Here is a 57,671-nt window from a genome sequence, read left to right on the forward strand (position 1 = left end):
AGGCTCCCAGACCCGATCCCATCCCGAACTCGGAAGTCAAACGCCTCCGCGCCAATGGTACTTCGTCTTAAGACGCGGGAGAGTAGGTCGCCGCCAGGCCTGTTAAAAGCAAATCATAAAAAACCCCGGTGTTCACCAGACACCGGGGTTTTTTGATTCTTAATATATAATACATAAATCATAGTAGCTGTACGCTTTTAAGCACCGCATAAAGGCTCATGCCTTCTTGCAAGTTCAAGCGGTCCCAAGACTTGGTGGTGATCTGCGACAGAAAAATTTGGCGGTTGAGACGAAGCTGAACATCGACATGCATTTGGTCGGATTGTTTATGGTCCTGAATTGTCACTGGCAGAATGTTGTTTGCGCTGATGTCGGTTGGGCTGTTTTTTGACAACATGACATCACGGGATTTGATCCGGATTCTCACCATGGAACCGAGGGGCTTGTCCAATTGCGGCACATAGATCTTGTTGCCTTCCAGATTGATAAGCGACATGCCCTGGGCAGGTAAATGGGCCTTGACGATACCGTTCAGGGTGCTTGCCGCGTCGAACTGCCCCGTTAATGCCAATAGGTCTATGCGCGATGTAATGTCGTAGACAGATCCTTGGGCTGCCAATTTGCCGTCCTTCAACAATATCACATCATCGGCCAATCTGGAGACCTCGTCCATTGAATGCGTGACCAGCAGTATCGGAATTTTGCTGTCAGCCTTGATAGTCTCGAGATGGCAGAGAATGTCGTGTTGCCGACGATGATCCAAAGCGGACAGAGGCTCGTCAAGCAGCAAAAGATCTGGCTGTCTGAGCAAAGCGCGTCCAATCGCGACCCGTTGTTTTTCGCCGCCAGACAGCTTTGAAGGAAAACGGTCGAGTAAGTGCTCGATGTCGAGCATGGCGATTACGTCTTCAATCTCGGTGTGGCTGGGTCTGGGGAACGTGCGCTTGGCGCCAAACAACAAATTTTGCTTGATGGTCTTGTGAGGAAAGAGACGGGCGTCCTGAAAGACATAGCCAATGCGGCGTTTGTAAGATGGAATATTGATACGGTCGCGCGTAGAGAAAAGGACCCGATTGTTGAGGCTGATATGTCCGCTCAGGGGTGTTTCGAGACCAGCAATCATGTTGATCGTCAGGGACTTTCCAGCACCCGAAGGGCCAAACAGGGCCGTTACACCCTTGTCCGATTGTGAAAAGCTCAGATCCAGTTCGAATGTTCCAAATGCGTGATGCAAGGCGATATCAAGGCTCATCGGTTCAAATGCCTCTTGATGCGGCGGTTGGCTATTTCCGATAAAACCAGACCTGAAAATGCGAGTGCGATGGAAAGGGTAACCAGTCTTGCCGCTATCGTTTCACCTCCGGGGGTCTGAATGGCGGTGTAGATGGCAAGTGGCAGCGTCCTTGTCTCACCCGGTATGTTGGAAACAAAGGTAATGATGGCTCCAAACTCACCCAGACTGGCGGCAAAGGCCGTGATGGCGCCAGCGATAATGCCCGGCATGGCGAGGGGTAGGGTAATCGATGTGAAATGATCGATCGGTCCCGCGCCAAGCGTTTTGGCAGCGGCTATCAGGCCGGGGTCAATTGCTTCCATCGCCAATCGGATCGCACGCACCTGAAAGGGAAAGGTTACGATGCCTGCAGCCAGTGCCGCTCCGGTCCAGCTGAACACAAACTTGATGCCAAAAGTGTCCTGGAGGAAAGCGCCCAGAGGTGCGCGGGTGCCAAGGGTAACCAACAACAGATAGCCCATAACAACGGGGGGCAGGATCAATGGCAAATGGGTGATTCCATCGACAATGATCTTGCCGGGAAATCCGGGGCGAGACAGCAAGGTAGCGGTCATGATCGCCAAGGGCAAGGCGCAGCAGACAGCGGTTGCTGAAATCTTGAAGCTCAGGATTAATGCTTCTGCTTCTGCGGTGGTGATCAGATCCATCATCGGCTGCCTTTGCCTGGTTGATGCCTTTGCCTCAACGCGTCGTCCTACTTTTCTGTTGCGGTCGAGAATCCATAGCGCCGGAATATTGCCATGCCCTCAGTGCCTGACAAAAAGGAAAGCAATTGCTCTGCGGCGGTGGAGTGGCTGTTTGTGGTCTTTGCAAAGACATAGCGGATTGGAGGCCCAGTTCTTTCAAAGACATAGAGGATCTGCAGATCCTCTATGTCGACCATATCACTTTTATAGACAATGGCGAGCGGAACTTCCCGGCGTGATACCAAAGCCACGGCTGCCCGAACATTGTCTGTGCGTGCTATGCGTCTGGATGTTGCTTGCCATAGGCCCAACGCCTCTAGCGCCTGCTTTCCATAGATCCCAGCGGGCACATGGTCGGGATCTCCCATGGCGATCAGACCGTCCTTTCCAAGTCGAGAAAACAAATGCCTTTCGCTGAGATGGGGGAGAGACTTCTGTCCGTTTCCAAATGGTCCGACGAGTACAAGGTCGTTGGACAAGGAGCGGCTCTGGTGTTGCGGATCGAGCAGGCCACGATCGAGCAGATAGTCAGCCCATGCTTCGTTGGCCGAGAGAAACAGATCGGCATCGGCTCCTGCCTCGATTTGCCGGGCAAGGGTCGATGAGCCCGCAAAGGACAGACGGATAGCAATGCCGGTTTGCTGTTCGAAGCGTTTGGCCGCTTCACCAACCGCGTTGGTGAGGCTGGCTGCTGCGAAAACTGTCAGCCTGTTCTCGTCGGCACGGGTGGGAATGGCCAGCATTGCAAGGCTGGTCGACAGGAGAACGAGGAGCCGAGGGAAATGGAAAAGGGCACGCAACACTGGATTGGTCCTTAACGATCTGGTTTGTCGGCAGGCCGACATTTCATCTGTGATGTCCCATTGTGCATATTCCAGACCAGCTTTGAAGCGTCTGAATGGGGTTGCTCGGTAGATGGGCGGGATAGAGGCTCGACTCGACTGTTTTTGGACAAAGTTGAGAAGTACAACCAGAAGGTTTTGTTAACCATAATGGGTCCGAAAACCCCATATTTTTCAATGTTATTCATCGTGGGGATTGCCAAAGAAACAAAACAGGGTGACACTTTACCCTCCACGGATAGGGGGAGCGGTGGCCTTCCTGAGGTGCGTTTCGCGCATCGATCCGGATCAGTGACGGGTATGGAGTTGCAGATCCTAGTCGGATCCTCTTCTCCGACCAATGGGGTTAATCCAGGATCAGGCGGCTTGCAGTTGGCGGGGCGCTTGAGGATCCAGAGGGTGAAGCAATGAAGACGATGCAATTTTTCGCAACAAGCGCTCAGATCTTGCGTTTGGTCGTGGTCGCCTCGATGATGACGCTTGTCAGCGTCGTTGGAGGCAAGGCAGCAGGTGACACGCCATTCTTTACAGGGGTTTGGGAATTGCGTGATGCGAATGGTGTACGGCCACTGGTCATGAGTGACTGGCTGATTTTCGACAAGAAACTACCGAATACTTGGCTTTATATGCGCTCGGATTCTGTGCCGGGTGTCCGTTATACCTTCCATGCGCGCCGCGTTTCAGTGAATGGATTGTCTGCGGCGTTGGTGGAAGTGGCCCGCGTTGACGATCAAAAGATGCTTTACCGCATGAGCGCCAATGGCACCGTCATTGAGCAGGGTGAAGCCCATCGCCTCAGCGTGCCCAATGCCGACAAATCCTGCCTCGCGGTGGATACGGAAATGAAGGATCTGCTTGGCAGCTGGGTGTTGGCCAGTGACAAGAAGAAACGCATGAAGCTCAGTGAAACCGAGCTGGAGTTGGCGGGCAAGAAGCAGACGATCTCGATGCAGTCTCTGCGCACCGGTCAAGTTGGCCTGTCCGTTGGCGGGACGCCTTTTGCTCTGTTCACCGATGCGGGGGGCGATTATGGGGTTCTGCAGATCCTGCCGCAAGGCACGCCTTCTTTTTCCGGCGGACCAATCGGGCAGCATGTCACCTTTGCGCAGGAAATTGTCGTAAGGCGCGCCAAAGGCCGGTGTGATGCGGCGATTGCCGGACGCCTGAAGCTGCTGGGTAAAAAACGCAAATAGCCATCATAAGACTTGCATGACAACGGGTAGCCTGCTTGATTGGGCTCTTCGCGATTGGCCCGTTGTCATCGAACAGACAGATCTTGCTCATAAGATTGGCGGCCAGAGACAATCAAGCAGGGAGATTTTGCCATGGAGCAAGTTTTTAGCACCAAATGCTTCGGCGGTGAGCAGCGCGTCTATAAACATAAATCCAAGGCAACTGGAACCGACATGGAATTTGCGGTCTTTCTGCCGCGTGCGGCTTTGGACGGCTTTGTTTGCCCGAGCTTGGTTTATCTCTCTGGACTCACCTGTACATGGGAAAATGTCACGACCAAGGGCTTGCCGCAGATGCATGCGGCCAAGCATGGCATGATTTTCATCGCACCCGATACCAGCCCACGGGGCGAGGCTGTGGCCAATGATGATGGCTATGATCTGGGACAGGCCGCCAGCTTTTATCTTGATGCAACACAAGAGCCATGGGCTCCGCATTTCCAGATGGAAAGCTATCTGACGGACGAGTTGCCTGATCTGTTGATTGATGCCTTGCCCGTTGATGAAGATGCAATTGGTATCACTGGCCACTCGATGGGAGGGCACGGAGCGCTGACACTGGCCTTGCGCCATCCCGATCTGTTCCATTCCGTCTCAGCCTTTGCCCCGATCACCAATCCTGTTGATTGTCCATGGGGGCAGAAAGCCTTCAATGCCTATCTCGGCCCGGATGAGAGCCAGTGGGCGCAGCATGATGCTTGTGCGCTGATCAAGGAACAAGGATGGGATGGTGACATTCTGATCGATCAGGGTCTGGCGGATGACTTTATGTCCAGCCAGCTCAAGCCCTGGGCCTTTGAAGCTGCCTGCCGGGAGGCGGGCATCGACCTCACGTTGCGCTTGCAGGGTGGCTATGACCATTCCTATTATTTCATTGCCAGCTTCTTGGCCGATCACTTTGCCTGGCACGCGGATCGTCTTGAATAGGGTCGCTTTCTGCTAGGAAAATTTTCCGCAATCACGCAAGTTAGCCGGACTTTTGTCCGGCTAAGTAATTCCACTTGGAACTTGATTGATCGAGTTTACTTGTGCGCATTTTGGTGTCGTGAGCTTTAAGATGCCCTCTTTTCCAGATCAAGTTATCCTCAGTTTGCTGATAAAAGACTAGGGCGTGCTTTTTCATCTCCCTTCCGATTATAGAATCAGGCAGACGTTAGTCCCGATCCACACTATCCTGACATCAACTTGATCAGCCGCGCCTGCGCTGGATCCCGCTCGGTTGGTCTTAGGAGATATAACATGTCCGAAGGCTCTACTTCGGCTGACAATTCTGCCCAAATGGGGGTCGGTCGCCAAATCATTCTCGGTGCACAAATGCTGTTCGTGGCATTTGGATCTCTGGTTCTCGTGCCCATTCTTACCGGCCTTAATGCGTCGGTCGCTTTGTTCACGGCCGGGGCCGGTACGCTGCTGTTCCAATTGGTGACCAAGCGTCAGGTGCCTGTTTTCCTCGCCTCTTCCTTCGCCTTCATTGCGCCGATCATATTCGGTGTGAATACCTGGGGCGTGGCTGGCACCATGTCTGGCTTGATCGCTGCCGGACTGGTTTACGTCGCCTTGTCTTTCCTTGTGCGCTATCAGGGCCAGAAAATCATCGACCGAATCCTGCCGCCGGTTGTTGTTGGCCCGGTGATTATGGTCATCGGCTTGTCGCTGGCCCCCGTCGCAGTCAATATGGCACAGGGCAAGTCGGGGGATGGTGCCATTCAGCTTGCACCCATGACCCAGTCGATTATCGTCGCTCTGGTGGCGATTGTTGTCACCATGCTGGTGACGTTGAAGGGTCGCGGCATGTTTCGTTTGTTGCCGATTCTGTGCGGTATTCTGGCGGGTTATGCCACGAGCTTCGCTTTCGGTCTGGTCAGTTTTGATGCCGTCTCACAGGCACCACTCTTTGCCGTGCCTTCCTTCACCTTCCCGGAATTCAATCTGGAAGCCATCCTGTTCATCCTGCCGGTGGCGATCGCGCCTGCGATCGAGCATATCGGTGATGTGGCAGCCATCTCCAACGTTGCCAAGAAGGATTTTCTGGTCCGTCCGGGTTTGAAAAACACCCTGCTGGGGGATGGGCTGGCAACAAGCTTTGCGGCCTTTTTGGGTGGGCCACCAAACACCACCTATTCTGAGGTGACCGGCGCGGTTGCGCTGACCAAGGCCTTCAATCCTGTGATCATGACCTATGCCGCCATCTGGGCGATTGTCTTCTCCTTCTCTGGGACGCTCGGAGCGGTGCTCAGCACCATTCCAGTGCCGGTGATGGGTGGCATTCTGGTCATTCTGTTCGGGGCCATTGCAGTGGTTGGTGTTTCCACCCTGCTCAAGGTGGGCGATGCCCTGACCGAACCGCGCAATTTGATCATTGCTTCGGTTGTGTTGGTGGTCGGCATTGGCGGAATGGAAGTGGGCTATGGTGATTTTCAGATCAAGGGAATTGGTCTGTCCGCTGTGGTTGCCATTTTGCTCAATGCCATTTTGCCTCGGGCGCATGCCGACTAAAGTGCCTTTTTCAAACCAGTCACGTTCAAGGCCCGCCCCAGTTGCGGGCCTTTTCTTTTTGCGTCGTCTACGCTTTTGCCCTTATATGCGACTGAGGCTTGATAACAGCAATTCGAACGACGACGGACTTTTGCTTTCATGGTGCAATCCATTCAACGGCCGGCAGTGCTGGTACGGCAACATCGCAAGGTGCTGGCGTGGCTTGCCTTTGGGTTGACCTTGCTGGTTGTTGTCGCAACGGTGCTTAGCTATCGCGGCGCGCTGCTGAACAGTCAGGCCAATGCAACGGCCCGGCTGACGTTGCAGTTGGAGGGGCTGGTCAATGCGCTCGACAAATATCGTCTGCTGACGCCACTGCTGGCGCGCCGGCCCGATCTGCTGACGATTTTTTCCAGCACGCATGATGACGATGATATGGAGACGGCCCTGCAAGGGATGGCGCGGATCGGCGGCATGAGCGATGCGGTTGATATTCGTCTGACCTTTTTGAACGGGTTGCAGCTTTCTACATTCTCCTCGCGGCAGGAAGGCGAAGTCTCCAGCGACCCTGAAATTCTTAAGCGGCCCGACATTGTGCAGGCGCTTGAGGGGCGGCTCGGTCGCTGGTTGAGGCATGGCTCGGAGGGGCGGATCTATGTCTTTTCCTTTGCTGCCCGGATCGATGGTCAGATTGCCGGGGTGGTGTCGGTGCATGTGGATCTGAGTGGTACGGAACAGATATGGGCCTTATCACCCCAGCCCATATTGGCAACCAAACAGGGGCGGGTCCTGCTCACCAACCAAACTGCGTGGCTGAATGCCCAGATGGATGGTCATACAGACCATGCCCACCCCTGGACACTGGAAAAACGGCCAAGTCTGTTCGGGCCGTTGCTGATCGATGTGCGCAGCCGCAATGGTGCCCATGATGTGGCGGGTGACTATGTGGCGGCCAGACGCACCGAACATGTGCTGGGCTGGACCTTCTATGCGCTTGAACCTTTGCGCCGACCGGTGATGACAGCGGCCACTGCTTTGGTCATTTCGAGTTTGATTTCCGGTTTGGTGCTGGGGGCCTTGTCGGTGGAGTTCAATCGCCAGCAAATGCAGTTGCGCCAGAGGCGTAAGGATCTGGCAACCAGTCAATGGCTCGAGCGCCGGGTGCGGGACCGGACACGGGAATTGCGCCAGACGCAGGAAGGGCTGATCCATTCAGCCAAGCTTGCAGCCATCGGTCAGATGTCGATGGTGTTAAGCCATGAATATAATCAGCCGCTATCGGCCATTCGCTCCTATGCGGACAATGCGCAGTTGCTGTTTTCGGCCGGGCGGTATGCACAAGGGCAGGACAATCTTTCGCGCATTGGCAAACTGGTCGATCGTTTGGCCAATCTGTCGAAAACCCTCAAGACCTTCGCCCGCAAGCCCGGCGTCGACCTGAAGTCGGTGTCGGTTGATCTGGTCCTCGACGAGAGTGTGATGCTGATGCAGCCACAAGCCCGCAAGGTCGGGGCGACCCTTGAGGTGGTGCGCGAGGCAAGCCAGTTGCTGGTGACTGCCGGACATACGCGGCTGGAACAGGTGTTGATCAATCTGATTGCCAATGCGCTTGATGCCATCGCTGAGCAGGATTCAGAGACGCGCGGTGCCGCTGGGCGGGTGAGAATCCGGGTCGCCCGTGATGGCGACAATGGGATCATCGAGATCAGTGACAATGGGCCGGGGATCGAACCCGCCTTGCGAGCCGAGATTTTCGAGCCATTCGTCACCAGCAAGGGCCATGGGGTCGGGTTGGGGCTGGGCCTGCCAATCGCCAGCAATCTGGTAAGCGGATTTGGAGGCTCCCTGTCGCTGGTCGATCCGGCCGACGATGAGATGAAAACCACCTTCCGCATCACGCTGCCGTTGGCGAACGATGGATAACAGAGACGAAACTGAGCTGAACACGCACCCGGATGCTGGGGTGTGGCTGGGGGAATGAGGACAAGATGACGAGCCAAACGAAGATTTTGCTGGCCGAGGATGAAGAAGAGGTCCGCTTTGCCCTCAAGCAGGGGCTGGAATTGGCTGGCTATGAGGTCATTGAGTTTGACAGTCGCGAGGGGATCCTTGAAACCATCTCGCGTCATCTGGAAGGCATCCTGATTTCGGATATCCGGCTGGGGTCCGACGATGGCCTTGACTTGATGCAGCATGTGCACGAGCTGGATGATGCCTTTCCGGTGATCCTGATCACGGGGCATGGGGATGTGCCGCTGGCGGTGGAAGCGATGCGGCGTGGTGCTTATGACTTTATTGAAAAGCCCTTTCCCATGGCGGTTCTGGTTGGGGTGGTTATGCGGGCGGCTGAAAAGCGCCGGTTGGTGCTGGAAAACCGGGCTCTGCGACAGGAACTGGCCGAAGAGAGCAAGTTAGAGGGGCGGCTGGTTGGCCAGTCCCTTGCCATGCAGCGTCTCAGATCGGATATTCTGGCATTGTCCGATACGGATGCGGACATCCTGATCAAGGGGGAAACCGGATCCGGCAAGGAAATGGTGGCACGCGCCCTGCATGAAGAGGGGCGGCGCTCGGGTGCGCCGTTTGTGGCGCTCAATTGCGGCGGTTTGCCTGCGGATATCATCGAATCCGAATTGTTCGGTCATGTGCAGGGGGCGTTTACCGGCGCCTCATCAAAGCGGGTGGGCAAGCTGCAATATGCCAATGGCGGGACGGTGTTTCTTGATGAAATCGAGACCATGCCAATGGAATTGCAGGTCAAGCTGCTGCGTGTCATCGAAGAACGCGCTGTAGAACCCTTGGGCACCAACGAGCTGATCGCGCTTGATATCCGTTTCATTGCTGCCACCAAGACCGATCTGGAAGAAGCCGGACGGCAGGGGAGCTTCAGACCTGATCTCTTCTATCGGTTGAATGTTGTCACCCTCCATATCCCGCCCTTGCGTGACAGAAAGGAAGACATTCCGGACCTGTTCAATTTTCTCGCCCGGGGTGCCCGCTCGCGCTATCGCAAGGATATCCCGGACCTGACCCGTAGCTTGCTCGACCGGCTGATGGCGTATGATTGGCCGGGCAATGTGCGCGAGTTGCGTAATGCAGCGGATCGGTTTGTGCTCGGTCTGTCGATGGGGCTGGCGGATGGTCAGGGCGGAGAACGTGACGACGCAGTCCAGAGTGTGACGGCAACCTTGGCGGAACGTGTCGGGGCTTATGAGCGGCAATTGATTGCCGAGGCGCTAAAAGAGCAGGGAGGATGCCGGACGAAAACGGCCGAAAGTCTCGGGCTTGGCCGCAAGACGCTGTATGACAAACTGAAGAAATATGACCTGGAATAGGATCGGATGAGGGAGCGATCCTGCATCCAAATGTGTGTGGGAATCGATACAGACTGGAGGGGATGTGTAACGAAATCCACACAGATTGCAGGGTGTGTTGCGCGAGCTGTGCAATTCAATTGGGTCTGATATGCACTATATTCAAGGCTTTGCTGGAAAATTCATCGACTTTGCATCTTTTGGCACGGGCGTTGCAAACAAGAGATCATTCGCAAAATGGGCAAAAGCCCTGAAATGACTCTCTGGGAGGAGACCCCGATGAAGAAACTTGTTCTGGCCGCAGCCTCGGCTGCGCTGATGCTCGGCACTGCAGCTGCGTCTGCCAATTGTGATGACGGTGAGATGGTCATCAAATTCAGCCATGTGACCGCTGCGACTGGCCATCCAAAGGGTGAAGCCGCCTCGCTTCTGGCCGAACGCGTCAATGCCGAAATGAACGGCAAGGCCTGCATGGAAGTGTTCCCGAACTCGCAGCTATTCAATGACAACAAGGTGCTCGAAGCCCTGCTGCTCGGCGATGTTCAGCTGGCAGCGCCTTCGCTTGCCAAGTTCGAGAAATATACCAAGAAATTCCGCCTGTTCGATCTGCCCTTCCTGTTCAAGGATATGGGGGCGGTTGATCGTTTCCAGACCTCTGACAATGGTCAGGCCATGCTCGACTCCATGCAGCGCAAGGGCTTGCAGGGATTGTCCTACTGGCACAATGGCATCAAGCATTTCTCGGCCAACAAGCCTTTGATCAAACCGGCTGATGCATCTGGCCTGAAATTCCGCGTGCAAACCTCCGAAGTGGCCGCCGCAATGATTGAGGCACTGGGTGCCAACCCGCAAAAGCTGGCATTTGCCGAGGTTTATGGCGCCTTGCAGACCGGTGTTGTCGATGGTCAGGAGAATACCTGGTCCAACATCTACACCAAGAAATTCTTCGAAGTGCAGGACGGTGTGACCGAAACCAACCATCAGGTGCTGGACTATCTGGTCGTCACCTCCACCGAATGGTGGGATGGTCTGGATCCGGAGATCCGCACTCAGCTGAAGACCATCATGGATGAAGTGGCCGCTGAGCGGAACGCTCTGTCGACCGAGATCAACGCGCAGAACCGCGCCAAGATTCTCGAAGCTGGCGGCGTGATCCGTGAGCTTGATGCGTCCCAGCGTCAAGCCTGGGTGGATGTGATGAAACCCGTTTGGGACCAGTTCAAGGACGATATCGGTCAGGATCTGATCGATGCGGCTCTGGCTGCCAACAACTAAGCAATCCGCTTGATTGCACTAGGGAGAGGGCGGTCTGCTGCCTTCTCCCGACCAGAAGCGTTCGATGCGTGTCTGTTCGAGCGGATGCCGAGGTGGTTGCTTGTGTGCAAGGGATAAGCCCGCACCGACCGACCGCATGGCTTCCCTTCCTTCAGCGTCGTTGAACAACAAGAAAACACCCTGCAAAGACAGGGCATGGGGGCGGGTATGGAACGACTGTCTCGCATCATCACGAAATTCGAGGAAACGGTCATTTCGCTGCTATTGGCAGGGATGGTGCTGCTGACCTTCTCGCAGGTGATTGCACGTTATATTTTTAATTCCGGCTGGGGGGCTGCGCTGGAAGCCACCACGCTGATGTATGCCTGGATGATCCTGTTTGGGGCATCCTATGGCATCAAGATTGGTGCCCATCTGGGAGTGGATGCCTTGATTGCGCTGCTGCCCAATCGCCTGTTTCGGGTTGCTGCGGTTCTTGGTGCCCTGACCGGCGTTGTCTATGCTCTGATGCTGCTGGACGGGTCGATGACCTATATCGGCAAGATGTACAAATTCAACATCGGCATGGAAGATCTGCATTTTCCGGACTGGTTTGCCAATGGTGTGGCCCCGGCCATCGGGTTGGAAATCTATGACAATGAAGTGCCGCGCTGGTTGGCCTATTCGATCCTGCCGATCGGTCTTGCCTTGTTTGCCCTGCGCTGTTTGCAGGCGGCATGGGCGATCGTGGTTGGCGATCGCAAGATGATTATTGCGAGCCATGAGGCAGAAGACCTCGTCGCAGAAAACAAGAACAAGGCTTAAGGGGCACGGGCATGGAAACTTTCTTTCTTTTCTGCATGGTGCTCGGCCTGTTGCTGTTTGGTGCGCCGATCTCCATTTCGCTGGGGCTGTCCAGCGTCGTTTATATCCACTTTTTCTCCGATGACAGTCTGTCATCAATGGCTCAAAAGCTGTTTGAAGCGACCGAGCATTATACCTTGTTGGCGATCCCATTCTTCATTCTGGCCTCCAGTTTCATGGCGACCGGTGGCGTCGCCAAACGCATCATCCGGTTTGCCATTGCGGTGGTCGGACCTTTTCCCGGTGGCCTTGCGATGGCGGGGGTGTTTGCCTGCATGCTGTTTGCTGCCCTTTCAGGGTCTTCGCCCGCAACTGTGGTGGCGATTGGGACGATCGTCATTGCCGGCATGAAGGATGTCGGCTATCCGAAAGAATTTGCCGCTGGCATCATCGCCAATGCGGGCACGCTCGGAATTCTTATTCCGCCTTCCATCGTGATGGTGGTCTATGCGGCGGCGACTGATGTGTCGGTGGGGCGGATGTTCCTTGCCGGGATCATTCCCGGTCTGTTGGCCGGCTCCATGCTGATGCTTGGCATCTATATCGTCGCCAAGCGGAAAAATTATCCGCGTCAGCCTTGGAAAGGCATCGGCGAGCTGGCGTCCGCTGCGGGCGATTCCGCTTTTGGCCTGTTCCTCATCGTCATCATTCTGGGCGGCATCTATGGCGGGGTCTTCACGCCGACCGAAGCAGCGGCGGTGGCGGCGGTCTATGCGGCTTTTATCGCTCTGTTTGTCTATCGTGATATGGGGCCATTGCGCGAGGTGTCCTGGCGGCGGCCAAGCGAGGGATTCGTCGAGGCGGCGATCCGCAACCTTTACCTCACAGTGACCCGCTTCCCGCTCGCTTTGGTGCATGAAGACACGCAGAAGGTGATGACCAACTCGGCCAAGACGACCATCATGCTGATGTTCATCATCGCCAACGCTCTTTTGTTTGCCCATGTGCTGACGACCGAGCGGATCCCGCAGCAGATTACCGATCTGATGATCGGGGCGGGCTTCAACTGGTTCACCTTCCTGTTGGCAGTCAATTTGTTGCTGCTGATCGGAGGCCAGTTCATGGAGCCGTCTGGTCTGTTGCTGATCGTTGCGCCGGTGGTGTTCCCGATTGCCATCGAGCTGGGTGTCGATCCGATCCATCTGGGCATCATTATGGTGGTGAATATGGAGATCGGCATGATCACGCCGCCCATCGGGCTCAATCTGTTCGTCACCTCGGGCATCACCGGCATGTCGTTGGTGCAGGTGGTTCGGGCCGCCTTGCCATGGGTCGGCATTTTGATGATTTTCCTGATCTTGGTGACCTATATTCCATGGATCTCGACGGCCATACCGACCGCCTTGATGGGACCGGAAACCATCACGCGCTAACCATCAACAAAGAAGAAGAAGCGTCCCCGCACCTGATAAAGCCGCATCCACTGGATGCGGCTTTTTTCTATCAGGCAGGGGTCGGGCCGACATAAAGGGATTGTGGTCGGATCAGCTTGTTGCTGGCAGTCTGTTCCATGACATGGGCGGTCCAGCCTGCTGTTCTGCCAACGGCGAAGAGGGGCGTGAACAAGCTGCGATCAATGCCGATGCTGTCGAGAAGGATCGCGGTGTAAAATTCAACATTGGTGTCGAGGGTGCGGTCTGGCTTGTGTTTCTTGAGGGCCTTGAGGGCGGCTTTCTCGATGGCCATGGCATGAATGATCTTGTCTGAATGGCTCGCCATTTTGGCCAGACCTTCTTTCAGGATGTCGGCTCTGGGGTCGCGTACCCGATAAACGCGATGGCCAAAGCCCATCAGGCGGCGGCCTGCTGCCAGCTCTTTGGCGATCCAAGCATCCGCTTTGTCCGGTTTGCCAATGGCTTCGATCATGTCAAGCACGGGGCCGGGTGCGCCCCCATGCAAGGGGCCTTTCAACGCGCCGATGGCACCTGAAATGGCCGAGCGCATGTCCGATTGCGTTGAGGCAATCACCCGCGCCGTGAAGGTCGAGGCATTCAGGCCATGATCGCAAATCGTCACCAGATAGCGATCAAGGCTTTCGACTTCATGGCTGCCGGGGGATGCGTCATGCAGCATGGCGAGGATGCTTTCCGCAAAGCTGTGCTGCGGATTGGGGGATACCAGCGTCATTCCCTGCTTGGCGCGGAAGCCGTTCGCCAGAAAGACCGGCATGGCCGCGAGGATCGCCACCGGTTCCGATGTGGAGTTGTTGATCGGAAGGGCATCGAGACAGGCCCGCATCCATTCAATTACTTCAAGATTTGGGGCCAGTGGAGCCAGCTGATGCACGACTTTCATCGCCTGAAGACTGGCTGCTGCCAATTGATCCCGGATGCTGGTGACGGGTTCTTTGGTAAAGCCCGACCAGAGGTCAACGACGACATCTTCAAACGGGATACGCCCCGCCACGTCCTCCATGCGTCGGCCACGCAGGATGAGCTCTCCGGCGGCACCATCCACATGGCTGAGGGTTGTTTCTGCGACCACGACATCATCGAGGCCGGGGGACATATGGTGTTTGGGCAGGGAGTTTGACAGGGCAGATGAGCGCATAACCTTGTTCATTGGAAATCCTTTCTCGTGTTTGTATCTGCCCCTAGACTTGACGATCCAATCATCATTGATCAATCTTGATTCAAACAATCAATATATCACGACTTTGGTAGGGAGCGTGGCCATGGCGGCCCTTTACATGACGGCGAAAGAAGCGGCGGCGGAATTGGGTGTACGGGTTGAAACGCTCTATTCCTATGTTTCTCGCGGGTTTATCCGGTCACAGGCGGGACCGGGGCGGTCCAGACTCTATGCATCGGATGATGTGCGGGCGATGCGGATGCGCAATGGAGACGCAGTGCCGACCATGGGACCCGAGGTGCGCGACAGCGGCGATATCATCCGGTCAAGCTTGACTTACATTGACGAGGCCGGGCCGCATTATTGTGGCCGATCAGCTATCGAGCTGGCGCAGCATGGCACATTGGAGGCGACGGCCACCCTTTTGTGGGACTGTGGTGCGGTCAATCCCTTCAATCGCGAAAAACCGCGTCGTCCGATTGCCTCTGCGCCCGCTGCCTTGCGTCCTGTCGAGCGGGCGATGGTGATGTTGTCCGCGTGGCCGTTGGTCGACCGGTCCGCCTATGCGCTGCATCCCTCCATTCTCTGGGCTCATGGGGTGGATCTTTGTCGTCTGGTTGCCTCGGAGTTGGTCAATGTCCCGCCCGATGCAATTCCGATTGCAGACCTGATTGCCAAAGGCTGGGGCGTTGACGGGGCGACGGACAGACGGTTGATCAGTATGGCTTTGGTGTTGTCTGCAGATCATGAACTGAATTCGAGCGCCTATGCCGTGCGGGTGGCTGCGTCCACCGGGGCGCCTTTGCATGCGGCCATCGTTGCGGGCATGGGGGCATTTTTGGGGCCCAAACACGGAGCTGCCAGCGAGCGGGTGGATCACTGGTTTGAAGGCATGGTGCGAGAGGCCGATCCGGCCTTGGCGCTTGAGAAGCAATTGATGCGGGCAGAGGACCTGCCCGGCTTTGGCCATCTTCTTTATACGAATACGGATCCGCGAGGCAAATGCCTGATGGACGCCATACGGGCGGCACACCCTGATCATTCGGACGTCCTTCTGGCAGATCAGGTGATTGATCAGGCCCGGACCCTGTTTGGCATTGCGCCGAATATCGATTTCTCACTTGCGCTGATGAAACGGGTTTTGAAGTTGCCAGAAGGGGCCGGGATGGTGCTGTTTTGTGCCGGACGCATGGTCGGCTGGATCGGGCATGCGCTGGAGCAATTTAAGAGTGGCGCGCAGATCCGTCCGCGCGCTCTCTATGTGGGTCCCAAGGGTATATAAGGCGGATTGACTCAGAGCGTGGCGAAGGCCCGGTCCAGCTTTTCGATCACCTCGTCGATATGTTCGGCCTTGATGCAGATCGGCGGCTTGATCTTGAGTACATTGTCAAACGGGCCGTCGGTGGAGAGCAGCACGGCTTCCTTTTTCATGAAGTTGATGATGCGGCCTGCTTTCTCGGTGGCGGGTTCCAAGCTTTCGCGATCCTCGACCAGCTCGGCCCCGATATAGAGGCCGCGGCCACGGACATCGCCGATCAACGGATATTTGTCTGCCAAGGCCTTTAGGCCCTGTTGGAAATAGGTCCCCATTTTGAGGGCATTGTCTTGCAGGCCTTCCTGTTCGATGACATCCAGCACCGCCATGCCGACGGCGCAGGAAACCGGGTTGCCACCAAAGGAATTGAAATATTCCATGCCATTGGCAAAGGCGCGGGCAATTTCTGGAGTGGTGACCACAGCGGCCATCGGGTGGCCGTTGCCGATTGGCTTGCCCATGGTGACGATGTCCGGGGTGACCTTTTGATATTCAAAGCCCCACATATGCTCACCATCACGGCCAAAGCCGATCTGCACTTCGTCGGCAATGCAAAGACCACCGGCAGCGCGGACCTGATCATAGGCATGGGCGAGATAGCCGTCTGGCAGCACCACCTGACCGCCGCAGCCAAGCATAGATTCGGCGATGAAGCCTGCCGGTCCCTGATGACCTTTGGTTTGAATCGCGGCAATGCATTCCCCGACATCTTGCGCATAGGCTTGGCCGCTGTCGCTGCCATAGCCTTTGAAGCGGCCGCGATAGGGGTCGGGCATTTCGGCGATTTGGGTGTTGGGCGGGCAGCCTGCGCCGCCATTGCGGTCAAATTTGTAGGGGCTGACGGCGACATTGGCCGCCGTGTTGCCATGATAGCCCCAGTTTACGCAGATCATGTCGCTGTTGCCAGATACAGTGCGGGCCATCCGCATGGCCAACTCATTGGCCTCGCTGCCTGAGCAGGTGAGATAAACCACCGAAAGCGGGTCGGGCAGGGTGGCTGCGAGCCGCTCGGCATAATCCAAAATCGTGTCGTGCAGATAGCGGGTGTTGGTGTTCAGCCTGCGGGCCTGCTTTTCCAGCGCTTCGACCACATGAGGGTGGCAATGGCCGACATGGCAGATATTGTTGACCAGATCGAGATACTCCCGACCTGTTTGGTCAATCAGAAACTGCCCCTTGCCGCCGACAATCTTCAAAGGCTGTTTGTAGGACAGGCTGAGGGATGGGCCGATGGCGTGATCGCGGCGGGCTTTGAGGTCGCTGACGCTGGTGGCGTCGGTCTCAAAGGCGGCGGGGTGGAAATCGACGATCAGGTTTGGATCCGGGCAGATGTCGCCCCAGACATCCATCCGGTTGGGCTCGCCGACACCATAAAAATCCCCGGTTTCGCCGAGCAGATCGAGGATAATCTGGAAATGCAAATGGGGTGCCCAGCCGACATTGACCGAGGCGTCGCCAATATAGCCAATTGGATCGCCTGCCTTCACCAGTTGGCCGGGGGAGAGCAAATCGAGCGTTGCCAGCGACAGGTGACCATAGAGGGTGAAGAAATGGCTGCCCGTGTCGCCTGCCTGATGTTTGAGGATCACGGTGGGGCCGTAATTCTGGTATTCGGCATTGTTGACCACTGAGACCACTTCGCCATCAAGCGGGGCAAAGATCGGGGTGTCGACGTCGATGAAGACATCAAAGCCCAGATGGGTGCTGCGCCAGCCTGACCCCTCGCGGCTCTTAAAGGCATCGGTGCGGTAGCAATCGCGGTCTTCGGCATAAAGCCCGATGGCATAGGTCGCTTCGGTTTCAGTCATTTTTTGCTGGATGAAGGCCCAATGGGCGTTGCCATCGGACAGCAGCTCCAAGCCTTCTGCGCCCTTGGCGTAAGACACCAAGATGCGGGCTTCGCGTTTGAGGGGCCGGGCAAAGATCGGGGCGAATGAGCCTTGATTGGCCTTCAGCCATGGCAGGACCTTGTCGCCATTGGCGGTGGCGCATTTGCCTGCTGCCTTGCGCCATGCGGCGGCAACAAAGCGCAGATTAAGCCGATCAAGGCGGGCGAGCAGATCAAAGGCGGGTTTCTGGCTAATGGTCAGATAGGCATTGTCCGGGTAGCTCGCCGCGCGGTGGGAGCTGATGCAGACCGACATGACCAGCCGCATCGCCATTTGCATCGGCAGGACGGCCATCTCAAGGTCTGTGAGGGGACATTCGGCGCAATAGGCGGCGACAATATCGCTGCCATCGCTGATCAGATCATCGCTCTCCATCAAGGCATAGGCCAAGGTGACGGCCAGCTCGTTGACCCGGCGGGAGTAAACCATGTCGCCGAAATCGATCAGGCCAATGGTGCCTCTTTTCTCATCGACAATCAGGTTGAGATCGTTGGCGTCGTGATGGATGATCGCGCCGGGCAGGCGAGCGAATAATGGCTTGGAGATGATGTCATAAAGCGCAAAGAAGCGGGCGACCATCACCCGGTTGGCTTCATCGGCAATGTCGGGAATGAAGGCGCGGCAGGCGTCGACATTGTCGAGATTCCACAGAAAGTCAGGCTGATGGGCGGCGGGATGGCCAAAGCCCTGAAGTGCGCGGGTGAGGCGGCCCATGGTCTGTCCCAGTGCGTGGCGTAGCTTTTTGGTCTTTTCACAATCGGCAAAGGTCACGCCATCGAGATAGGAAACGGTCCGCATCCAGTTGCCACCATCCGCTTCTGACAATTGAATGAGGCTGTCGCCGGTCTTGCTGCACAGGATCTGTGGCAGGGCGAGGGACGGATCAACTGCCTGCAAGTGTTTGAGGGCTGCGATTTGCAGATCGAGCAGGGCCTTGTCTTCGCCCTTGTTGGCGATCTTGACCGTGTAGCGCCGATCCTTGCCGGTTGCCTCGTCTTTCTCGTCAAGGCGCATATTCTGGTCCCGCTCGCTGACCAGTTGTTTGAGGCTGCCGGTTTTGCCGTAATGTTCTTCGAGTAGGGCAAGCAGGTGCTCTTGGCTGAGATTCGGTGGCGGGATGTCAAAGGCAGACGAGGCGGAAGGGGCAGAAGGCTGGCTCATGATGATGGTCTTTTTGGCTTGAAAGGCGATCGCTGGATGAATTGTATCCAATATTCAATGAAAGGCACGCGACCGCAAGACAGGGAATGTGATTTTGCCCATTCCTTGTTCTCATGCGGTCGGGAGCGATGGCGATGCTATTTCGGCGCGTTGGCCTCGAGAAAATCCCCCATGCGGTCAATGGCGTTGAGGATGTTGTTCAGGCTGTTGGCATAGGAAAGGCGGATATAGCCCTCCCCATGGACGCCAAAATCAGGCCCGCCAATGGTCGCAACCCCTGCTTCTTCCAGCAGCCGTGAGGACAGGTCCTTGGCCTTGAAACCCGTCGCCTTGATGTTGGGGAAGGCATAAAAGGCACCCTTTGGTGTGATGCAAGAGACATTGGGCAGGTCGTTGAGGGCCTCAACCACTGCTTTGCGCCGAATGTCAAACTCGTCCATCATGTAATCGACTGCTCCTTGCGGGCCTGTGAGGGCGGCAATGCCGGCAAACTGGGCGGCGCTGTTGACGCAGGAATAGGAATTGACTGCCAGCTTACGGGCATCATCCAAGATCTGTTCTGGCCAAACGGAAAAGCCCAGCCGCCAGCCGGTCATGGCGTAGGTCTTTGACCAGCCGGAAAGAAGGATCAATCGGTCGGCCAGCTGGGGATAGCTGGTCAGGCTCTGATGGGTGAGGTCATCAAAGGTCATGCGCGAATAGATCTCGTCGGACATGATGGCCACGTCGGGCCATTGCGCCAGTCCCTTGACCAGTTTGTCGATTTCGGCCTTCGGGGTGACGCCGCCGGTCGGGTTGGATGGACTGTTGACGATGATCAGACGGGTTTGCGGCGTGATCAGGGAGAGCAACTCGTCTGCCGAGAAGGCAAAGCCATTTTCCTCCCTAAGGGGCACAGGCACCGGGCGGGCACCGGTGAATTCGATCATCGAGCGATAAATCGGGAAGCCGGGATCGGGATAGAGAATGTCCGCCCCGGGCTGGCCGAACATGGTGATGGCCATATACATGGTCACCTTGCCACCGGGCATGATCATGATCCGGTCCGGGGCTATGTCGGCTCCGTGGCGCAGTTTGAGATCGTCAGCCACCGCTTCGCGCAGGGCCGGTATGCCATTGGCCGGGGTGTAGCCATGCTCGCCGGCTTCCAATGCCTTGACTGCCGCGCGGACGATGTGATTCGGGGTTTTGAAATCTGGCTGGCCGATGCCCAGATTGATGATGTCGCGTCCTTGCGCGGCCAGCTGGTTGGCGCGGGCGAGGACGGCAAAGGCATTTTCGTCGCCCAGATTGGCGAAATTGGCGATGGGGTGAAGCATGATTGGCCTCCCTTGGCGATCTTGTTGGTTGGCGATACGATAGGCGCAGAATGGGCTTGGGTAAAGTGACTAAGGGCTTGTGTGGAGGGAAGTATGGGATTGCTTTGCAAGGTGAATTGATGTCGGAAAAGACCGTCAGATCTTGAATCCTTCGAAATCCGCCTTACCATTAAGGGGACGCACCACTCTGGTGCGCCTCGCCCGAATGCACTCGCTCTCTGCCCTCTTTGTCTGTCGCACGCTGTTTCGTGCCTTGTAGGAAGGTCATGACATGATCAAATGTCCCATGATCAAACGTCTGTGGCGCGATATGAGCCGCGACGAGATTGCTGCTTTATCTGTGCGTGATCCGATTGCCGTGTTGCCGATTGCCGCGATTGAACAGCATGGGCCACATTTGCCCACGGGCACCGACGCGCTGCTGGCGGAAGGCTATGTCGAGCGCTGCATCGAACGGATGGATGAGGGTCTGCCGCTGGTCTTTCTTCCTGTCCAACAGGTGGGCTGGTCCGAGGAACATCTCGATGCGGTCGGCACCGTTACCTCGAGTTGGAAAACACTTCTGCCGCTCTGGACCGATATTGCCCTGTCGGTCAAGCGGGCCGGGATCCATCGTCTGTTGGTGATCAACAGCCATGGGGGCAATGTCCCCTTGATGGATATTCTCATCCAGGATCTGCGGGTGCATCATGGCATGCAGGCCTCGGCCACCAACTGGCTGCGCTTTGGCTATCCCGATGGGATGTTTACAGCGGATGAAATTGCCTATGGCATTCATGGAGGGGAAGTGGAAACGGCCTTGATGCTGGCCATGCGCCCCGATCTGGTGCAGATGGACAAGGCGGCGATGTTCTCTTCCGCACAACAGGCAAGGGCCGAACAGAATGACCATGCCCGTTTTTACGGTCGTAAACAGACCGGTTGGTTAGCCAGCGACCTCAATCCAAGAGGGGTGGTCGGTAATGCCGCCCTAGCGGCCCCTGAAGTGGGGCAGCAGCTGCTCGATCATCTGGTTGACGGCTTTCTGGCCTATGCGACGGAGCTTCAGCGTCTGCCGCTTCCTTCTCCTCTTTCAAACCCAGTCAGGTAATCTTCATGTCTGATCTTGCTGCAAAGTCCTCCGCTGACCTTTCCCAAGGTGCGGCAGGGGCGCAAACTTTCGTTTTTGACGTGACGGGCATGCATTGCGCGGCCTGTTCTTCACGGGTCGAAAGAGTGCTCAATGCCAAGGAAGGTATCTCCGCGACGGTCAATCTGGCGCTGGAGCGAGCAGATGTGGCCGTCAACGGCGACTTTGACGCGGACGCCATCAAGGGCTTTATTGAGAAGACCGGGTTTGGGGCCACCTTGCGCGAAGGCTCTCTTGCGGAGCGGCAGCAACAGGCAGAAAAGCTCGATGAGGCGCGGGCGGAAGAGGAAAAGCACTCTTTCTATCTGTTCCTTTTCTCTGCCGTGATGACGGTGCCTTTGGTCGCGCCGATGATCGGCATGGTGTTGGGGCAAGATTGGCATCTCAACCCCTATCTTCAGTTGGCTCTCGCCTTGCCGGTGCAGGTGATTGTTGGCGCGCGTTTTTATCGCGGCGCAATTGCGGCGTTGGCAAACAAGGCGGCCAACATGGATGTGTTGGTGGCGCTTGGCACTTCGGCGGCCTTTCTGTTCTCACTCTATCAGGTGGCCATGCTTGGGGCGCAATCGGCAGGGCATCTCTATTTTGAGGCCTCGGCGGCAATCCTGACGCTGATTGTCTTTGGCAAATGGCTGGAAGGCCGGGCCAGACGCTCGGCAGCGGATTCTTTGCGGGCCTTGATGGGGTTGCGGCCCCGCGAAGCACGGTTGATTTCCGCTGATGGCTCTGGCGACCAGATGGTGGCGATCGAGCAGGTCTCGGTTGAGGATCTGATCCGGGTGCTGCCCGGTGAAGTGGTGCCGGTCGATGGGCTGATCGAGCAAGGCGAGAGTGAGTTTGACGAGGCTCTGTTGTCGGGTGAAAGTGTGCCGGTGTTGCGCAAGAAGGGCGAGCGGGTGATTGCCGGGGCGGTCAACGGGGTTGGCTCGGTGGTGCTGAAAGTTGCGGCTTTGGGCGATGATACGGTGCTGGCGCGGATCATCCGGCTGGTGGATCAGGCCCAGACGGGCCGTGCCCGGATGCAAAATCTGGCGGACCGGATTTCCGCAATCTTTGTGCCGATTGTGGTGGGTCTGGCTCTGGCGACCTTCTTGGGCTGGTTGTTTGTGTCCGGCTCGTTTGAAAGCGCGCTGGTGGCGGCCGTGTCGGTGCTGGTGATTGCCTGCCCTTGTGCACTGGGGCTGGCAACACCAACGGCTCTGGTGGCTGGCACGGGGGCCGCGGCCAAGAATGGCATTCTGATCCGCGACATCGATGCGCTGGAACAGGCGGGCAAGGTCTCCCATGTGGTGTTTGACAAGACCGGCACCCTGACAGAAGGCAAGCCGAGCCTTGCACAGCAACGTTATTTCGTCGATGGACAAGACGCCGAGATCCTTGCGTCGGTGGCCGCCGTGCAGGCGGGCAGCGAGCATCCGCTGGCCAAGGCCTGTGTAACCGCTGCCGCCGACCAATCCCTGTCTCTGCCCCAATGCGAGGCCACCACGGCCCATGTGGGCGAAGGAGTGGAAGGGCTGGTGGATGGCGTGCGTTATCTGATTGGCACATTTGACTTTCTCAAGCGCCACGGGGTGACGCTGGATGGTGTCGAAACCGCAATGGCCGATATGGCTGCTGATGGCCTGTCCGTATCGGCGGTGGCCAAGGGGGACCAATTGGTCGCTTTGTTAGGGTTCCGCGATGAAGTGCGGCCCGAAGCCATCGAAGCGATCCGGCTGCTCAAGGACAAAGGCTTCAAGACCATGTTGCTGAGCGGAGACGCAGTGCAGACGGTTGCCCGTGTCGGCGATGCGCTTGGCCTTGATGACGTGCGTGGTGGCGTATCTCCGCAGCAGAAACTTGCAGTCCTGTCCGAGCTTCAGGATGCGGGTCATGCCGTGGCGATGATTGGCGACGGGCTCAATGATGCGCCTGCCTTGGCCAAGGCAGATCTAGGGATTGCCATGGGATCGGGTACGGATGTCGCCATCGGCGCTGCTGCCTTGACCTTGATGCGGGAAGATACGCGCCTTGTGGCTTCTGCCTTCGAGATTGCCCAGAAAACCTATCGCAAGATCTGGCAAAATCTCTTTTGGGCCTTTGTCTATAATGTGATCGGCATTCCATTGGCGGCTTTTGGCTTGCTCAATCCGGCCTTTGCCGGGGCGGCAATGGCCTTCAGTTCGGTGTCGGTGGTCAGCAATGCCCTGTTGCTGAGGCGCTGGCGCGCCGCCCATTGATGCATTGACTGCCGGATGGAGACCATCCGGCAGGATTGGTTTGGCTGTCAGCCCCTAAAACGCTGTTCAGCCATCCGGTCGGCGATCAGGGCGTTGGGCTCTCCGGTGCGTGTCGCTTCGGCAAAGATGGCAGAGAGGGTGTCTCCAATGGCCTCTGTGCGGCGCGTAACACTGGCGTGCGCGCTGGCGCTGACTGGTTCTGCCACGGCGATGACGCCGCCCGCATTGATGACATAATCCGGCGCATAGAGAATGCCGCGACTGGCGAGCAAGGCCCCGTCGGTGGTCTGTTCGAGCTGATTGTTGGCGGCTCCCGCCACGATCGCCGCCTGAATGTCCGGAATGGTGTGGCGATTGAGGCCTGCCCCCAGCGCACAAGGGGCAAAGATATCACACGGCACCCGATGGGCTTCTTCTGGCGATATGGTTGTGGCCCCAAAGGCATCGACGGCGCGGGTGAGGCTAGGCTCCCAGACGTCAGACACAATCAGCTTGGCCCCATCCCTGTGCAAATGCTCTGCCACGCGGAAGCCGACATTGCCCAGACCTTGCAGGGATACATGCTTGCCGGTCAGATCATCACGACCAAAGACATGACGAGCCGCAGCCTTGATGCCGCAATAGACCCCGAGCGCAGTGTAGGGACTGGGATCGCCAAGGCCTGCTTCGCTGGTGCCGCCGACATTGGGGGCAATGGTGGCCATCAGGTCTGCGTCGGCACTGGTGATGCCGACATCTTCTGCGGTCACATAGCGATCGGCCAGGCATTTAACGTGATGGGCAAAAGCCTTGAGCAGCGCGGGGCTCTTGTCCGTATGGGCATTGCCGATGATCACCGACTTGCCGCCACCATGGGGAAGACCCGCCAGCGCATTCTTGTAGGTCATGCCTTTGGACAGGCGCAGTGCATCGGTCAGGGCTTCGTCGGCATCGACATAGTCCCACATGCGGCAGCCGCCAATCGCCGGTCCGAGATGGGTGTTGTGCACGGCAATGATGGCTTTCAGACCGCTTTTGGCATCGCTGCAAAACAACACTTGCTCATGGTCGTGAAACTCGGGGTGATCAAATGTCGCAGACAGTTTGAAATTTTCTGGAATCAGGTTCATTTGTTCCTCTCAGATTGCATTTTTGGGTTTATTATTGACGATTTAAGAGAAATATGCGTCCTTTTATCCCTGTAAAAGCCCTTACTGACGATAATTTTGTTTGATATTCTCTTGGGTGAGGAATGCCTGTTTCTATCAAACTGGGGATATGACATTTTGTTGCCGAACTGTCCGGCTACGGGGCGGTGTCCAATCTGCTTCTCGAGGAGGTAGATCATCCCATTTTCAGGAGGCTATTCATGACGAGATCCGCGATTGCCTGGAGTCTCGCAGCCATGCTGTCTGTTATGTTGTCCGTCCCGACGGCCAAGGCTCATCCCCATGTCTGGACGGCGGTGAAAACCGAGCTGATCATGAAAGACAGTCTGGTGCGTGCTGTGCGCCATCACTGGACCTTTGATGAGGCCTTCAGCGCCTTTGCCTCGCAGGGGCTGGATGAGGATGGGGACGGCAAACTGTCGCGGGCCGAGTTGCAGCCGCTGGCGCAGGTCAATGTGGAATCGCTTGAGGAATATGAGTTCTTCTCCGACCTGTATGAAGAAGGAACCGCTGCGACCAAGGAACGGATCTTTGGAGATCCGGTGGATTATTTCCTGACGATCGATGACACGCAATTGACCTTGCATTTCACCTTGCCGGTGCTGGTGGAGGTCGATGCCAAGAAGAAGGTTCTGCTCGAGGTGTATGACCCGAGTTTCTTTGTTGATTTTGCCTTCTCCTCCAAGCAACCCGCCACGCTGGTCGATGCGCCGAAGGGTTGCAAGATGGATTTGAAAATGGCGCAGGATCTCGACAGCGACACGATGGATGCTTTGGCTCAGATCCCGGCGGATCAGCGCGAGTTGCCCGAAGAATTGATGAAATTGACGGTCACGATGGCCAATCAGGTGATTCTCACATGCAAGTAACAGCGCCTGCTTTCCATTCACGGTCTTTGCTGTGTGTGGTGGTGTTTATGGCAGTGGCCTGTTGGTTGTTGGCTGCGCCAGAGGCCTTCGCCGCGCCTTCGCCCTTCGGAGTGGCCATTCCGGACACCACAGGTCCGGTGACCACGACCGGTTTGTGGGGCGAGGTTCAGGGCTGGATCCTTGCCCGGCAATCCGAATTTTATCTGGCGCTGAAGGATGCGGTGAAACAGGTGGAGAATAACCCGACAGCGCTTATCCTGCTGTTGGGGCTATCTTTCGCCTATGGGGTGTTTCATGCGGCCGGTCCCGGCCATGGCAAGGTGGTGCTGACCACATATCTGTTTGCTTCTGGCGCGACGGCGCGGCGCGGGGCGCTTTTGGCGTTGATCGCGGCAATGGTGCAGGCCTCGGTGGCGGTCATTCTGATTGGGATTGCAGCCGTGGCGCTCAATCTCACCGCGATGGCCATCACCCAGACCGCGCAATTGCTCGAACTTGGTTCCTATGCCCTGTTCGTGCTGCTCGGAGGCTGGTTGCTGCTACGGGCCTGGCGGGGCACTGCCGAGCAGATCAGGGCCGGGGCAGCGTCACAGCCTCATGTCCATTCCAATCACGATCACGATCATCACCACGACCACGGTCACCATCATCATGATCACCACCATGAGGGTAGTTGCGGTTGTGGTCACAGCCATGCGCCGAGTGTTGAGACGGTCGAGCAGGTCAAGGGGCTGCGCGGCATGGTTCTGGCGGTGCTGTCGATGGGCCTGCGTCCCTGTTCCGGGGCCTTGATTGTGCTGGTCTTCGCCCTGTCACAAAAGGTGTTCTGGGCGGGTATTCTTGCGGCCTATGCGATGGGGCTGGGGACCGGTCTGACCATCGCCATTCTGGCATTGGTTGCCGTCTATGCCCGCAGCTTTTCGCAAGGGCTGGTATCGCGCGGTCTGTCGAGCCAGTGGGTTAACTGGTTCGGTATTGTGTTGCTGGCCGCAGGTGGCGTGACCGTCATGGGCTTTGGTTTGGTCCTGTTGCTGGCAAACCTGCTCTAGGGTGCCAGCTTGTCGGTGGCGCCCGAATTAATCAGGCCCATTTCCATGGCGATGTGAGTCAGTTGGGCCGCATTGCCGCCACCAATTTTCTCGCGCATCCGCTGGCGATGGCTTTCTACCGTTCTGACACCGATCCCCAATTCGCTGGCAATCGCCTTGTTGGCTTTGCCCTCGGCAATGCCTTTGAGGACATCAAGCTCGCGCTCGGTGAGATTGTAGGGATTGCTGGCGGCCTTGTCGCCGTCATCCTTGAGGGCATCCAGAGAGATGTTTTTCGAGACATAGAAGCCACCTGCAGCAACCGAAGCGATGGCCGAGGTCATGCCGGAAGTGCAGACATCCTTGAGCAGATACCCATTGGCGCCTGCATCCACGGCCGCTTTGACATATTCGGCATTGTCATGCATTGACAAGAACAGAATGCGGCATTTGCTGTTTTCCGAGCGGATCATGCGGGCCGCTTCCAGACCGTTGCAATTGGGCATGGAAATGTCGAGCATGACGATGTCCGGATTGTGCAGACGGGTCAGATTGACCGCCTCAAAGCCATCGGAGGCCTCCGCCACAATGTCCAGATTGTCGATCATCTCCAGACGGGCGCGGATGCCGTCACGCACGAGAGCATGATCGTCGGCGATGACAATGCGCAGGCTCTTGCGGGGGGGAACCTGTGCGGTGGGGACGTCTCTGTTGAAGGTCATTTCGAACTCTCTCGGAAACAGGCCAGTGAGATTGGTTTCCCTCTTGGCGCTGGTTTCCTCCTCTGGTCGTCTTATTCGTTATGGGGCTTCCATCCGTCCATTTTGCCTGTCTTTGCGGCTGATAGATGTCAGCAGGTGCGGCTTTGGGCCATTCTATTGTGGTTCTGCAATATACAGGCTTGGGTTAAAAATCAAAGAAAAGCGCAAGGGGCCACGCTGAGCGGGTGGTTTCACACAGACACATCTCGCCTCGGTGTGGATGATCTGCTGCGTGTTTCAGGCTGTTTGTTGACGGCTGGCAACGGCCGCCACATCGCCGGTCGCCGTTTGCCGGGATGTGACCATCCCATGTTCACCTGAGGGGTTCGAGATTTCCCCAAGGCCATAGTTGTCAAACAGTCCGTATCAGATTTGGGGCATGTGAGCGATCAGTTCGACACCACCATGGTTGCCATTGCGGATCGACATGGTACCGCCATGGCTCTCCATGCGCTCGGCCATGTTGCGCAGGCCCAATCCGTCGGGATGGGGGACCTGATCGGGGTTTTTCAGCCCGATACCATTGTCGGCAATCTGCAATGTGACCTTGTTGAGGGTGTCATCGATCGTGAGAGAAATGTCGACGTGGCTGGCTTTGGAATGGCGGGCAATGTTGGTCAGTGCCTCTTGCAGAACACGATAGATGGCGATTTTGGCCGTTTCCTCGATCCTGTCGCCGATAGGGTCTGTCTTGACCCGTGTGGTGATGCGCGTGCTTTCCTCGAAGTCTTTCGCCAGTTCGCGCACGGCGACCGCAAGGCCGATATTGTCAAGTGCAGAAGGATGCAGGGCCTTGGACATCCGGCGAACATCGGCAATGGAGGTATCCAGAATGGCCATGCTTTTGGTCAACAACTGTTTGGCCTTGACTGGATCGCCCAGTTGCTCGCGAGCCAACTCGACCCGATGTCGCACGCTGACCAGCAACTGGTTGATGCCGTCATGGAGGTCATGGGAGACGCGTTTGCGTTCTTCTTCCTGCACGTCAACAATGCGCCGGGTCAGCGCCTTCAGGCGGACGTCGGCCAGTTTGTGCTCATTATAGTTGACAGCGGCGATGGCGATGGCCGTGACGACCACAGCCAACAGGGCAACCAGAAACAGGACGGTTTCGGCCTTGCGGATTTCCTTGAGCATATCACTGCGGAAAGCGACGACCTGCTGTTCGATGTCATCGAGATAGAGCCCGGTGCCAAGCATCCAGCCCCATTTGGGCAGATAGGTGGCATAGCTCAGCTTCTGGGTTTCGGTCTTGGTGGAGGGCTTGTTCCAGCGGTAGGTGAAGAAACCGCCGCCATTGATCGCCTGTTTCATCAGGCCCTGAATGATGAACTTGCCGTCTTTGTCCTTGATATACCAGAGATTGGCGCCAATCAGCTCGGGCGTTGGGGCATTGACCAGACTGGTGCCGGATCGGTCATAGGCAAAGAAGTAGCCGTCATTGCCATAGTTCAGATTGTTGAGGATCCGAATGACCGCCTGTTTTGCATCCTGGCTTGGCACTTGCGCGTGGGAATATTCATGATCGATGGCAGTCAGCGCCAGTGACGCGTAATTTTCCAGCTCCTTCTGGCGGAAGGTCAGGATCCGCTGTTCGATCAGGGATGTCTCGATCTCGATCAGTCGGTTTGCACCAATATGAATGACCCAGCTCGTCAGGGTGGATGCAAGAATGATCGGCAGGATGGCGATCATCAGGATCTTCAGCTTGAAGGGCAGGTTGCCGCGCATGTCTGAGGCTTTGGTCGTTGGTGCTTTTTGCATGACTTACTCTGATGTCCGGGGATCAAGACGTCTCGTTCGGCGCTTGCTTGTGTCGGGCTGCGCCTGATTTTGGGTTGCATGGCTTGCCGACCGTGTCAAGTTATGGCCGGGTTGGAAAGGCGGTAGCGGGGCGGCGTTCGTGACCGATGTCGGGACCGCATGTGGAACAGAATAGGTGATCATTCGACCTCCTGTGCATAATGCGGGCAAATGCTTAAATTGCCTAAGGGGAAGTTTGTAAATTTTTGTTTCTCTATAGTCAGCAAGCAACATTCAACAAGCCTTTGATATAGTTTCTGGAATTTTTGTTTGAAAATTTCGCTCTGCATGTTCATATGTTTCCATTCTACATCTTTCGTCTATAGCTTTGGGGGCGGAAGGGTGCCATTCATTTCCCTTCTCTCCCGACCTGACGGTAACATTGACCACTGATCTGAAGGGATCTCCCGTCGGGCTTTGCAGACGGGAGAAGGAAGCAAAATGGATCGCCGATCTTTTCTGAAACAAGCCAGCCTCGTCTCCGGTGCCGCGGCTGCCTCCACGCTCGCAGCGCCTGCCATCGCCCAGAACAAACGCACCTTGCGGATGGTGACGACATGGCCGAAGAATTTTCCCGGTCTTGGTACGGCAGCTCAGAAGCTGGCTGACAATATCACGGCAATGACCGACGGGCGTTTGACGGTCAAGCTCTATTCCGCAGGCGAACTGGTGCCGGCCTTTGAATGCTTCGATGCCGTTTCTACCGGCTCAGCCGACCTCTATCACGGGGCAGAATATTACTGGCAGGGCAAACATAAGGCCTTCAACTTCTTTGCCACGGTGCCGATGGGGCTGACCGCCAGCGAAATGGATGCATGGATGTATCATGGCGGTGGTCAGGAACTCTGGGACGAGTTGGCTGGCAAGTTCAACATCAAGGCTTTCATGGCTGGCAATACCGGCGTCCAGATGGGTGGCTGGTTCACCAAGGAAATCAATGCTGTTGATGATCTCAAAGGCCTGAAAATCCGCATGCCGGGTCTTGGGGGTGAAGTGCTGCGTCGTCTTGGGGCTTCCGCTGTGTCTTTGCCCGGCGGGGAGGTTTTCCCCTCCTTGCAATCCGGGGCGATCGACGCAACCGAATGGGTCGGTCCTTGGAACGATCTGGCCTTCGGCTTCTACAAGATCACCAAATTCTACTATTATCCGGGCTTCCATGAGCCGGGGACGGCCATGTCCTGTGGCTTCAATCTCGATGTCTTCAACAGCCTGTCGGCTGCCGATCAGGCGATCGTTCAGCAGGCTTGCAAGGCTGCGACCGCTGACGCCTATGCCGAGTTCAATGCCAACAATGGCCGGGCACTCAATACGCTGCTGACCAAGCATGGCGTGCAGTTGAAGAAGTTCCCCGATGAAGTGTTCGACGCCATCGCAAAGGCTGCCGATGAGGTGGTTGCTGAAGTGGCCGCGGAAGATGAATTTACAGGCCGTGTGCTCGAAAGTTTCTCGGCAGCACGCAAGGAGCTTGCGGGCTGGGGCAGCATTGCTGACCAGACCTACGCTCTTTATCGCAACCGTGCCATGGGGTTGGCGCGCGACGTCTGACGCCGGTTTTGCTCCCTTGCAACAGGTGTTGCTGGGGAGCGATCGGCTCGTCGTGGATTGCCTTGTTAACCCCAGACACAGTGCGAATCTGGGCTTTTCTGCAGAAAAGAGGCTGAATTGGTCGTCCATACGACGAAAATACTATTCTGACAGATATTGGAAAACGATAGCAATTTTCCATTGGAATCAGTGGTCTTTTATGTTCGTATGTTGCTCGTAGAGGGGCTTTTGGGGAGGGAGTTGCGTATTTGTACGCACCGTCTGTCGCAGCTACTACTGTAGTGCCTCCAGAAGCGTTTATGTAAGCAAAAAAACCGACCGAACTGGTCTGCAATCACAAAGATTGCCTGTGGAGGAGAATTATTAGATGGATCGTCGTTCCTTTTTGAAGAAAGCCAGCCTTGCTTCTGGCGCAGCTGCAGCAACCACGCTTGCAGCTCCAGCAATTGCGCAGGATAAGCGCACGCTGAAAATGGTCACCACTTGGCCGAAAAACTTCCCCGGTCTTGGCACCGGTGCTCAGCGCGTTGCTGACCGCATCACTGCGATGACCGATGGTCGCCTGACCGTCAAGCTCTATGCTGCTGGCGAACTGGTGCCTGCATTCGAAAGCTTTGATGCCGTTTCTACCGGCACCGCCGACATGTATCACGGTGCTGAATATTACTGGCAGGGCAAGCATCCGGCTTTCAACTTCTTTACCGCCGTACCAATGGGCCTGACGGCAAACGAGCTGGATGCCTGGATCAACAATGCCGGTGGTCAGGAATTGTGGGATGAGCTGTCCGCCAAGTTCAACATCAAGCCTTTCATGGCTGGCAATACCGGTGTTCAGATGGGCGGTTGGTTCAACAAGGAAATCAACACCCTTGAAGATCTCAAAGGCCTGAAAATGCGTATGCCTGGCCTCGGCGGTGAAGTGCTGCGTCGCCTTGGTGCGTCTGCCGTGGCTCTGCCGGGTGGCGAAATCTTCCCATCCCTGCAGTCGGGCGCAATTGACGCGACCGAGTGGGTAGGGCCTTGGAATGATCTGGCCTTCGGCTTCTACAAGATCACCAAATTCTACTACTATCCTGGTTTCCACGAGCCAGGTTCAGGGCTTGCTTCGGGCGTCAATCTTGACGTGTTCAACAGCCTGTCGAAAGGGGATCAGGCGATTGTTCAGAATGCATGTCTGGCTGAAAACAACTTCATGTTCTCCGAGTTCAACGCCAAAAACGGTGCCGCTCTGGAAACCCTGCTGAACAAGCACAAGGTCAATCTGAAGCAGTTCCCTGATGATGTCTTTGATGCCATCGGCAAGGTCTCTGAGGAAGTGGTTGCGGAAGTGGCCAAAACCGACGACCTGTCCAAGCGCATCTATGACAGCTACATCAAGGCACGCAAGGATGTGGGTGACTGGAACCGCATTGCCGAGCAGACCTACACCGCCAACCGCGACCGCGTGTTGGGATAATCACTCTCTGATGAGAGCCTACCGCCCTTCCCGCCCCGGCGCGGGGAGGGCATCTCGCTCGTTTCGGCGGGCACTTCAACAATAAAAGCCGAAATGGCTGATGCTGCCCTTCTTTTGGGTCTGTGTCGAAGGACCTCCTGTTCGAGGTCGGGTGTGATCTGTCGCTTTGTGACGGATTTCCATCTGGGGAAGTCTGCGAACAGGATCAGCCAGGAGTTAGACATATGCGCGCTCTCGCGGACCTGATCGATCGGGTCAATGTTGTGACAGGCCAGACGTTGGCATGGTTCACACTCTTCATCGTTCTCATACAATTTACCGTCGTACTGATGCGCTATGTGTTTGGCGTTGGTTCCATCTGGATGCAGGAACTGATCGTCTATTTGCATGCTTTCCTGTTCATGCTTGCTTCCGCCTATACCTTCTCCAAGGAAGGCCATGTGCGCGTCGATATTTTCTATCGCGAAGCGCGCGCGCGGACGAAGGCTTATGTCAATCTGTTCGGCGCGGCCTTTCTGGTCATTCCCGTCTGCGTGCTGATCGTGTTTGCTTCCTGGCACTATGTTGCCAACAGCTGGGCGATCTTGGAAGGCAGTCAGGAAACCTCGGGCATTCAGGCGCGGTTCCTCTTGAAAAGTGCGATCATCGGGTTCGCTGTGCAAATGGGGCTGCAGGCCTTCGTGATGATGGTGCGCAGCTGGTACGCCCTGCAGGGCGATGAACAAGAGCTGCGCCGTCTGCAGCAAATGGGTGGGAGCCACTAATGGAAGCGTTCGCTCATATTCTTGATCTTTTGATGTTTGGGGCTGCCTGTGTCGTGTTGATGCTAGGCTTCCCGGTGGCCTTCACGCTGGCCGGTGTCGCGCTTGCTTTTGCCTTGATCGGTTGGTCGGCCGGTGCCTTCGACATGTCGTTCCTGTCGGCTCTGCCACAGCGTATTTTCGGCACCATGAGCAACGAGGTGCTGATTGCCGTGCCTTTGTTCGTCTTTATGGGTGTAACACTGGAGCGCTCCAAGGTGGCCGAAGAGCTGCTCGACACGATGGGACGCCTGATGGGATCGGTTCACGGCGGGCTTGGTATTGCCGTGTCCATCGTGGGGGCCTTGCTGGCGGCCTCGACCGGCATTGTCGGTGCGACCGTTGTGACCATGGGTCTGTTGTCGTTGCCAACCATGCTCAAGCGTGGCTATTCACCGGAATTGGCCTGTGGCTCGATTGCCGCCGCCGGTACGTTGGGGCAGATCATTCCACCGTCCATCGTGCTTGTCATTCTGGGTGACCAGCTGTCCAACGCCTATCAGAAGGCGCAGCTGGAAATGGGCATCTTCTCGCCAGAGACCGTGTCTGTTGGTGACCTGTTTGCCGGTGCCTTGTTGCCGGGTCTGATGCTCGTTGGCTTCTATATCATCTATCAGGTGGTGATTGCCATTCTCAAGCCAAGCTCCGCACCATCCATTCCGAAGGCTGAAAATCCGGGTGTGACGGGCAAGGAAATCCTTCATGCGCTGGTGCCGCCGATCCTTCTGATCCTTGCAGTGCTCGGTTCTATCCTTGGTGGCATCGCCACGCCAACCGAAGCGGCTGCCGTAGGGGCTGTCGGTGCGATCCTGCTGGCTGGTTATCGTCTGGACGAAGACCACAGCTGGCCGATCTTTCTGGCGGCGGTGGCGCTTGTCGCGGTGCTGGTGCTGACGGCCAACATGGACTTGCGTGTGGCGCGGGACGTCATTCCGGCATCTGATCAGATTGCGATCTATGCTGCGGCCTTTTTCGTGCTGGTTCTGATGTTTGGCATTGTGACTGCAATCATCCGGCTCATCAAAACCGGCGTTCTCAAGCCGGTGATGGAAGGAACGACGCAGGTTACCTCCATGGTGTTCGTCATTTTGATCGGTGCGTCGCTCTTCTCGCTGGTCTTCCGTGGCCTTGGCGGCGAGGAAATGATTCAGGAAGCCCTGTCGAATATTCCCGGTGGTGCCATTGGCGCCATGATCGCGGTGATGGTGCTGATGTTCTTCCTCGGCTTCTTCCTCGATTTCCTCGAAATTGTCTTCGTGGTCGTGCCAATGGTTGCGCCGGTTCTGTTGCAGATGGAAATGCCAAACGGGGAGCCGATGAGCCCGGTCTGGCTGGGAATTATGATGGCCGTGAACCTGCAGACGTCCTTCCTGACGCCACCCTTCGGGTTCGCTCTGTTCTATCTGCGCGGTGTGGCACCACCAACCGTGCGGACGTCGCAGATCTATCGGGGTATCATTCCGTTCGTTATGATCCAGATCTGTGCATTGGTCCTGCTGTGGTATCTGCCGGCTCTGGCTACCTGGTTGCCGACGGTGATCTATGGTTGATCCTGTCTGGATGGAAAAGACAGCATGACGTTGAAAAGCCGGGTCTCCTGACCCGGCTTTTTTGTTGCCAAGCGCTTGCTTCAGGGTCTGCTGACGGAATGCGACATCTGGTCTCATTGCACGATTTGAGCAGGGCAGGGCACAGAATCACCTGAGCCAAAGAACCCTGCATGGTAGAGAAGTTGCTGGCAAAATTGACTTATCCGGGTTGGTTTGGAAAAATGGTTGCGGGTGAAACCAACGAGCGGCTATTGCCCTTCGAGGTTATTCACAGAAGCGCGTGACTTTTGTCGCATAGCTTTGTTTGCGGCATCCGGGCTTGTCTTTTCTGGAAAGTCTTTTGACGTTTACGTAAATTGCAGCGTTGTGTGATCGGGTGCCAGAGGGAAGGTACTGATATTGCCACACAATTTGGAATGTTGACGTAAACGGAATGCAAAAGAATGATTATAAATCACGCACTTGCACAATTATGAAAGTTCAAAAAACACGCTTTTGCTTTCTAAATCCTTCGGCCAATAAGCACCACTGCCCCTTGATTTGTCCGTTCCTTTCAGCGTTAGATTGAAAAAAATATAAATAACCCAATCAATGGGACCCTTCTTAGGGAACAGAGGAAACGACTATGTCAGTTGCGGAGGAGACTGCATCGACGCGTTTGGAAACCTTTCCAGCCGTGTTGTTGCGGAACGCCAAACAATGGCGGGATCGACCTGCTTTGCGGGAGAAAGATCTGGGAATCTGGCAGACCTGGACCTGGGGTGACACTTTGGAGGAAGTGCGTGCCTTTTCGGTCGGTCTTGCAGAACTGGGGGTTGGGAAGGGCGATCATATCGCCATTCTCGGCACCAATCGTCCACGGCTCTATTTCACATTTGCCGCCGCGCAGGCGCTGGGGGCTGTTCCGGTGCCAGTTTACGCCGACAGCGCGGCAGAGGAGCTGCATTACATTCTTGATCATGCCAACGCCAAGCTGGTGGTTGCCGAGGATCAGGAACAGGTCGACAAGATTCTGGAGATTTCGGACAAGCTGACCGAGCTTAAGGATGTGGTCTATGACGACCCAAAGGGTCTGCGGGACTATGACCACAGCCATCTGCATGCTTTTGGTGATGTGCAGACCATTGGTCGCAAGATGCTGGTCAATGAGCCCGGGCGCGAGCAGGCGTGGCTGGACGGGATTGCCAAAGGCAAAGGGGCGGATATCGGGGTGATGCTCTATACCTCGGGCACCACCGGCAAACCAAAGGGCGTGATGCTGTCGAATGACAATGTGATGATTTCCGGCATCAATGCCTGTGAGGCCGAAAAGCTTACCGAGAAGGATGAAGTGCTCGCCTATCTGCCACTGGCATGGGTTGGCGATCATCTCTTTTCCTATTGCCAGTCCTATGTTGCGGGCTATTGCATTTCCTGTCCGGAAAGCACGGAGACCATGCAGACGGATCTGCAGGAAATCGGTCCATCCTTCTTCTTTGCGCCACCACGGATGTTTGAAGCTTTGCTGACCTCGGTGATGATCCGGATGGAAGATGCGAGTGCCATGAAGCAGGCCTTGTTCCATTATTTCATCAAGCATGCGGAACGGGTTGGCGAAGACATTCTCAATGGCAAGTCGGTCGCCTTCATGGATCGGCTGAAATACTGGCTTGGGGATCTGATCATTTACGGGCCGCTGAAAAACACCTTCGGCTTTTCCAATATCCGCGTGGGCTATACGGCGGGGGAAGCCATCGGGCCGGAAATCTTCCGTTTTTATCGCTCGCTGGGGATCAATCTCAAACAGCTTTATGGCCAGACCGAAGCCTCGATCTTCGTGACCGTTCAGCCGGATGGCGAGATCTATTCCGATACGGTGGGAAAACCGGCAAAGGATGTCGAAATCCGGATTGCCGACAATGGCGAGGTCTTGTTCCGCTCGCCCGGTGTGTTTGTTGCCTACTATAAAAATGAAGAAAGCACCAGGGACACCAAGGATGAAGAGGGTTGGGTGCAGTCTGGTGATGCCGGCTTTTTTGATGATCGCGGTCACCTCAAGATCATTGATCGCGCCAAGGATGTGGGCAAGCTGACCAATGGGGCGATGTTCGCGCCGAAATATATCGAGAACAAGCTCAAATTCTTCCCCAACATCAAGGAAGCCGTTGCCTTTGGTGATGGTCGCGACAGTGCCACCGTCTTTGTCAATATTGACCTCAATGCGGTGGGTAACTGGGCTGAGCGCAACAATATCGCCTACGCTTCCTATCAGGAACTGGCGGGTCACCCGGAAGTCTATGCGATGATCCGCTCGCATATCGAGCAGGTGAATGCGGATCTGGCAAAAGAGCCGATCATGGCGGCCTCCCAGATCAGTCGTTTTCTTGTGCTCCACAAGGAGCTGGATGCCGATGACGGCGAGCTGACCCGCACCCAAAAAGTCCGCCGCCGCTTTGTTGCCGAGCGCTATGACGATCTGATCGAAGCGCTCTATAGCGACAAGGCTGAGCAATATACCAAGACCGAAGTGGTGTTCGAGGATGGCCGCAAAGGCTCGATCGAGGCGACGGTCAGGCTGTCTGACGCCAAGGTCTTCCCGTATGAAACCAGTGTTGGGGAGGCGGCAGAATGACTTTTCAAGGCAATGTAAGCGAGCAGATGAGCAATGTCGCCGCGCAACAGGCCGAGCCTGAAGTGATGCTGGCGGTTGAGCATGTGTCGCTGTCCTTCGGCGGTGTGAAGGCAATCACGGACATTTCCTTTGACATTCACAAGGGTGAAATCCGCGCCATCATCGGTCCGAACGGCGCGGGCAAGACCTCGATGCTGAATGTCATCAACGGCTTTTATCATCCGCAGGAAGGCACGATCTTCTGGCAGGGCGAGGTGCGCCGTCGGATGAAGCCCCACGAGGCAGCAAAGAGTGGCATCGCCCGGACATTTCAGAATGTGGCGCTCTTCAAGGGCATGTCGACACTCGACAATGTCATGACCGGGCGGGGCCTGAAGATGAATGCCAATTTCTTCTGGCAGTGCCTGCATATGGGGCCTGCCTTGAAGGAAGAGAATGCCCATCGCGCAAAGGTCGAGGAAATCATCGACTTCCTGGAAATCCAGCATATCCGCAACAAACCGGTGGGCAAGTTGCCTTACGGTTTGCAGAAACGGGTGGAGCTGGCTCGGGCTTTGGCTATGGAGCCGGACCTGTTGCTGCTGGATGAGCCAATGGCGGGGATGAATCTCGAGGAGAAGGAGGACATGTCCCGCTTCATCATCGAGACCAATCAGCGCTATGGCACCACCATCGCTCTCATCGAGCATGACATGGGGGTTGTGATGGATTTGTCCGACCGTGTCGTTGTTCTGGATTATGGCAAGAAAATCGGGGATGGCCCACCAGCAGAGGTGCAGGCCAACAAGGAAGTGATTGATGCCTATCTCGGCGTCTCGCACTGATGATCACCCGTATTTTCTCATTTGTTTGACGGAGGCAAGTCCATGGGTATGGAATTCGCTTTCTTTTTGGAAACCGTCATTTCCGGTCTGATGGCCGGGGTGATGTATGCGCTGGTCGCGCTCGGTTTCGTACTGATCTTCAAGGCCTCGGGCATTTTCAACTTTGCGCAAGGGGTGATGTGTCTGTTTGCGGCGCTGACCTTTGTCGGTGTGCAGGAAAAGCTCGGCTTGCCCATCTGGCTGGCGCTTCCTGCTGCGGTCGGGGTGATGATCCTGCTGGCGTGGCTGATTGAGCGGTTGATCCTGCGCCATCTGGTCAATCAGGATCCGATCATTCTGTTCATGGCGACCATTGGTCTGGCCTATGTGCTCGAAGGGCTGGGCGATGTGCTGTGGGGCTCGGACGTCAAGCCGCTTGATATCGGTCTGCCGCAAGGGGCATCAGACTATCTGCTCGACAATTACAATCTCTATGTCGAGAAGCTGGAAGTCGTTGCCGCGATCATTGCGATGGTTCTGGTGGCGGCTCTGGCGGTCTTTTTCCAGAAGACCCGCATTGGTCGGGCGCTGCGGGCGGTGGCCGATGACCATCAGGCTGCCTTGTCGGTTGGCATTTCGCTTAACACCATCTGGGTGATTGTCTGGTCGGTGGCAGGCATTGTGGCTCTGGTTGCCGGCATCATGTGGGGCACCAAGTCGGGCGTGCAATTCTCGCTGTCGCTGATTGCGCTCAAAGCCCTGCCGGTGCTGATCCTTGGCGGCTTTACCTCCATTCCCGGCGCGATTGTCGGCGGTCTGATCATTGGCGTCGGCGAAAAGGTTGCCGAGGTTTATATGGGGCCGTTTGTTGGCGGAGCCGTTGAAAACTGGTTTGCCTATATGCTGGCGCTCGCCTTCCTGCTGGTTCGTCCGCAGGGCTTGTTCGGCGAAAAGATCATCGAAAGGGTGTAACGGATGTTCTATCGCGAAACAGGTCAATTCAAGACCAACTATACCGACGATCGGGCGATCTTCCCGATTGCTCAGGATCGCTATGGCATGATCGTCATTCTGGCCGTCGCCTATCTGGTGGTGCCCTTCTTCGTCAATGACTATTGGGGCAACGCGATCCTTCTGCCTTTGCTGATCTATACACTGATTGCGCTGGGGCTGAATGTGCTGGTGGGCTATTGCGGTCAGATTTCGCTCGGCACCGGGGCTTTTATGGCGGTTGGATCCTATGCATCCTTCAAGCTGATGACGTCCTTCCCCGGCCTTGATTTTGCCGTGGTGGTGGTGCTTTCTGGTTTTGTCACCGCTTTGGTCGGCTCGTTGTTCGGTCTGCCGTCGTTGCGGATCAAGGGCTTCTATCTGGCGGTGGCGACACTGGCGGCGCAGTTCTTCATCATCTGGCTGTTCAACAAGGTGTCGTGGTTCTACAACGATTCCGCCACCGGGCAGATCAACGCGCCAGAGCGGACGAGCCTGCTGTTCGAGGTGACCGGTCCGAATGCGCCGATCCTGTATAAATATTTCTTCTGTCTGATTTTTGTGACCCTTGCAGCCTGGATGACCAAGAATGTCGTGCGCGGTCGCATCGGGCGTCAGTGGATGGCGATCCGCGACATGGATATTGCCGCCGAACTGATTGGTGTGCGTCCCTTGACCACCAAACTGACTGCCTTTGCTGTGTCCAGTTTTCTGATCGGCATGGGCGGGGCGCTGTATTTCGGGGTCTGGCTCGGGGCGGCTGAGCCGACCGAAGCTTTTGGCATTGATCAGTCCTTTTTGATCCTGTTCATGGTCATCGTTGGTGGTTTGGGAACCATCATGGGCTCCTTTTTGGGGGCTGCCTTCCTGTGGCTGTTCCCGATCGCTTTCAAGAATTTCATGGTGGACACGCTTGGTTTGTCGACCGCCATGTCAGAGCATCTTCAGATCATTCTGATGGGTGCGCTCATCATCTTCTTCCTGATCGTCGAGCCGCATGGCCTTGCCCGTCTGTGGCAGATCTTTAAGGAGAAGCTGAGAATCTGGCCTTTCCCGCATTGATGCATGAGGGTTCGCCGGTGGTCCCATGGAGGAAAGGGGCAATTGGCTGATCATGCGGGCAGGGCCCATAGGCTTCGTTTGTGGAGCAACCTTTTTCGGAGGAGTGTCTGACCAAGCCAACAAGAAGGTGGCAGGCACGCATATTGGAGGAACGACAATGAAATTTGCCAAGACGAAACTGGCCGTGGCCTGTCTGGCGGCAAGCCTGATGGCACCGGCCGCGGCGATGGCCAGCGAGCTGGTTCTGCCATCGCTCGATTATCGGACCGGTCCTTACGCGCCGGGCGGTATTCCCTATGCCAACGGCTATGCGGACTATTTCGCGCTGCTCAATGAACGCGACGGCGGCATCAACGGGGTGAAAGCCAATGTGGTGCCCTGCGAGACCGGCTACAACACCAAGAAGGGTGTTGAATGCTACGAGAAAACCAAGAATATCGGCTCTGGCGCGCTGGCCTATCTGCCCTTGTCCACCGGCATCACCTATCAGTTGATCCCGAAAGTGACTGCGGACAAGATCCCGCTGGTGACCATCGGCTATGGCCGGACTTCGGCACGCAACGGGGAAGTGTTCGAATATGTCTTCAACCCGCCCGCTACCTATTGGGACGGCGCGACCGTTGCCATCAAGCATGTGATTGATAGTGAGGGTGGGGAAGCCAACCTCAAGGGCAAGAAAATCTCCCTCGTCTATCATAACTCTGCCTATGGCAAGGAACCGATCCGGACCCTTGAGAAGCTTGCTGAGCAATATGGCTTCGAATTGACCTTGCTGCCGGTTGATCATCCCGGTCAGGAGCAGAAGGCAACCTGGTTGCAGATCCGTCGCGGTCAGCCGGACTGGGTGTTGATGTGGGGCTGGGGCGTTATGAACCAGGTCGCCATCAAGGAAGCCTCATCCATTCGCTTCCCGATGGAAAAATTCATCGGAGTCTGGTGGTCCGGTGGCGAGAATGACGTGCTGCCAGCGGGTGACGCGGCCAATGGCTACAAGGCCTTGAATTTCGTCAATGTTGGCTCTGACTTCCCGCTGTTTGCCGATATCAAGACCCATGTCTATGGCAAAGGCAAAGCGGTCGATCCGGACTTCAAAGATCGCATTGGCGAGACCCATTATAACCGTGGCATCTATGCCGGTGTGATCGTGGCCGAAGCCATTCGCAAGGCGATGGAGATCCATGACACCAAGGAGCTAACCGGCGAGATGGTCAAGGAAGGCTTTGAAGCCCTTGAAATCTCCGATGCCCGCTGGGCAGAACTGGGTCTTCCCGGCTTCACCGGTGCGGTCAAGCTTGGCTGTTCGGACCATCGCGGACCATCCAAGATTGCCGTCCAGCAGTGGAATGCATCAGCCAAGAAATGGGCCCTCATCTCCGACTTTGTCGAGCCGATGGATGATGTGACCACGCCGTTGATCAAAGAAGACTCCATGGCTTACGCCAAGGAAAACAGCTTCGAGCCACGCAAGTGCATGTGATGACCATGGGATGATGGTGCCGGAGTGCACTTTGTGTGCTCCGGTGTTCGTCGCTCCCGTGGACAAAAGGGCAAGGGGCGAGTGATGCGGCCCGGTTTCGGCCCTTGCCAACCGGATCGAGTTTTCGATCCAACCTGTCGCGGCCTGCTCGCGACAGGCTTTTGAGACATATATGCCATTGCAAAATCCAGATTGGGACAGGCCGAGGTGACATTCGGGGAGGAGACTTAGGTGACTGACGTCAAGAGCGATACGATTCTGTCGGTAAACAATATCGAGGTGATCTATGATCACGTCATTCTGGTGCTCAAGGGTGTTTCGTTGACCGTTCCCCGTGGCGGCATTGTGGCTATTCTTGGTGCCAACGGGGCGGGCAAGACCACGACCCTGAAGGCGATCTCCAATCTGCTGGGGGCCGAGCGTGGCGATGTGACCAAGGGCTCGATTGTCTTTGAAGGCGAACAGGTGCAGGCGCTGAGCCCGAATGATCTGGTACGACGCGGCTGCATTCAGGTGATGGAAGGCCGTCATTGTTTTGGCCATTTGTCGATCGAGGAAAATCTGTTGACCGGGGCCTATACCCGCAAGGATGGCGCTGCTGCGATCAAGCGCGACCTTGAAATGGTCTATGATTATTTCCCCCGTCTGCGTGAGCGGCGGCAATCGCAGGCCGGTTACACATCGGGTGGGGAACAGCAAATGTGCGCCATTGGCCGGGCGATGATGGCCAGTCCGTCGATGATCCTGCTCGATGAACCCTCCATGGGTCTTGCGCCGCAGCTGGTGGAAGAGATTTTTGAGATCGTCAAGCAGCTGAATGAGAAGGAAGGGGTGTCCTTCCTGTTGGCCGAGCAGAATACCTCCGTTGCCCTGCGCTATGCCTCCTATGGCTATATTCTGGAAGGTGGGCGCGTGGTGATGGATGGCGCTGCCAAGGATCTCAGCGAGAATGAGGATGTGAAGGAATTCTATCTCGGCGTTGGTGGCGAAGGGCAAAAATCCTTCCGCAATGTGAAGCATTACAAGCGCCGCAAGCGCTGGCTGGCCTGATCGGGTGACCCATGTCTGACTATTTTGATGAACGGGATCTGCAAGAACCCGCCGCCCGCGAAAAAGCCCTTTTTGCCCGTCTGCCTGCGCTGATCGCGCGCGCCAAGGCTGGCGGCGCTGGCTGGGCGGTGCATCTGGCAGAAATCGACCCAGCAGCGATCACGGATCGGGCGGCTTTGGCCAGCCTGCCGGTGTTGCGCAAGAGCGTGTTGCAGGCAGCCCAGAAGGCCAATCCCCCCTTTGGTGGCTTTGCCATTGGCGAGCCGAAGGACTTTGGTCGGGTCTTCATGTCGCCCGGTCCGATCTGGGAACCGCAGGGGCTTGGAATTGATCCGTGGCGTGGGGCGCGGGCGCTGTTTGCGGCAGGCCTCAGACCCGGTGACATGGTGCATAATGCCTTTGCCTATCACATGACGCCGGGTGGCTTCATTCTGGATGAAAGCGCCCGGGCACTGGGCTGCGCGGTTTTCCCGGCTGGCATCGGCAACACCGAGATGCAGGTGGAGGCGATGGCGAGCCTGAAGCCGGTTGCCTATGTCGGAACGCCGGATTTCCTCAAGGTGATTTTGGAAAAAGCCGACGAGATGGGTGTCACGCTCGACAGCCTGAAAAAGGCGCTTGTGTCGGGCGGGGCTTTGTTTCCTTCGATGCGCGCGGCCTATCAAGAGCGCGGCATTGCCACGGCGCAATGTTATGCGACGGCAGATCTGGGCATCATCGCCTATGAGAGCCTTGGGTCTGAGGGCATGCTGATCAATGAGGACTTCATTGTCGAGATTGTTCGACCCGGCACCAATGATCCGGTGGCCGATGGCGAGGTTGGAGAGCTGGTGGTAACAGCCTTTAGCGATGTCTATCCGCTGATCCGCTTTGGCACCGGTGATTTGACGGCGATCCTGCCCGAGCCGAGCCCATGTGGCCGGACCGCATCGCGCATCAAGGGCTGGATGGGGCGTGCAGACCAGCGTACCAAGGTCAAAGGCATGTTCATCGACCCGACCCAGCTTGATGAACTGGTCAAACGGTTCGATGCGATCCTGAAAGTGCGGCTTGACGTGGAGCGCGCCGATGATCAGGATGCGATGATGCTTCGAGTGGAAGTCGGAGACAAGGCTGCCGTTGATGTGACTGCGGTGTCAGAGGCGCTGCGCGACATCACCAAGATTCGCGGATCGGTCGAGCTGGTGGCCGTGGGCAGCCTGCCCAATGATGGCATGGTGATTGCCGACAAGCGCGATTACTCCGCCTGATCGCTCCACCTGTCTGAAACGAACGAAGCCCGCTTCCTGAGAGGCGGGCTTGTTCTATTCTGGCCTATTTGATATCCGCCCCATTGACGCGATCGATCAATTGCTGGCCGGTTTCCACCCGCTCGGAATAGCGGTCGACCAGATAGTCGCTGCGGCTGCGGGTCATCCAGGTGAATTTCATCAGTTCTTCGCAGACATCGACAATGCGATTGTAATAAGGCGAGGGCTTGATGCGATCATCGTCGTCAAATTCCGTGAAGGCCTTGGCGATGGATGACTGATTGGGGATGGTGATCATCCGCATCCAGCGGCCCAAGATGCGCATTTGATTGACCGCATTAAAGCTCTGGGAGCCGCCTTCCACTTGCATCAGGGCCAGCGTTTTGCCTTGGGTCGGGCGCACCGCGCCAAGGGACAGGGGGATCCAGTCGATCTGGGCCTTCATGATGCCGGTCATGGCGCCGTGGCGTTCGGGCGAGACCCAAACCATGCCTTCTGACCACGCGGAAAGGGCGCGCAGTTCCTGCACCTTTTCATGCTTTGCATCGGCATCATCGGGCAAGGGCAGCCCGGACGGATTGAAGATCCGGCATTCCGCTCCCATGCGGGTCAGGAGGCGAGCGGATTCCTCTGCCACCAGACGGGAGAAGGAGCGTTTGCGCAGTGAACCATAAAGGAGCAGGATACGCGGCTTGTGGCCATCGTCATTTGGGCCAGCCAGTGCCTGAGCGTCGATCTCTCGGAGGTGGGTTTCATCTGCCAGATGATCCCTTTTTTCAAATGCCGTATCAAAAGCCTGAGGGTTAATCTGGTCCATCTCAAAGCCCCTTGCTGGTGACGACTTCGCCGTCTTCCTTGGTGAAGCTGCCAATGTCGACGGGCAACAGCTCCAAAACTTTCTCCGATGGGCGGCACAGATTTGTGCCCTTGTCGCTGACCACGATGGGGCGATTGATCAGGATCGGATGGGTCATCATGGCATCGAGCAACTGCTCATCGGTGAGGCTGTCATCGCCAAGGCCCAGTTCCTCATAGGGCGTTCCTTTCTGGCGCAGCAGGTCACGGGTCGCAATCGGCATAGCGGCAATTAGGGCGATCAGTTCTTCCCGGCTTGGTGGCGTTTCGAGATATTCAATGATGGTTGGTTCAATCCCGGCTTCGCGGATCATGGCCAGGACGTTGCGTGATGTTCCGCACTTGGGATTGTGATAGATCGTAATCGCCATCGGGGTATGGTTTCCTGTTGTTCAATCAGAGCAGCGTTGCGCTGCATGTGGTTGCGTAAGGATCTGGATCGTTGTGGCACACATTTCCTTTGAGCCGCCGCAACAATCCTGAAGCAAATAGTCAATCAGTCCGCCGATTCCCTCCATGTCAGCGAAATAGCGAACGGAGCGGCCTTGTCGCTCGTTTCGTATGAGGCCTGCGCGCAGCAGAATGTTGAGGTTGGTCGACATGGTGTTTTGACGCACGCCGAGCTTCTCCCCCATTTCCCCGGACAATAGGCCGCTGTTGCCTGCCTTGATCAAAAGGCGGAAGACATCAAGTCGGGTTTCCTGACTGAGAGCCGAGAAGGCTGTGATTGCAGTTATCTTATCCATATATCATGAATACTTGATATTTTAATCGATTGCAACAGCTAAGGGTTTATGCGGAAGGGGCCCGTGCGACTGGCTGGCGGACACAGCAATGCGGTTTACGGGCAACAGGCTGTGTTAGATCAGCATGACGCTGTTATCTTCGTTCCGGGCATCCGCCGCATTGTGGCGGGATTGCAGACTCTTTTCCAGTTCATGGATGCGATTGAGAATATTCTGGCGCGTTGCAGCTCGGGTGGACGAAAGCTGATTCTTGTAGTCCTGCGAGTAATTCAGCAAGTCGTGCATATGTTCGGAAAGATCGTCCATGGTGTCGTCGTCGCGGATCGGGCGCGAGATCAGGCTTTCGGCGCTCCGTTTGCTGGGCGGCTCCGGTTGGACTGGCGTTGCATAGCCCGGGTTGAGGATGGCGCGCAGGCGTTCATTGAGGCTTTTGGGAGAGAATGGGCGGGAGATCACCCAGTGGGCACCAAATCCAACGGCCTTGGTAACACGCTGGCGGGTCGGCTCCTGCATCAGAATGAACATGTGGGTGTTGGCGCCAAGCATCTTTGTTCGCATATTCTCGCGGCTTCTGAACAATTCAGATTCCTGAGCGGTCTCGTAATCGATGAAAACAAAGTCAGGGAAAATCCGGCTGGACTCGTCAAGACCGATCTCCACGTCTTCAAATTCGCTGACGCGAATGAAACCGGAGGATCGAAGCACGGTTCGGAGCAGTTTGCGCTGAAACGTGTTATGATCGACAAGCACGGCGCTGCCATGCCGTATTGGCTGCAACATCAGTGGTCCCCTTGGCTGACATTTCGGAACAGACCCCCATCTGTTCTGACAGACTGTTATGACAGAACGGGATTAAATATTGGGTAAAAGAAGTGAATCTTTTGCGGAATTTGCGAAAACTTCCCTTAGGGCAGGTTTGGGTGTGATGTTGCCCGGTTTGGCACGATGGGACTGGTGCGGGAAAGTTGGGCAGAAGAGGACTAAGTATTTGTTCTTGTTGTCGGCCTGACGCATAGTGATGCCACGCTGTTGATGTGTATCTGTGTCTGCAAAGACACTTTATGTTGATCAGACTTCAGGCGGTTGCGGTTGTTGTTGCATATCGGTGGTTGTTTCCGTCCCTGCAATGGCTGCCAGTTGAGGAGTTGCTCTATGAATATTATCGGTTTTGATATTGTCGCCATCGTGCTGGTGGTGCTGTTTGTCCTGATCCTGCTGGCCGGGATCAAGACGGTGCCGCAGGGCTACAATTTCACCATTGAACGCTTTGGGGCCTATACGCGAACGCTAAGGCCCGGTCTGGCGCTGATTGTGCCGTTCATTGACCGGATCGGTGCCCGGATGAACATGATGGAGCAGGTGCTCGATGTTCCAAGCCAGGAAGTCATCACGCGCGACAATGCCGCCATCGCTTCGGATGGGGTTGCCTTCTATCAGATCATGAATGCAGCGGACGCAGCCTACGAAGTGCACAATCTGGAATCTGCGCTGCTGAACCTGACCATGACCAATATCCGGACGGTGATGGGGTCGATGGATCTGGATGAGTTGCTGTCCAACAGGGACGAAATCAATGCCAAGCTGTTGCATGTGGTGGATGCGGCTGCGGCCCCTTGGGGCGTCAAGATTTCGCGTATCGAGATCAAGGACATCAACCCGCCGCGCGATCTGGTGGAAGCCATGGGCCGTCAGATGAAGGCTGAGCGTGAGAAGCGCGCATCCATTCTGGAAGCTGAAGGGCAGCGTCAGTCTGAAATTTTGCGCGCCGAAGGCGAAAAGCAATCGCAGATCCTTGAAGCCCAAGGGGCGCGGGAGGCCGCTTTCCTTGAGGCAGAAGCCCGCGAGCGTGCAGCCGAAGCCGAAGCCAAGGCAACGGAAATGGTCAGTAAGGCCATCGCTGAAGGCGATGTGCAGGCCATCAACTATTTTGTCGCCAGCAAGTATGTGGAAACGCTGGGAGAGGTGGTCAAGGCACCAAATCAGAAAGTCGTCATGTTGCCGATCGAAGCCACCTCCATTCTGGGGGCCCTTGGGGGCATTGGCGAGTTGAGCAAGCAGGTCTTTGGCAAGGACGCGCCGGGGGCCAATCGCTCCGGCCGGGTGCCGGACGTGCGCGATGACCAATAGAATAGGGTCTTTGCGGTTTTGCTCCGATCGCGGGCTAGGAAAGGGACGAGATGATACAGCAGTTTTTCATCGAACAGGGAGAATGGGCATGGCTCATTCTCGGTCTTTTGCTTTTGGTGCTGGAATTGCTGGCGCCGGGGACGATGTTTTTGTGGTTCGGACTAGCGGCCCTGATTGTCGGCATACTTGGTTTCTTCGTTGAGCTGAGCTGGCAACATGCCTTCATCCTGTTTGGCCTTCTGTCGTTGGTCTCGGTGATTGCCGGGCGATATATCCTCAAAAGAACGGCCTCGACGGCTTCCGACAAGCCGTTGCTCAATGCCCGCGCCCAAGCGCTGGTGGGGCAGGTCTATATTCTCGATGCGCCGATCGAAAATGGTCAGGGGCGGGTCAAGGTGAATGACAGTTATTGGCGCGTGGCCGGGCCGGATGTGGCCGCAGGGCAAAAGGTGCGCGTCATTGGCAGCAATGGCACGGTGCTGGATGTCGTGCCGCTCTGATCGCTGATCGGCCTTATCCTTCAAACGACAAAGCAGATCAGGCTTCCGTCTGGTCTGCTTTTTTGTATCGTGCCGGAGGTTGCTTTGCTTCAGGACGTCTCGAGGTCGGGAATGGGCATGCAGGCCTCTTCAGTGCAGACATTGACCTCGATGGTGATATGGGCAATTTGCTGCAGAGGCTTGAGCAGAGCCTTGTAATGCTCGGCGCTGCGCGGATAATGGGTGACGACCGACAGGATCGCAGCATAGCGGTCCGAGCCGATATACCAAATGTGATGATCAGACACCCGATTGTCAGCATCGGCTTCGATCAGTTGGATGGCTTTTTGGGCGAGATGTTCGTCCGGTGCCCGGTCAAGCAAAATCGAACCGGTTTCTGTGACCAGCCCGTAAGCCCATTTGCCGATAACAAAGGCCCCGACCAGCCCCATCATGGCATCCATCCATGTCCAGCCAAAATGTTTGCCAAATAACAGCGCGACAATCGCCAGAATGGAGGTCAGCGCATCGGCCATGACATGCAGATAGGCCGCCCGCATATTGTGGTCTTTGCCGCTGGCATGATGGTCATGATGGTCATGGTGCGCATGATCATGGTGACCGTGGTCGTGATGATGATGCCCGTGCCCGTGATGATGGTGATGGTGGCCATCCTCGTGCAGCAGATAGGCGCTGACCAGATTGACAATCAGGCCAAGGCAGGCCACCAGCATTGCCTCGTTAAAGGCGATGTCCAGCGGGTTGAACAGACGAAGGACGGATTCATAGATCATGAACAAAGCCACCAGCCCCAGAATGACCGCATTGGTGTAGCCGCCGAGAATCTCGATCTTGCCGACACCAAAGGTGAACTGACGGTTGGCGGCATGCTTGCGGGCCAGCGAGTAGGCAAGCACGGTCAGACCCAACGCCCCGGCATGAGATGCCATGTGCCAGCCATCGGCCAAGAGGGCCATGGAGTTGAAGACCATGCCAGCAGTGATCTCAACGACCATTGTGACGATGGTCAACAGGACGACATAGAATGTGCGACGGGCATTTTTCCGGTTGCGATCATCATCAAGAAACTGATGATCATGTTGCCACTTCTCAAGCTGGAAAATATGCATTGATGTGTCCTAACGGGGTGAGGTTCGGCCTGACTGAAATGGAGATTGTACGTACCCGCGAGCTTTAGCAGAAATACGCAGTGGCTGAAATCTCTCTCAAAGGCGAAAGGGGCGAGACCATGTGTAAAGAGCGTTACTGAGGGGTCAGCAACGCTCTCTTGTCGGTCAATGCAGCCGATGCCCAGCCTTAGGGCTGATGGGTCGGTGGCAGGGGCGGCTCCTCGGACATCAGCAGGATCGTGATGCGTCGGTTGGCGGCCAGATAGGGGTCGTTCGGGAAGAGTGGATCCGTGTCCGATTTGCCTTCCACTCCAAAGACCTGATCGGATGCAACACCATGTTCCATCAGGATCGAGCGGACAGCGTTGGCGCGGTCTGATGACAATTCCCAGCCCGTATAGCCAGAGGTGACAGGTACGTTCGAGGCTGTGGTGTGACCGCTGATCTTGATCCGGTTTGGCATTCGGGCAAGAACCGGTGCCATATGGACCAACAGACGGCGGGTGAAATCGTAGGGATATTTCGAGCCTTCGGCAAACATCGAGCGACCATCCTGATCAACCATCTGGATGTTCAGGCCGTCCTTGTCTTCCTCGATGATGATATGCTTCGAAATTTCGGTAATTTCCGGCATTTCCTGCCAGGCCTGACGCAGGGAAGCGGCAGCGGTGGCAAACATTCTCGGGCGTTCGATTTCGGTTTTCTCGATATCGTGGGTGTTGGCTTCCGGGCCCTGCTTTGAGCGCTGGTCATGGCGCTCCTGGGCAAAGTCGGAGTCATTTTCCTGCGGCACCGCTGCGACCTGCTTGATGTGCTCGCGAACGGGCATGCCTTCGATCTCGATCATGCCAGCCTTGCGCATCACTGGTTTGACACCGAAGGCATCTTTCATGGAGCCGGCAACGACCTGCAGTTTCTGATCGTCCTGAATGGAGAAGGAGATGATCAGAACGAAGAAGCAGACGAGCAGCGACATCAGGTCGGCAAAGGTGACCAGCCAATCGGGTGCGCCACCACCCCCTTGTGGTTTTTTCTTTCCCATGCTCGGTGCCTTTCCTTGTGGTCAGCGAAATTGGCGCGAGGCAGATCAGGCCGCGTCTTCCATCAGTTCATTGCGGGCTTTTTCCGGCAGATAGGCAAGCAACATTTCCCGGATCAGGTTCGGGCTCTTGTTTTCACGAATCTGCATGACGCCGTCGATGATCAGGGTTTGGTTCAGGTCCTCACCATCCAGCTTGGAATCGAGCTTGTCGACGATCGGGATGCAGATGACGTTGGAGACCAGTGCTCCATAAAGGGTGGTCAACAAGGCAATCGCCATGGCCGGGCCAATGGCAGATGGGTCATCCATGGCTGCCAGCATCTGCACCAGACCGACCAGCGTGCCGATCATGCCAAAGGCCGGGGCGGCATCGCCAAGCTGTTTGTAGAAGCGTTTGCCTTCCTGCAGGCGCTCGATATAGAGGTCACGCTCGCGCTCCATGCTTTCGCGGATGAAGCCGGGCTCGTAGCCATCGGCGATGAACTGGACTCCTTTGGCAAGAACCGGATCTTCTACCTCAACACTCTCAAGGCCAAGCGGGCCGCTTTTGCGGGCAACGTCGGCCAGTTCGGTGATTTTTTCGATCATCTCGCGCGGGTTGGTGCTTTTGCCACCAAAGGCAACCTTGCCACCCGTTACAATGGCACCGCCAATGCCGCCAAGGGTGAAGCGGATCAGAGTCGCGGACAACCCGCCGCCAATCACGATGAGAACGGAGGGAATATCGATAAACTGCCCAAGGGTGCCGCCCAGCAAAATCGCCGTAACCACGACGCCAAAGGACGCGACCATGCCGATAAGGGTTGCAATATCCATTCCTGTGTTCCTGTCTTCATGAGCCGGATCTGACGCCCGGTGCCATTTGATTAACTGGCAGTCTATGAAAACAGATCTAATGGATTGCTAATGAAAGCGCTCAAAGGCTCCGAATCTGAAGTAAATTTGATTAAGGTTACCAAAGGGATAACAAGGTGGGGCTGGCCCGGCATGTTGCCCATTGCAGCAACAATTCAGGGCGCAGGCCAGAGGGCCTTGGAAATGCAGGGGAATCGTCGGCTTTATGCCACGCCCGCCCGCAGGAAATCGTGCATATGCACAATACCGACCGGTTTGTCATCGGCGACCACGAAGATCGAACTGATTGACAGGCTGTTCATCATTTCGATTGCTGCAGGCACCAGCATGGTTGGAGGCAGGGTCTTTGGCATCCGGGTCATGACCTCCTCGACCGGCTTTTTGAGGAGGTTATCGGCCAGATGACGACGCAAGTCGCCGTCGGTGACCATGCCGATCAGCGCTCCAGCTTCGTCGATAACACCAACACAGCCAAAGCCCTTTTGCGACATGATGACAATCACTTCGCTCATTTTCACATCTGGTCTTGCCAGTGGCAGGGAGGCGCCCTTGTGCATCAGGTCACGGACAAACTGCAGGTTGGCGCCAAGCGAGCCACCCGGATGATAGGTCTTGAAGTCGGCGGCGGTGAAGCCGTGGCTTTCCAACAGGGCAACGGCCAATGCATCGCCCAGACAGAGCTGCATGGTGGTTGACGTGGTCGGGGCGAGGCCGTGAGGGCAGGCTTCCTTGACCTTTGGCGGACAGAGGCTGAGGTCCGACTGGGTGGCCAGCGTGCTTTCGGGATTGGATGTCATGGCGATCATCGGCACCTTGAAGCGGCGGGTGTAGGAAATGATGTTGGCAAGCTCGGCGGTTTCCCCCGACCAGGACATGGCCAGCACAATATCAACAGGCCGGATCATGCCCAGATCGCCATGGCTGGCTTCGGCTGGATGGACGAAGAAGGCCGGCGTGCCGGTGGAGGCCAGAGTGGCAGCCAGTTTTTTGGCAATATGGCCGCTTTTGCCCATCCCGGTGACGATCAACCGTCCTTTGGATTCGCGAATGATCCGCACCGCTTCTTCAAACGGTTGCTTGAGGCTGGTCTCCAACTCCGCTTTCAGCGCGATCAGGCCATTGATTTCATTGTCAATCGTCGAGTGTGCCGAGGCGATTGCTGAATAGTCGACGGGGGTAGCTGGAAGGGTCATCGTGGCCTGCCTGAGAATTTGAGATGGGCGATTTCTAGTACACTTTCGGTGGGAAAGAAAGTTGTTCTCAATAAGGCTTTCTGATGATCGGTCCGGAGTCTGCGCCTAAGGGGGAGGGGAAAGGAGTTGTTAACCAAAAGTGTTTACTTTCTGGAAAGGAATAACTGTGCCTGAAGTCCGCTTTCGCCGCTCTCGTCAGAGGGGATGCGTGGCTGGCAGGTTTGGGGTGGAGCGCGGCTTTACCGAATTTCTGCAAGGCTAGTTTCGCATGCGGTTGCTGTTGACATCGACATCTCTGACCCGCCCCATCTTGGCCGGTGCATCTGTGGTGATCTTGCCGCTGATGGTGATGCTGTCGACGGGCGCTGATGCGCAAGAGGTCGAGCAAAGCGGTGCTCAGGTGCCGCAAAGCGCCAATTCAAGCCTGTGGCCGCAAACAGGGCAGCAAAGCGTGCAGCAATCGCTGTTTTCCGCATCCTCGACGCCACCCTTGCGCAGCGCGGATGGCATTGTGTCCAATGCCGCACCACAATCTGCACCGACGACCACCGGATCGATTGCAGCAACCCGAGGCCGGGTGACCTATCCGATCCAGCCGGCAAGCCGTGCCCTGCCGCAGCAGCGTCCTGTCCCTCCTTTCGAGAAACAGCAGGGAAAGACCGTGCGAGGCAGCCGAGACAGCGATGCCTATGATGCGGTCGGAGTGAAAGCGGGCTCTTTCCTGCTTTATCCGTCGCTCACGCTGTTTGCCGAAGGCACAGACAATATCGATAATGCGGCGGTGGGAACCAAAGGGGGCATCGGGCGGGTGGCCTTGGAGGTGACCGCGCAATCTCTCTGGCAGCGCCATGCGTTGACCCTGGGGGCAATGGGTGTGTTTGAAAGCTACCAGTCTCCGAACCGCAAGCCTGACAACGAGCTTTCCGCCAATGCGGATCTGACCCTCGATCTGGCCGACCAGACCAAACTGGCACTCGGCGCCCGGATGGAGCGCAGCAAGGAAGAGGCGAACAATCCGGATCTGGCTGCATCGGGCGGCACAGCATCAATCGAAACGGCCTACGGTTTGACGGCGAGTCTTGACCAGGGGGCTGGCCCGCTCAAACTGCAATTGCGTGGCGCGTTTGATCGCGAACGGTTTGACGAGGATGCCAGTCGCGATTATCGGAGCTACAAGGCTGGCGGACGTGTCGGTTATCAGGTGACGGATCAGATTCTGCCATTTGTTGATGTGGAAGTCGCCCGCAAACGTTATGACCAGCGCGATAGCAGCCTTGATGGCTATAGCCTGCGTGGCGCGGTCGGGGTGGCCGTTACAGATCGCGAAAAACTGTCGGGTGAAGTATCCGGCGGGGTGATGCTCTGGGATCCGGACAGGGCTTCTCTGGGGCGCGATACGATCCTGTTTGCCGACGCTAGCGTCAACTGGTCCCCCAATGCTTTGTGGACCCTCAAGGGTGGGCTGGAGACCAGCCTGACCTCCAGTTCAACTGCTGCGACCAGCGTGGCGACCCGGACCCTGTCGCTCGAAGCCGACTATGCGGCGCGGCGCAACCTGACCCTGTCGCTCGACAGTTCCCTATCTCATGAAGATTATCGCGGGTCGGGGCGCAAGGATTGGGTATTCGATGCCACCTTTGGCGCCGAATATGCCTTCAATCGTTCGGTTCAGTTGATTGCCCGTGTCGGTCGTGAACAGCGCAACAGCAATGAAGCCGGGGCGGACTTTTCTGCCAACAAAATCGAAGTGGGATTGCGCTTGCGCCACTGATCCTTCGCGCCGCCAGTTCCAGTTCCAGTTCCATTTCCAGTTTCAATTGAGAGGGGGAGGCCCCTGCACAGCAGCTCATGTCAGGCGCGTGTGCCCAAGGGCGCACCGTTGGGCCTTGATTGTCGCCATGGGCAGGACGCGGTTACGCTCTCACCGGAAGCTTCTGATCGACAGGCGTGCGATGGCCCGTCCACTGAAGCGGGCATCCTGTGGCATCTGGCCGGGAAGTCTGCTGAAGGTCTGATCGACGATGCTTGATGGTTTGCTGACCAAGGCACGGAGATTGGCCGGGATCGGACGGGACAGACGGGCAAAGGTCGCCGTGCGGGTCGATTGCTTCATATGGGCAAAGTGCGCCATGCCAGATGGGCCATAGGCGAAGGTCAGTTTTGTCAGATGCGAAGCATCTGCATCTGAGGTTCGCTTGGCGCGCGGGGGCACGTTGCGGGCCGCAGGGGCTTGCAATGGGGCTCGGTCGGCGCGGCGCGGCAGTTTGGCCATCATGTCGCGTGGCACACCGATGCGTTCCTTCAGATTGGACGGCAGGCTCGCCAGCTGTTGGCGTTCGGCCTTGCGTGGCAGGGATGCCAGATCTGACGCACTATTATCCGGTTGGGCGATGAGACGCGTGCGCGGGGCAGCCGTCGGCAGACCGGTGGTGCTTGCCGAAGCGTAGGCGGCCCGAACGATGGAGGCTTCATTGCTCTGTTCAGCTGCGCCGGTCAGCTGGTTGAGCACGCTTTTGGCGTCCTGCTGAGAGGCCGTGATTGGTGCGCGGGCATGAGGCAGAGCGGCGAGTTCGACCCGCTCAGGCTGTTTCGCTGCAACATGCGCTGCAACATTTGCTGGATCAGGGGCCGCGGCAGACGCCACTTGGGAGGCATCAGCAGCAGGTTCCGTCCGAACTGTTTGCCGAGCCTGCCTTGTCTGGGTCACTTGTGGTGCGTTGGCCAATTGCTGGAGAACCGGCGAAGTGCCTATGCTGCCGACAGCACTGTCGTCAGGTGCGGTCTGATCAGCTGACGCGACCTGAATAGGCAGTGGTTTCGGCTCCGGGTTGGCGCTGGCCAACTGGAAGGAGCTGCTTCTCTGGTCGGCAGGGCGCGCGCGCGGCAGGGACCTGAAGAGGATCGGCGGCGCAGCTTGTTCATCAGGGTTGGTGGTCTCTGCGGCTCGGAGCTTGGCGTCGGAGGCTTCGGCTGCTGCAATGATGTCATCTGCATCGATATTGGACGAGACGGTTGGTTGAGCGCTGCGAGTGGCCACAAGACTGCCCGGTGCGCGGGTCTCTTCCCGTCCGTCAGGACGCTTGGGTAGCGAGGCCAGTTGTGTTGGAAATTCTGTTGTTGTCGCTGTGCCAGGTGCATTCACAGTTTCAAATGTTGGCTTTGGCGGGGCTTTCGGGCCGCGATTGAGCAGTCTGCCAAGAAGGGTGCCTTCGCCTTGCGACGCGACAGGTTTGTTGCTGGCGACGCGCACGGGATCGGGGCTGCGTGGCCGGGCCGGTGCTGCTTTGGCCACCTGGCTGTAGCGACGGGCAGAACGGGTGGTGCGGATCATTTCAGCCTTGCGGGCTGCGACCTGCACCTTGGCTTTCTTGTAGCCCTTCAAAGGGCGACCATCGGTCGGTACATGAACCGTGTTGCCATCGGGAAAGACCCGCGCCAACTGCTTGCGTGTCATGCGGGGCCAGTGACGGACATTGCCAGTATCAATATGGACAAAGGGCGAGCGCGACGTGGGATAATATCCAACCCCACCGGCCTGCAATCGGAGGCCAGCCCTACGGATTTTGTTGATTGGCACGCCGGGCAGGTAGAAATCCATCGCCTGCCCCTTGGTGTGACGGCTATTCTTGGCAACGCCTCGGCTGCGCCTGCGCAGCATGTTGTTGGTGGCCGGGGACCGATAGCCAGACACCACATGAATCGGCTTTTTTGCCCCGGTTTCCTTGTAGACATTCCAGATCAGATCAAACAGCACCGGGTCCATCTGGGTGCTTTCGTTGCGACGCCAGTCACGCAGGAAGCGGTTCATCTGGCGCAGCCCTTCGGGATCATAGCGACCATTGCGCTTGAAGGTGATGGTCTGGGTTTCTTTGGTATGGGTGTTGTGCAGGGTCAGCGAACGGGAGGCGGCCTGTGCCATGGTCGGAGCCATCAAGGGCACCATCAGAAGGGAAAGCAGGAATGCTGTCTGAAGATGGATGCGTGACACCACCCATGTCGCAGATGCTGACAGAAGGGGGCGCATTAAAGGCATCAAACGGGACAGAAAGACTTTGTGTCTGGCCACAGGTTGTCCAATCATCCGTCAGCTCGGGCTGACATACGCACAGTTTCGCCCCGCGGTCAGAGCAGCAGGAGCGGTGCTTACCAAAGTGAATCTGCATGCCTTGCCGGCCAAGGATTGCAGGTAAGTCTTCTTACTTTGTGTGCATTATGCTTGGCATTTGGTTAATGAAGGTCAAAGAGCCACGCAAAATGCATCACTCAACCCCGCTTGAGAGGTCAAATAATCGGTTCACGGCAAGTTGATCGGAAAATTGGGACGAAAAATGGCAAGGGACGGATATTGGTCTATCCATCCCCAGCTATCGGTTCATATGCTTTACCTGAGCGCTGTCAGGGTTAATCAAAGGCCAAGGGCTTTCTTGGTCCTTTCATTGTGGCCGTAAATGTCGGACCGAACCTGCAACACACCGTCATCGGACATCCAGGTGGTGAAATAGGCCAGATGGACCGGGATCTTGTTCGCCAGATTAACCCGGCGCTCGTTGCCGCCGATCATCTTCTTGACGCGTGCCGCGTTCCAGCCCTTGGTCCGCGAAAGGATCACTTCGGCAAATTCCATCGGTTCGTGCACTCGAACACAGCCATGACTGAAGGCGCGATAGTCGCGATTGAACAGGCTGCGGGATGGCGTGTCATGCAGATAGACCGCATGCTGGTTGGGGAACATGAACTTGATGTTGCCAAGGGCGTTACGGGTGCCGGGCATTTGACGCAGGCGCACCTGAGTGGCATCGACCTTTTCCCAGTCAAGTTTTGATGGATCGATAATCTGGGTGCGGCCCTTCACACTTGCCAGGACCTGATAGTTGGTCTTGGAGAAAAAGGCCGAAGGGTCGGACTTGATCTTAGGCAGCAATTCGTTCGAAGCGATGGAGCGCGGGACATTCCAGTAGGGATTGACCACCAGATATTCCATCTGATCAGAGAAGATCGGGGTCTTGTGCTGGGATTTGCCAACCACGACGCGGGTTTCGTGGATTGTCTTGTCCTGTTCAACCACCTGCACATGGAAAGTTGGAATGTTGACCATCACATGGAAGTCACCCAGATCGCGGGGCAGCCAGCGCCAGCGCTCGAGATTGGCGATCAGGTCGCTGATCAGTTCCTTGCGGTCATCATTCATCACACGCAGGGTGGCATTGCCGACAATGCCATCCGCGATCAGACCATGTTTGGCCTGATAGGTCTCGATTTTTCCGGCCAGCGCTTCGCTATATAGCGTTGGATTGTCCGACGGGGCGGTCTCACCAAGCTTGCGCCAGATCAGCGGTACGCGTTCATCGCTCATGCCGACCTTAAGGCTCTTGCCGCTTGGGACAGGGGGCGTCTGGTCTTTCCTGCCGGCAAAGCGCAGGCGGTTATATTCCTTGCGCAGGGCAAGGAAGCCCTGATGCTGCGGATTGTAGCTGCGCAAG

The 57,671-nt window shown here is 56.6% G+C and carries 46 protein-coding genes and 1 rRNA gene (1 of these 47 running past the window's edge); 28 read left to right on the forward strand and 19 right to left on the reverse strand.

Annotation, left to right across the window (positions count from 1 at the left end; genetic code table 11):
- A 5S ribosomal RNA gene (gene rrf, locus FDK21_RS18995) occupies positions 1-99 on the forward strand; the annotation flags it as partial.
- Positions 100-178: 79 nt separating this feature from the next.
- Here the strand turns inward: rrf and modC are convergent.
- Genes modC through modA form a run of 3 tightly spaced genes read right to left on the reverse strand, consistent with a single transcriptional unit; the run spans position 179 to position 2,783 of the window.
- Positions 179-1,252: a molybdenum ABC transporter ATP-binding protein gene (gene modC / locus FDK21_RS19000; RefSeq protein ID WP_138150475.1), complete on the reverse strand. Its 1,074-nt coding sequence runs from the start codon at positions 1,250-1,252 to the stop codon at positions 179-181.
- Entirely contained in the window at positions 1,249-1,944 is a 696-nt protein-coding gene (gene modB, locus FDK21_RS19005) for a molybdate ABC transporter permease subunit (protein ID WP_210238847.1), read from the reverse strand. The genes modC and modB overlap by 4 nt, the downstream gene beginning before the upstream one ends.
- Positions 1,945-1,988: 44 nt before the next feature.
- On the reverse strand, positions 1,989-2,783 hold the full coding sequence (modA, locus tag FDK21_RS19010) for a molybdate ABC transporter substrate-binding protein (protein WP_171022159.1): 795 nt from the start codon (positions 2,781-2,783) through the stop codon (positions 1,989-1,991).
- Positions 2,784-3,229: 446 nt separating this feature from the next.
- On the opposite strand from modA, the gene FDK21_RS19015 reads away from it, so the two are divergent.
- The 8 genes from FDK21_RS19015 (at position 3,230) to FDK21_RS19050 (ending at position 13,331) form a co-directional block, all read left to right on the forward strand.
- Complete coding sequence (locus FDK21_RS19015; RefSeq protein ID WP_114010486.1) at positions 3,230-4,015, forward strand: hypothetical protein; 786 nt, start codon at positions 3,230-3,232, stop codon at positions 4,013-4,015.
- Positions 4,016-4,147: 132 nt separating this feature from the next.
- Complete coding sequence (fghA, locus tag FDK21_RS19020) at positions 4,148-4,981, forward strand: S-formylglutathione hydrolase (protein WP_138150477.1); 834 nt, start codon at positions 4,148-4,150, stop codon at positions 4,979-4,981.
- Between the two features lie 312 nt (positions 4,982-5,293).
- A complete protein-coding gene (locus tag FDK21_RS19025) occupies positions 5,294-6,550 on the forward strand; it encodes a uracil-xanthine permease family protein (RefSeq protein ID WP_114010488.1) in 1,257 nt (418 codons plus the stop codon).
- A gap of 138 nt (positions 6,551-6,688) precedes the next feature.
- Complete coding sequence (locus FDK21_RS19030; RefSeq protein WP_138150478.1) at positions 6,689-8,452, forward strand: ATP-binding protein; 1,764 nt, start codon at positions 6,689-6,691, stop codon at positions 8,450-8,452.
- 65 nt (positions 8,453-8,517) lie between these two features.
- Complete coding sequence (locus FDK21_RS19035; RefSeq protein ID WP_114010828.1) at positions 8,518-9,861, forward strand: sigma-54 dependent transcriptional regulator; 1,344 nt, start codon at positions 8,518-8,520, stop codon at positions 9,859-9,861.
- 258 nt (positions 9,862-10,119) lie between these two features.
- Positions 10,120-11,115 carry a TRAP transporter substrate-binding protein gene (locus FDK21_RS19040; RefSeq protein ID WP_138150479.1) on the forward strand — a complete coding sequence of 332 codons (996 nt, stop codon included), beginning with the start codon at positions 10,120-10,122 and terminating at the stop codon, positions 11,113-11,115.
- Positions 11,116-11,322: 207 nt separating this feature from the next.
- Complete coding sequence (locus tag FDK21_RS19045; RefSeq protein ID WP_114010830.1) at positions 11,323-11,919, forward strand: TRAP transporter small permease; 597 nt, start codon at positions 11,323-11,325, stop codon at positions 11,917-11,919.
- An 11-nt stretch (positions 11,920-11,930) separates the two neighbouring features.
- On the forward strand, positions 11,931-13,331 hold the full coding sequence (locus FDK21_RS19050; RefSeq protein WP_138150480.1) for a TRAP transporter large permease subunit: 1,401 nt from the start codon (positions 11,931-11,933) through the stop codon (positions 13,329-13,331).
- A 70-nt stretch (positions 13,332-13,401) separates the two neighbouring features.
- On the opposite strand, the gene FDK21_RS19055 is transcribed toward FDK21_RS19050, so the two are convergent.
- Entirely contained in the window at positions 13,402-14,520 is a 1,119-nt protein-coding gene (locus FDK21_RS19055; protein ID WP_246657628.1) for a citrate synthase/methylcitrate synthase, read from the reverse strand.
- A 112-nt stretch (positions 14,521-14,632) separates the two neighbouring features.
- Here FDK21_RS19055 and FDK21_RS19060 point away from each other — a divergent pair, with 112 nt between their 5' ends.
- The gene (locus tag FDK21_RS19060; RefSeq protein WP_171022160.1) at positions 14,633-15,811 is read left to right on the forward strand and encodes a citrate synthase family protein; all 1,179 of its coding nucleotides are present in this window, start codon (positions 14,633-14,635) and stop codon (positions 15,809-15,811) included.
- A gap of 11 nt (positions 15,812-15,822) precedes the next feature.
- On the opposite strand, the gene FDK21_RS19065 is transcribed toward FDK21_RS19060, so the two are convergent.
- The gene (locus FDK21_RS19065) at positions 15,823-18,894 is read right to left on the reverse strand and encodes an aminotransferase class III-fold pyridoxal phosphate-dependent enzyme (protein WP_138150483.1); all 3,072 of its coding nucleotides are present in this window, start codon (positions 18,892-18,894) and stop codon (positions 15,823-15,825) included.
- Between the two features lie 137 nt (positions 18,895-19,031).
- Complete coding sequence (locus FDK21_RS19070; protein ID WP_138150484.1) at positions 19,032-20,213, reverse strand: pyridoxal phosphate-dependent aminotransferase; 1,182 nt, start codon at positions 20,211-20,213, stop codon at positions 19,032-19,034.
- Positions 20,214-20,484: 271 nt separating this feature from the next.
- On the opposite strand from FDK21_RS19070, the gene FDK21_RS19075 reads away from it, so the two are divergent.
- The gene (locus FDK21_RS19075) at positions 20,485-21,303 is read left to right on the forward strand and encodes a creatininase family protein (RefSeq protein WP_210238848.1); all 819 of its coding nucleotides are present in this window, start codon (positions 20,485-20,487) and stop codon (positions 21,301-21,303) included.
- 5 nt (positions 21,304-21,308) lie between these two features.
- On the forward strand, positions 21,309-23,561 hold the full coding sequence (locus FDK21_RS19080) for a heavy metal translocating P-type ATPase (protein WP_138150485.1): 2,253 nt from the start codon (positions 21,309-21,311) through the stop codon (positions 23,559-23,561).
- 47 nt (positions 23,562-23,608) lie between these two features.
- On the opposite strand, the gene FDK21_RS19085 is transcribed toward FDK21_RS19080, so the two are convergent.
- The gene (locus FDK21_RS19085) at positions 23,609-24,670 is read right to left on the reverse strand and encodes a Glu/Leu/Phe/Val dehydrogenase dimerization domain-containing protein (RefSeq protein WP_138150486.1); all 1,062 of its coding nucleotides are present in this window, start codon (positions 24,668-24,670) and stop codon (positions 23,609-23,611) included.
- Between the two features lie 239 nt (positions 24,671-24,909).
- Here FDK21_RS19085 and FDK21_RS19090 point away from each other — a divergent pair, with 239 nt between their 5' ends.
- Both FDK21_RS19090 and FDK21_RS19095 read left to right on the forward strand, forming a co-directional pair.
- Positions 24,910-25,578, forward strand: a complete 669-nt coding sequence (locus FDK21_RS19090) for a DUF1007 family protein (protein ID WP_114010497.1) — start codon at positions 24,910-24,912, stop codon at positions 25,576-25,578.
- A gap of 47 nt (positions 25,579-25,625) precedes the next feature.
- Positions 25,626-26,627 (forward strand): nickel/cobalt transporter, encoded by a 1,002-nt coding sequence (locus FDK21_RS19095; RefSeq protein WP_171022162.1) that lies wholly within the window; start codon positions 25,626-25,628, stop codon positions 26,625-26,627.
- On the opposite strand, the gene FDK21_RS19100 is transcribed toward FDK21_RS19095, so the two are convergent.
- Both FDK21_RS19100 and FDK21_RS19105 read right to left on the reverse strand, forming a co-directional pair.
- On the reverse strand, positions 26,624-27,328 hold the full coding sequence (locus FDK21_RS19100; RefSeq protein WP_138150488.1) for a response regulator transcription factor: 705 nt from the start codon (positions 27,326-27,328) through the stop codon (positions 26,624-26,626). The two genes, FDK21_RS19095 and FDK21_RS19100, sit on opposite strands and share 4 nt — an antisense overlap.
- A 405-nt stretch (positions 27,329-27,733) precedes the next feature.
- Positions 27,734-29,131, reverse strand: a complete 1,398-nt coding sequence (locus FDK21_RS19105) for a cache domain-containing protein (RefSeq protein ID WP_138150489.1) — start codon at positions 29,129-29,131, stop codon at positions 27,734-27,736.
- A 480-nt stretch (positions 29,132-29,611) separates the two neighbouring features.
- Between FDK21_RS19105 and FDK21_RS19110 the strand changes: the two genes are divergently transcribed.
- From FDK21_RS19110 to FDK21_RS19160, 11 genes are all read left to right on the forward strand, one after another.
- Positions 29,612-30,715: a TRAP transporter substrate-binding protein gene (locus tag FDK21_RS19110; protein ID WP_138150490.1), complete on the forward strand. Its 1,104-nt coding sequence runs from the start codon at positions 29,612-29,614 to the stop codon at positions 30,713-30,715.
- Positions 30,716-31,082: 367 nt separating this feature from the next.
- Positions 31,083-32,171 (forward strand): TRAP transporter substrate-binding protein, encoded by a 1,089-nt coding sequence (locus tag FDK21_RS19115; RefSeq protein WP_114010502.1) that lies wholly within the window; start codon positions 31,083-31,085, stop codon positions 32,169-32,171.
- A gap of 224 nt (positions 32,172-32,395) precedes the next feature.
- Positions 32,396-32,935: a TRAP transporter small permease subunit gene (locus tag FDK21_RS19120; protein WP_114010503.1), complete on the forward strand. Its 540-nt coding sequence runs from the start codon at positions 32,396-32,398 to the stop codon at positions 32,933-32,935.
- Complete coding sequence (locus tag FDK21_RS19125; RefSeq protein ID WP_114010504.1) at positions 32,935-34,521, forward strand: TRAP transporter large permease subunit; 1,587 nt, start codon at positions 32,935-32,937, stop codon at positions 34,519-34,521. The genes FDK21_RS19120 and FDK21_RS19125 overlap by 1 nt, the downstream gene beginning before the upstream one ends.
- Positions 34,522-35,146: 625 nt before the next feature.
- Positions 35,147-37,132, forward strand: coding sequence for an AMP-binding protein (locus FDK21_RS19130; protein WP_138150491.1), 1,986 nt, complete (start codon positions 35,147-35,149; stop codon positions 37,130-37,132).
- 26 nt (positions 37,133-37,158) lie between these two features.
- Positions 37,159-37,956: an ABC transporter ATP-binding protein gene (locus FDK21_RS19135; RefSeq protein WP_171022166.1), complete on the forward strand. Its 798-nt coding sequence runs from the start codon at positions 37,159-37,161 to the stop codon at positions 37,954-37,956.
- Between the two features lie 42 nt (positions 37,957-37,998).
- Positions 37,999-38,907, forward strand: a complete 909-nt coding sequence (locus tag FDK21_RS19140; RefSeq protein WP_114010507.1) for a branched-chain amino acid ABC transporter permease — start codon at positions 37,999-38,001, stop codon at positions 38,905-38,907.
- A 3-nt stretch (positions 38,908-38,910) separates the two neighbouring features.
- On the forward strand, positions 38,911-39,987 hold the full coding sequence (locus tag FDK21_RS19145) for a branched-chain amino acid ABC transporter permease (RefSeq protein WP_114010508.1): 1,077 nt from the start codon (positions 38,911-38,913) through the stop codon (positions 39,985-39,987).
- 157 nt (positions 39,988-40,144) lie between these two features.
- Entirely contained in the window at positions 40,145-41,464 is a 1,320-nt protein-coding gene (locus FDK21_RS19150; protein ID WP_114010832.1) for an ABC transporter substrate-binding protein, read from the forward strand.
- Positions 41,465-41,695: 231 nt separating this feature from the next.
- Positions 41,696-42,514, forward strand: a complete 819-nt coding sequence (locus tag FDK21_RS19155; RefSeq protein WP_114010509.1) for an ABC transporter ATP-binding protein — start codon at positions 41,696-41,698, stop codon at positions 42,512-42,514.
- Between the two features lie 11 nt (positions 42,515-42,525).
- Positions 42,526-43,764: an AMP-binding protein gene (locus FDK21_RS19160; protein ID WP_138150492.1), complete on the forward strand. Its 1,239-nt coding sequence runs from the start codon at positions 42,526-42,528 to the stop codon at positions 43,762-43,764.
- A 64-nt stretch (positions 43,765-43,828) separates the two neighbouring features.
- Here FDK21_RS19160 and arsH read toward each other — a convergent pair whose 3' ends face one another.
- From arsH to FDK21_RS19180, 4 genes are all read right to left on the reverse strand, one after another.
- Positions 43,829-44,581 (reverse strand): arsenical resistance protein ArsH, encoded by a 753-nt coding sequence (gene arsH, locus FDK21_RS19165; protein WP_138150493.1) that lies wholly within the window; start codon positions 44,579-44,581, stop codon positions 43,829-43,831.
- 1 nt (position 44,582) lies between these two features.
- Positions 44,583-44,990: an arsenate reductase (glutaredoxin) gene (gene arsC / locus FDK21_RS19170; protein ID WP_138150494.1), complete on the reverse strand. Its 408-nt coding sequence runs from the start codon at positions 44,988-44,990 to the stop codon at positions 44,583-44,585.
- 21 nt (positions 44,991-45,011) lie between these two features.
- A complete protein-coding gene (locus FDK21_RS19175; RefSeq protein ID WP_138150495.1) occupies positions 45,012-45,365 on the reverse strand; it encodes a helix-turn-helix domain-containing protein in 354 nt (117 codons plus the stop codon).
- A gap of 114 nt (positions 45,366-45,479) precedes the next feature.
- Positions 45,480-46,145 carry a response regulator gene (locus FDK21_RS19180; RefSeq protein WP_138150496.1) on the reverse strand — a complete coding sequence of 222 codons (666 nt, stop codon included), beginning with the start codon at positions 46,143-46,145 and terminating at the stop codon, positions 45,480-45,482.
- A 372-nt stretch (positions 46,146-46,517) separates the two neighbouring features.
- On the opposite strand from FDK21_RS19180, the gene FDK21_RS19185 reads away from it, so the two are divergent.
- A complete protein-coding gene (locus FDK21_RS19185; protein WP_114010515.1) occupies positions 46,518-47,492 on the forward strand; it encodes an SPFH domain-containing protein in 975 nt (324 codons plus the stop codon).
- Between the two features lie 50 nt (positions 47,493-47,542).
- Entirely contained in the window at positions 47,543-47,992 is a 450-nt protein-coding gene (locus FDK21_RS19190) for an NfeD family protein (RefSeq protein WP_138150497.1), read from the forward strand.
- 89 nt (positions 47,993-48,081) lie between these two features.
- On the opposite strand, the gene dmeF is transcribed toward FDK21_RS19190, so the two are convergent.
- The 4 genes from dmeF to FDK21_RS19210 all read right to left on the reverse strand — a co-directional run bounded on the left by dmeF (position 48,082) and on the right by FDK21_RS19210 (position 52,191).
- Positions 48,082-49,101: a CDF family Co(II)/Ni(II) efflux transporter DmeF gene (gene dmeF / locus FDK21_RS19195; protein WP_138150498.1), complete on the reverse strand. Its 1,020-nt coding sequence runs from the start codon at positions 49,099-49,101 to the stop codon at positions 48,082-48,084.
- Between the two features lie 187 nt (positions 49,102-49,288).
- On the reverse strand, positions 49,289-50,143 hold the full coding sequence (locus tag FDK21_RS19200; protein WP_138150499.1) for a flagellar motor protein MotB: 855 nt from the start codon (positions 50,141-50,143) through the stop codon (positions 49,289-49,291).
- A gap of 45 nt (positions 50,144-50,188) precedes the next feature.
- On the reverse strand, positions 50,189-50,959 hold the full coding sequence (locus FDK21_RS19205) for a MotA/TolQ/ExbB proton channel family protein (RefSeq protein WP_138150500.1): 771 nt from the start codon (positions 50,957-50,959) through the stop codon (positions 50,189-50,191).
- Between the two features lie 242 nt (positions 50,960-51,201).
- Positions 51,202-52,191 carry a KpsF/GutQ family sugar-phosphate isomerase gene (locus FDK21_RS19210; protein ID WP_114010520.1) on the reverse strand — a complete coding sequence of 330 codons (990 nt, stop codon included), beginning with the start codon at positions 52,189-52,191 and terminating at the stop codon, positions 51,202-51,204.
- A gap of 280 nt (positions 52,192-52,471) precedes the next feature.
- Between FDK21_RS19210 and FDK21_RS19215 the strand changes: the two genes are divergently transcribed.
- Positions 52,472-53,962 (forward strand): outer membrane beta-barrel protein, encoded by a 1,491-nt coding sequence (locus tag FDK21_RS19215; RefSeq protein WP_171022164.1) that lies wholly within the window; start codon positions 52,472-52,474, stop codon positions 53,960-53,962.
- A gap of 150 nt (positions 53,963-54,112) precedes the next feature.
- Here FDK21_RS19215 and FDK21_RS19220 read toward each other — a convergent pair whose 3' ends face one another.
- Complete coding sequence (locus FDK21_RS19220) at positions 54,113-56,257, reverse strand: DUF882 domain-containing protein (protein ID WP_246657629.1); 2,145 nt, start codon at positions 56,255-56,257, stop codon at positions 54,113-54,115.
- A 339-nt stretch (positions 56,258-56,596) separates the two neighbouring features.
- On the reverse strand, positions 56,597-57,671 hold the 3' portion of the coding sequence (locus tag FDK21_RS19225; protein ID WP_138150502.1) for a L,D-transpeptidase family protein. The gene runs 707 nt beyond the window's last position; the window shows 1,075 of its 1,782 coding nt (coding positions 708-1,782); its start codon lies off the right edge, out of view — the gene reads right to left on this strand; it ends in the stop codon at positions 56,597-56,599.

The sequence above is a fragment of the Cohaesibacter sp. CAU 1516 genome (assembly GCF_005771485.1).
GTDB classification, from domain to species: domain Bacteria; phylum Pseudomonadota; class Alphaproteobacteria; order Rhizobiales; family Cohaesibacteraceae; genus Cohaesibacter; species Cohaesibacter intestini.

Excerpts from the sequence above, each read along its gene's own strand:
- FDK21_RS19130 (WP_138150491.1), top strand. The coding sequence starts at position 35,147 with ATGTCAGTTGCGGAGGAGACTGCATCGACGCGTTTGGAAACCTTTCCA.
- FDK21_RS19125 (WP_114010504.1), top strand. The coding sequence starts at position 32,935 with ATGGAAGCGTTCGCTCATATTCTTGATCTTTTGATGTTTGGGGCTGCC.
- FDK21_RS19065 (WP_138150483.1), bottom strand. The coding sequence starts at position 18,894 with ATGAGCCAGCCTTCTGCCCCTTCCGCCTCGTCTGCCTTTGACATCCCG.
- FDK21_RS19105 (WP_138150489.1), bottom strand. The coding sequence starts at position 29,131 with ATGCAAAAAGCACCAACGACCAAAGCCTCAGACATGCGCGGCAACCTG.
- dmeF (WP_138150498.1), bottom strand. The coding sequence starts at position 49,101 with ATGCATATTTTCCAGCTTGAGAAGTGGCAACATGATCATCAGTTTCTT.
- FDK21_RS19075 (WP_210238848.1), top strand. The coding sequence starts at position 20,485 with ATGATCAAATGTCCCATGATCAAACGTCTGTGGCGCGATATGAGCCGC.
- FDK21_RS19040 (WP_138150479.1), top strand. The coding sequence starts at position 10,120 with ATGAAGAAACTTGTTCTGGCCGCAGCCTCGGCTGCGCTGATGCTCGGC.
- FDK21_RS19200 (WP_138150499.1), bottom strand. The coding sequence starts at position 50,143 with ATGGGAAAGAAAAAACCACAAGGGGGTGGTGGCGCACCCGATTGGCTG.
- FDK21_RS19150 (WP_114010832.1), top strand. The coding sequence starts at position 40,145 with ATGAAATTTGCCAAGACGAAACTGGCCGTGGCCTGTCTGGCGGCAAGC.
- FDK21_RS19160 (WP_138150492.1), top strand. The coding sequence starts at position 42,526 with ATGTCTGACTATTTTGATGAACGGGATCTGCAAGAACCCGCCGCCCGC.
- FDK21_RS19015 (WP_114010486.1), top strand. The coding sequence starts at position 3,230 with ATGAAGACGATGCAATTTTTCGCAACAAGCGCTCAGATCTTGCGTTTG.
- FDK21_RS19145 (WP_114010508.1), top strand. The coding sequence starts at position 38,911 with ATGTTCTATCGCGAAACAGGTCAATTCAAGACCAACTATACCGACGAT.
- FDK21_RS19025 (WP_114010488.1), top strand. The coding sequence starts at position 5,294 with ATGTCCGAAGGCTCTACTTCGGCTGACAATTCTGCCCAAATGGGGGTC.
- FDK21_RS19035 (WP_114010828.1), top strand. The coding sequence starts at position 8,518 with ATGACGAGCCAAACGAAGATTTTGCTGGCCGAGGATGAAGAAGAGGTC.
- FDK21_RS19045 (WP_114010830.1), top strand. The coding sequence starts at position 11,323 with ATGGAACGACTGTCTCGCATCATCACGAAATTCGAGGAAACGGTCATT.
- FDK21_RS19185 (WP_114010515.1), top strand. The coding sequence starts at position 46,518 with ATGAATATTATCGGTTTTGATATTGTCGCCATCGTGCTGGTGGTGCTG.
- FDK21_RS19085 (WP_138150486.1), bottom strand. The coding sequence starts at position 24,670 with ATGAACCTGATTCCAGAAAATTTCAAACTGTCTGCGACATTTGATCAC.
- FDK21_RS19060 (WP_171022160.1), top strand. The coding sequence starts at position 14,633 with ATGGCGGCCCTTTACATGACGGCGAAAGAAGCGGCGGCGGAATTGGGT.
- FDK21_RS19180 (WP_138150496.1), bottom strand. The coding sequence starts at position 46,145 with ATGTTGCAGCCAATACGGCATGGCAGCGCCGTGCTTGTCGATCATAAC.
- FDK21_RS19080 (WP_138150485.1), top strand. The coding sequence starts at position 21,309 with ATGTCTGATCTTGCTGCAAAGTCCTCCGCTGACCTTTCCCAAGGTGCG.
- FDK21_RS19205 (WP_138150500.1), bottom strand. The coding sequence starts at position 50,959 with ATGGATATTGCAACCCTTATCGGCATGGTCGCGTCCTTTGGCGTCGTG.
- FDK21_RS19050 (WP_138150480.1), top strand. The coding sequence starts at position 11,931 with ATGGAAACTTTCTTTCTTTTCTGCATGGTGCTCGGCCTGTTGCTGTTT.
- arsC (WP_138150494.1), bottom strand. The coding sequence starts at position 44,990 with ATGGCGATTACGATCTATCACAATCCCAAGTGCGGAACATCACGCAAC.
- FDK21_RS19115 (WP_114010502.1), top strand. The coding sequence starts at position 31,083 with ATGGATCGTCGTTCCTTTTTGAAGAAAGCCAGCCTTGCTTCTGGCGCA.
- FDK21_RS19135 (WP_171022166.1), top strand. The coding sequence starts at position 37,159 with ATGAGCAATGTCGCCGCGCAACAGGCCGAGCCTGAAGTGATGCTGGCG.
- FDK21_RS19190 (WP_138150497.1), top strand. The coding sequence starts at position 47,543 with ATGATACAGCAGTTTTTCATCGAACAGGGAGAATGGGCATGGCTCATT.
- FDK21_RS19055 (WP_246657628.1), bottom strand. The coding sequence starts at position 14,520 with ATGAACAAGGTTATGCGCTCATCTGCCCTGTCAAACTCCCTGCCCAAA.
- FDK21_RS19110 (WP_138150490.1), top strand. The coding sequence starts at position 29,612 with ATGGATCGCCGATCTTTTCTGAAACAAGCCAGCCTCGTCTCCGGTGCC.
- FDK21_RS19210 (WP_114010520.1), bottom strand. The coding sequence starts at position 52,191 with ATGACCCTTCCAGCTACCCCCGTCGACTATTCAGCAATCGCCTCGGCA.
- FDK21_RS19030 (WP_138150478.1), top strand. The coding sequence starts at position 6,689 with ATGGTGCAATCCATTCAACGGCCGGCAGTGCTGGTACGGCAACATCGC.
- modC (WP_138150475.1), bottom strand. The coding sequence starts at position 1,252 with ATGAGCCTTGATATCGCCTTGCATCACGCATTTGGAACATTCGAACTG.
- FDK21_RS19120 (WP_114010503.1), top strand. The coding sequence starts at position 32,396 with ATGCGCGCTCTCGCGGACCTGATCGATCGGGTCAATGTTGTGACAGGC.
- modB (WP_210238847.1), bottom strand. The coding sequence starts at position 1,944 with ATGATGGATCTGATCACCACCGCAGAAGCAGAAGCATTAATCCTGAGC.
- FDK21_RS19100 (WP_138150488.1), bottom strand. The coding sequence starts at position 27,328 with ATGACCTTCAACAGAGACGTCCCCACCGCACAGGTTCCCCCCCGCAAG.
- FDK21_RS19090 (WP_114010497.1), top strand. The coding sequence starts at position 24,910 with ATGACGAGATCCGCGATTGCCTGGAGTCTCGCAGCCATGCTGTCTGTT.
- FDK21_RS19175 (WP_138150495.1), bottom strand. The coding sequence starts at position 45,365 with ATGGATAAGATAACTGCAATCACAGCCTTCTCGGCTCTCAGTCAGGAA.
- fghA (WP_138150477.1), top strand. The coding sequence starts at position 4,148 with ATGGAGCAAGTTTTTAGCACCAAATGCTTCGGCGGTGAGCAGCGCGTC.
- FDK21_RS19095 (WP_171022162.1), top strand. The coding sequence starts at position 25,626 with ATGGCAGTGGCCTGTTGGTTGTTGGCTGCGCCAGAGGCCTTCGCCGCG.
- FDK21_RS19070 (WP_138150484.1), bottom strand. The coding sequence starts at position 20,213 with ATGCTTCACCCCATCGCCAATTTCGCCAATCTGGGCGACGAAAATGCC.
- FDK21_RS19140 (WP_114010507.1), top strand. The coding sequence starts at position 37,999 with ATGGGTATGGAATTCGCTTTCTTTTTGGAAACCGTCATTTCCGGTCTG.
- arsH (WP_138150493.1), bottom strand. The coding sequence starts at position 44,581 with ATGGACCAGATTAACCCTCAGGCTTTTGATACGGCATTTGAAAAAAGG.